We start from the raw sequence: 57,671 nt of genomic DNA, 5'->3' as shown, positions 1-57,671 counted from the left end.
AAGCCCTCCACAAGAAAATTTTTATTAAAAGTTGATAACGCCTATGTTACCGATGCTCATTTTAGTGTTATCGATGAAAATAAAACAAATCCAGTTGATGTTAATTTCACAAAACTAAACACTACGCTTAGTGAATTTTTACTTTATGGTCCTGATTTAAAGACCAACATAGTTAAAATGTCTTTTCTGGATCATCGTGGTTTGTATGTTGCAAATATGAGTTCTAACTTTACTTATTCTAAAAAGAAAATCCAATTTGGTAACCTTGATTTGACTACTAAAGAATCAAAATTTAAGGCTAATGTAATTTTAAATTACAAACCCGGTGATTTTTCACATTTTACTGACAAAGTGAACTTTGATGTTAAAATCAAACCATCTCAAATTGCCACTAACGATATTAGACATTTTTATAATGAATTAGGTAAAAACCAATTTTTTAAAATAAATGCTGATATAAAAGGGCCCTTAAATAAGTTGAACATCAGAAATCTAAATTTAGCTGATTCAAAGGATACTCGGATTGATGGTTCAATACTATTTAAAAATCTATTTGGTGACGCTAATCAGAAATTTTATATGGATGGACAGTTTGCCAGGATTATAAGTAGTTATGATAATTTGGTAACAATACTTCCAAATGTTTTGGGGAAGAAATTACCAGCAGAACTAAAAAAATTAGGGAGGTTCACTATAGTTGGTAATTCACAGTTAAGCGTCACTGCTATCGATGCTGATTTCACCATGGTCTCAGATTTAGGGAAAGTAAAATCATTCTTCAGTATGAAAAGCATTGATTTTATTGACAAAGCTTCTTATATCGGTAATGTTGTTTTGGAAGATTTTGATTTAGGAACTTTGCTTGACCGAAAAGATTTGGGGAAGATCACAATGAACATTGACGTAGATGGTAAAGGTTTCACTGAAAAATATCTAAACACAGCGTTAAAAGGGGATGTCTCTAAAATAGATTTTAATAATTATACCTATACTAATTTAGTAGTTAACGGTAACTTTAAAGCGCCTAATTATAAAGGTCAGATTTCGATAAACGACCCAAATCTGAGTATGAACTTTGATGGTTTATTAGATTTAACCAATAAAGAAAATAAATATGATTTTCATATTAATGTAGAAAATGCAGATTTAAACAAGCTGAAATTTGTTAAAGATTCGACTTCTGTATTTAAGGGAGATGTAGTTGTTCAGGTTACTGGAAATTCAATTGAAAATTTACAAGGAAACGTCTACATAAAAGAGACTTCCTATCAAAATGGAAAAGACATCTATAAATTTGATGATTTTAATATCTCTTCTAGCTTTGATGTAGAAAGGGTTCGTACGATTACGGTGAACTCTCCTGATATTATTGAAGGTGAAATTATAGGGAAATTTCAGTTTAGCGAACTTGGGAATTTGGTTAAGAACTCATTAGGAAGTTTGTACACTAATTTTAAACCCAACAAAGTTAGTAAAGGACAGTTCTTGAAGTTTGACTTTACGATTTACAATAAAATTATCGAATTGTTGTATCCTGAAATTGCTATTGGGTCTAATACCGTTGTAAAAGGAAATATCAAATCAGATACGCAAGAATTTAAACTAAAATTTAATTCACCACAAATCATCGCTTCAAAAAATACATTTGATAATATCAGAGTATCAATTGACAATAAAAATCCGCTTTATAATGCCTATATTGAACTAGATAGTATAAAAACTAAACATTATAAAATTCGCGATTTTAGTCTTATCAATGTAACAATGAAAGACACACTATTCTTTAGGTCAGAATTTAAAGGCGGACCAAAAGGAGAAGATTATTTTAATCTGAATTTATACCATACTATTAATAAGGACAACGATAATGTTGTAGGATTAAGTAAGTCCGAAATGAAATTTAAGGATTATCTGTGGTTTTTAAATGAAGAAGAAACTCCTAATAACCAAATTGTTTTTGACAAGTCATTTAAAAACTTTAAGATAGACGATATTATTTTATCGCATGAAGAACAAGCTATATCACTAAAAGGAACTATAAAAGACAATACAAACAAGGATTTACAACTAAGCTTTAAGGATGTTGATCTCAACAAAATTACACCAGAAGACAATAAGTTTGTTTTTGAAGGAAATATAAATGGAGATATTATTTTTAAACAAAATAACGCTGTTTACAAGCCCACAGCTTCATTGATTGTTGACCATTTAAATATAAATAAAAAGGATTTAGGCGATTTAAAATTTGATATCGAGGGAGATCAAAATCTGGAAAAATTTACAATAAATTCTTATTTAGAAAATGAAAATTTTGAATCGTTTAATGCGTTTGGTAATTTCCAAATAATAGATAAAGAGACGGTTGTAGACATGAAACTAAAATTTGCTAAATTTGATTTAGGAATTTTAAGTTCACTAGGAGGAGATGTAATTTCAAATATAAGAGGACTAGTTAGTGGAAACGCTACGATTCAAGGTAATTTGAAAAAACCTGCAATTAATGGACGTTTGTATGTTGAAAAGACGGGTCTGACAATTCCTTATTTGAATGTAGATTATGAATTAAATGACAGATCGATAGTCGATCTGGTTGGTCAAAAATTCTTGTTTAGGAATAATGCATTGACTGATTCTAAATTTGGAACAAAGGGAACTTTAAACGGGAGTATCGAGCATAATAATTTTGGAGATTGGAGACTAGATTTGGCGGTAAATACTAAAAGATTTCTTGTTCTAAATACTGTAGATAAAGAGGACGCAGCGTATTACGGCACTGCATTTATTGATGGTAATGCGACCATAAAAGGGCCGACGAATGGTTTATTCATTAAAGTAGAAGCAAAATCAGAGAAGGGTACTGAGATCAAAATTCCGATTAATTATGCAGAAAGTGTCAGTGATAATTCTTTTGTCCATTTTTTAACAGCCAAGGAGAAGTACAACATCCAGATGGGAATCGCTGAGGATACTAGGAACTATAAAGGACTGGAATTAGAGTTTGATCTTGATATTACAGATGATGCAGAAGTGGAAGTAATTTTAGATCGGAATTCAGGACATGGAATAAAAGGAAAGGGTTTTGGATCCTTGCTTTTTAAGATCAATACTTTAGGAAAATTCAATATGTGGGGAGATTTCCAGGCATATGAAGGTTCTTATAATTTTAAATATGGTGGATTAATAGACAAGAAATTCGATGTTAAGAAAGGTGGATCTATTTCTTGGGAAGGTAATCCAATGAAAGCGCAACTGAATCTGGAAGCCGTTTATAAGACGATTGCAAATCCAGCTGTATTATTAGAGAATTCCTCCTTTAATAGAAAAGTTCCGGTAGAGGTAGTTATCGGGATTCGCGGCGATTTAGCCAGTCCAGAACCTGATTTCAATATTGAATTTCCTACAGTTAGTAGTGTATTAAAATCAGAGATTCAATACAAATTAAATGATAAAGACGTTAGACAAACGCAAGCACTTTATTTATTGTCAACAGGGGGATTTTTAAGTCCTGAGGGAGTAAGTCAATCTGATTTTTCGGGAAGTTTGTTTGAAACGGCATCAAGTTTACTGGGTGGTATCATAAAGTCTGATAATGAAAAGTTCAAAGTGGGACTTAATTACATTTCTGCAGACCGAAGAATTGGGAAGGAAACTGACGGAAGATTTGTCGCAACGATTTCATCAAAAGTAAATGAAAGAATCACAATTAATGGAAAAGTAGGTGTGCCATTCGGAGGGATTAATGAGTCGGCGATAGTAGGGGATTTAGAAATTCAATACAGAGTAAATGAGGACGGAACTCTTAATTTGCGTTTGTTTAATCGTGAAAATGATATTAATTACATTGGACAAGGTATTGGATATACTCAAGGAGTAGGGGTGACTTATGAAGTCGATTTTGATACATTTAGAGAATTAGTTAATAAGATATTAAAAAACCATAAGTTAGGAGTTGAAAATACTAATACTGTAGAATATCAGGATTCTAATTTGGCTCCTGAATATATTAATTTTTCTAAACCCAAGAGGCCTAAAACTGAAACTCCAAAGAAAAGAATAGAAGCAACAATTCCCGAGGAGGATTAGGTATTTCTAATATATTCCTATCGTCAAACAAATCTATTTTTTCCTTCGCTACCAATGTAATATAAGGTGTCCTTATTAGACGCTGCATCTTATTTAAATTTTAAGATAGTTATGTTGCTGCTTGTCCTATCAGACAGGCACTATTGAGGACTCCTGTTTCTTTAGACATGTTGTAAACGAAAAAAAATGTAGTACTGTCTTTTTATCAGTCACAATAAGACTTGAAACAAGCTATTCAAGATGTTTGCTTCGTCTTTTAAACCCCTTTTAGCCATGGATTAAATTGCTTAACAGATCATAATCTGTGAGAAGCTGTGTACTATATAGCAAGTTTTTAGCAGTACAGGCTTTCAAGATACTAAACTAAAACGTTGAGATTTAAGACAAAATTTATATCTAAAAAAATGCATTAGAAATGTTTTAGAGCCGTTTTCTGTTTATGATTATAAAGCCACTATTTCCGCTAAATAATAGTTAATCAGCAAATAATATTTAAATAATTTAACTTTTATTAAAAAAACCAGCGTTTTTTATAGTTTTTCGAAAACTTATTAACGAAAACGTTTGAATTTAGTATAGTTGACTAATTTAATAAAAACATAACGTAAAAAGTGCGTTTTGTTTGTTAAATTTACGCTTTAATACTTAAATAATGCCAAAAAAAATAAAAAAAGTCGGTGTTCTTACGTCGGGTGGAGATTCACCTGGAATGAATGCTGCGATTCGATCAGTTGTTCGAACTTGTGCTTATCATAATATAGAATGTATAGGAATTTATAGAGGGTATCAGGGAATGATTGAAGGGGACTTCAAAGAAATGGGAGCTCGTAGTGTGAATAACATAGTAAATAAAGGAGGAACAGTTTTAAAATCAGCTCGTTCTCTTGAATTCAAAACTCCAGAAGGAAGAAAAAAAGCACATGACCATCTTGTAAAAGCTGGAATAGATGCTTTAGTAGTAATTGGTGGAGATGGAACCTTTACAGGAGGAATGATATTTAATGCCGAGTTTGATTTTCCAGTGATGGGTATTCCAGGAACTATTGATAACGACATATTCGGTACTAGTCATACATTAGGTTATGACACTGCTTTGAATACAGTAGTGGAAGTAATAGATAAAATTAGAGATACTGCAAGTTCACATAACAGATTGTTTTTTGTGGAAGTTATGGGAAGAGATGCAGGACATATTGCTTTGAATGCTGGTATTGGAGCAGGAGCAGAGGAAATTCTTATTCCAGAAGAAAATTTAGGATTAGACCGATTATTGGAATCTTTGCAAAAAAGTAAAGCTTCAGGGAAATCATCTAGTATCGTTGTGATTGCAGAAGGGGATAAAATTGGTAAAAATGTATTCGAATTAAAAGATTACGTTGAAGCAAATCTACCTGAATATGATGTAAGAGTTTCTGTTTTAGGCCATATGCAGCGTGGTGGTTCGCCATCTTGTTTTGATAGGGTTCTAGCCAGTAGATTAGGGGTAAAAGCGGTAGAATCACTATTGGAAGGAAAATCAAATTATATGGTTGGATTACAAAATGATACTGTTACGCTAACACCATTGGAACAAGCCATAAAAGGAAAGACAGAAATAGACAGAGAGTTACTTAGAGTCTCTGATATTATGTCGACATAAATAAAAGAATGAAGTTTATTGTGAGGAAATTAGACTTTAAAATGAAAGTTACAGAAAAATAAACAAAAAAATTAATTAAGATGTCAAAAGTAAAATTAGGAATAAACGGTTTTGGAAGAATTGGAAGAATTGTTTTTAGAGAATCATTTAACAGAGATAATGTAGAAGTTGTAGCAATAAACGATTTATTAGACGTAGATCATTTAGCTTACTTATTAAAATACGATTCAGTTCACGGACGTTTTGCTGGGAAAGTTGAAGTGATAGACGGAAAACTTTTTGTAAACGATAAAAATATCAGAATTACAGCTGAAAGAGAACCAGCAAATTTGAAATGGAACGAAGTTGATGTAGATGTTGTTGCTGAATGTACTGGATTCTTTACAACTAAAGAAACTGCAAATGCACACATCATTGGTGGAGCTAAGAAAGTAATTATTTCTGCACCATCTGCTGATGCGCCAATGTTTGTTATGGGAGTAAATCACGAAAGTGCTAAAGCTTCTGACTTAGTTGTTTCTAATGCTTCTTGTACAACAAACTGTCTAGCTCCGTTGGCTAAAGTTATTAATGATAATTTTGGAATAGTTGAAGCTTTAATGACTACTGTTCATGCTACTACTTCAACTCAGATGACTACTGATGGACCATCTAAAAAAGACTGGAGAGGTGGTCGTGCTGCATCTTGTAATATAATTCCTTCTTCAACTGGAGCTGCAAAAGCTGTTGGAAAAGTAATTCCTGAATTAAACGGAAAACTTACTGGTATGGCTTTCCGCGTTCCTACTACCGATGTTTCTGTAGTTGATTTAACAGTAAAAGTTGCAAAAGAAACTTCATACGAAGAGGTAATGGCGGTTTTGAAACTAGCTTCAGAAACTACTATGAAAGGAGTAATGGGTTACACAGAAGATCTTGTAGTTTCTCAAGATTTCGTGTCAGACTCAAGAACTTCTATTGTTGATGCAAATGCTGGAATTGGGTTAAATTCTACTTTCTTTAAAATTATATCTTGGTACGATAATGAATATGGGTATTCTAGCAAATTGATTGATTTATCAGTTCATATTGCAGGATTAAAATAGTAATGCATTTGATGAAATCCCGTTTTTAATTTTTAAACGGGATTTTTTTTATTTTTATAGATTAATAATAGTAAACCAAATCTTTATTAGATTTAGAAGAAAGAGGAGATAACCAAAAACCAAAAGAAATGAGATTATTAGTTGATAGTGGTTCTACAAAAGCCGATTGGATTGCAATAGACGATGATGGAAAAGTATTGTTTACCACGCAAACATTGGGATTAAATCCTGAAATTCTTCAAAACGAACAAATTATTGAACGTTTAAATGACCGTTTTGATATTGTTCAAAGTAAAAAAACGGCTACGCATTTGTTTTTTTATGGAGCAGGTTGTGGAACAGATAAGATGAAATTGACGTTATCACAAGCTTTTCAAAGTTATTTTACTAATGCAATTGTTTCGGTTGAAGAAGATACTTATGCCGCGGTTTATGCAACTACCCCTAAAGGTGAAAAGGCAATTGTTTCTATTCTAGGAACAGGTTCTAATTGTAGTTATTTTGATGGTAAAGAATTGCATCAAAAAGTACAGTCACTAGGATACATTATTATGGATGATTGTAGTGGAAATGTTTTTGGGAAAGAATTACTAAGAAAGTATTATTTTAATAAGATGCCAAAAGAATTGGCAGTTGAATTTGCGAAAGAATATAATGTAGATCCAGATTTTATTAAAAGTAAGTTATATAAAGAAGACAATCCCAATGCTTATTTAGCCACTTTTGCAAAGTTTTTAATTCAACATAAAGAAACAGAGTTCTGCAGGAAGATTATCTTTAAAGGAATGAAGTCTTTTGTAAAAAACTACATTAAACAATATGATAATTGCAAAGAAGTACCAGTACATTTTGTAGGTTCTATTGCTTTCTATTTAAAAGAGGAGTTACAACAGACATTTGATAAATATGAATTGCAATTAGGTAATGTGCTTAGAAGACCTATAGATGGACTGATAGCCTATCATATTGCAAATAAATAAGGAAGTTCCAAAAATAAAATTCCAATATCTAATATTGGAATTTTATTTTTGGTTTTTTTTATTTTATAGTATTGCAATCATAGAAATTTCAACATTTACATTTTTTGGCAAGCAGGCCACTTGAACTGTTTCACGGGCTGGAGCGGTTTTTTCATTGAAATAAGAACCGTAAATGGTATTTATTTTTCCAAAATCATTCATATCCATTATAAATATTGTTGTTTTAACGATATTTTCAAAAGTCATTCCTGCAGCTTGTAGTACCGCTTTCATATTTTGCATTACTTGTTCCGTTTCTGCTTCAATAGTGTCTAATACTAACTCTCCTGTCGCAGGGTTAATCGCAATTTGCCCAGAAGCATAAAGTGTATCTCCTTTTAGCACAGCTTGACTATAGGGTCCTATTGGTGATGGAGCTTTTTCGGTAAAAATTATCTTTTTCATAAAAATGTTTTTCTGTCTTTTCTAATGAGTTATTTAAGTAAAAAGTAGTAATGATTGCCTAGTTTAACGTAATGTATTTGTACTTCGTTTATCCCACTTAATGTCGCTTAATACCCCTGATTTAATTCCAATAAAGAACCCCCAGTTGGCATTTGTTCCAAAAGGAGTCCAATTAAAATCCATTCTCCAGCTCAACAAATCACGCTCAAACCGCAGTTGTGTAAAGGTAACTCCGTTTTGTACAAAATCATAACCGGTAGATATTCCAGCTTTCCATTTTGGTGTCAAGTCAGTATTAGCTGATATCATGATAGAATTTCCAATAATTTTTTTCTCTCGGTTATTGTTTCCATAGGTTAGAGAATAGGCGAAAGTCATATCCCAAGGTAATTTCGAACTAAAGAATTCTGAAATTTTATCGTCTCCTTCCTCTTCAGCACCGTCAAACTGACTTTTACGAGTATCATTTAAAACAGTGTTGGCACCAAAAAGATCATCCTCACGACCACCATTTCTTTGACTTTGTTCGTTTTTATCTTTTTTAGCTTCGTCTTTGTCTTTACTGGATAAGGAATAATTAAAAGTCATATTAGCACTTGTCATTCTAAACAAGCTACCCCCGTTATTAATATTATACATTGAGATTCGGTTCCCAGAATTATCAATGGCGTAAGGGTCTAATGTAGCACCAAAGTTGACATTCATCTTATCTCTAAATAATTGTGTTCCACCACTGACACGAACGGGCGACCAAGCGAGTGCCGTTACTCCATCAGCATCTAAATTGTAACTTGTTGACAAATTTAAATTATTGAGTAGCATTATTTTTTTAGCTTCTACTTTAGTACTGTCTTTATCGGTTACTTTTGCCTCAAAGGTATTGCTTAAGTCGAATCCAAGCGTATTAGAGTTGCTTATTCCTGGTGCGCCAAAGATTCCGCCTTCAAATCGAGAATATTGCTTGGTAATGGTTCCGGAGGCATCAGAGGCGTAAGTATCATAGTATTTTTCGAAACTTGGTGTATATCCATAAGAAACAGAAGGTCTCATGACGTGTCGGATCGATTTTATTTTTTTGTCTTCGCCAAAGTTGAAAGTACCATAAATTGTGGTCCCAACACTTGATGAAAAGGAATACGTTCTAAAGGCATCAAAACCGCTTACAATCTTATCGACAACTGCACTTTGTTCTGTATTGTAGCTTCTTTCAATTGTTTTTGCATACCAGACTTCTTCATAATTTAGAGAGGTCGAAGCACTAAAATATTTAAACAATTTAAAATTAGTACTTAACGGGATGCTATGTTGCACCCCCAACTTGGCATCTCTAAACATTTGCGGTTTAAAAAAAAGCGAATCAGTTGTAGTAATTGTGTTTCGACCGTTTAAATTATATTGTAAATTTATATTTTTGAAAAAACCTTTTTTAATACCGTCTTTTCCAACAAAAGGATAGATTCGATCCACACTAAGCTGAAGCGTAGGTAAGGTCATATTAATCGATTCAGTTTGCGTATTTTGCGAATGGGTTGCTGACAAAGACATTCTTACTTGTGGTACGGACTGGAATGTTTTTGAATAAGAAATAGAGGAACTTAAAGTATTATTAAGATTCGAACCAATATTAGCCAAATTTATCGATTGCTTGAAATATTTACTACTTCCTAGATTCACAGATGCCGAAAAAGAGGAATTAGGGTTTGCTTTTGTATCTCTAGAATGCGACCATTGGATATTATAAATTTTTTGTTTAGAATAGTCTGGATAGCCTCTTTCGCTAGAAATTAAATTTTCAAATCGAACATTGATATTTCCTCTAAATTTATATCGTTGGGCATAAGAAGATTCAAAACGCATTCCGTAACTTCCATTGGTATAATAATCACCTAAAACTGTTAAATCATAATGGTCGTTTAAGGCAAAATAGTAGCCCCCGTTTTGCAAGGAGAAACCTCTGGTATTTGAATCATTATAACTCGGTAAAATAATTCCTGATATATTCGTTTCCTTGGTCATTGGGAAATAAGCAAACGGCAAAGCTATCGGTGTGGGTACATCTGCAATTACCATATTAGTCAAACCGGTTATTACTTTTTTTCCTGGGATGAATTTAACTTTACTAGTTTGAAAATAATATTCAGGATTGTCTACATTCTTAGATGTGGTAAATCGAGCTCCTTTTAAAAAGTATACAGAATCATTTTCTTTTTTCGTAATTTGTGCTTTTACTTTAAATTCACCTTGCTCTGTTCTTGAGTTCCAAATCAAGGCTTTTTGCGTCTTGAAATTGAAGCGAATAGAATCCGGTTCCACAACGTTTCCAGCTTGTTTGAAGTTAGGGTATTGTGCATATTTTCCAGTAGAATCTTTAATTCTACCGGCATAAACCTCGTTCTTTTCATAATCCAAAACAATTATTCCTGCCTTTAATTCAACATCTTGATAATAAAGTTCAGCTTGATCGTATAAAGTAATCAGCTTTTTCTTTTGATCAATCTTGGCATATTGCGCAGCCTTATATCTAACCTTCCCGTCAAGAAATGCTTTTTTAGGTTTAATCGTGTCTTTCTTAGTAATAGTATCCGTTTCTTTCTTTAAATCTGAAATGGAAGTACTTTTTTTATCAATTACTGAAGAAGATTTTTCGGCTTGTTTTTTAACGGTAATAGCGGTCGTTTTTTTTGATATATCTTGAGAATATAAGTTGGCACCTCCCATTGTCAGGAAAAAGGATATTAAAACGATATTAAATAAGTTTGTCTGCAAAGGTTTAAATGCTATTTTTGTAAAATTATGGCTTGTTTTTTGAAGTGTCAAACTTACTGATTATTTTTTGGCAAAAATAATCAAATAAAAAAATTAAGTACTAGTGTTCCAATAAAATTAACTTTAACATATGAAATTCAATTATTATATTTTTTTGATAGCGATTTTTATTGTGTTTACCCATACTTCTGTGTTTTCTCAAAATGATCAAAATTTTACAATAATACTTGATGCGGGTCATGGTGGTAAAGATCCAGGGAATTCGTATCATGGTTATACTGAAAAAGACATTGCGCTTAAAACGACGCTTAAAGTGGGTGGGTTTTTAGAAAAAGCAGCCGATTTTAAAGTTGTTTATACTAGAACTACTGATGTTTTTATTGAATTGGCTAATAGACCGAAAATTGCTAATAAGGCGAATGCTAATTTGTTTGTGTCTATTCATTGTAATTCAGTAAAAAGTTTCCAGCCCTACGGGACCGAAACTTTTGTAATGGGGTTGTCCCGAAGTGATTTAAACCTAGAGGTAGCAAAAAAGGAAAATTCTGTAATTCTATTAGAAGATAATTTTAAAGATACTTATCAGGGTTTTGATCCAAATAAACCAGAATCCTTGATTGGATTGACGATTTTACAAGAAGAGAATTTAAATAACAGTATCATTTTAGCTACTGAGATTCAAGGTAATTTCACACATAATCTAAAAAGAAACTCTAGAGGTATCAAGCAGCAACCGCTTTGGGTTTTAGATGCGGTCTATATGCCTAGTGTTTTAATTGAACTTGGGTTTTTATCAAATAGAGAAGAAGGAGAGTTTTTGAATTCAGAAGAAGGACAAGACCAAATGGCATTGCAAATAGCAAAAGCAATAGTTGAATATAAGAAAAAATATTTCGGGACAGGATCGATTGTGAATAGCAAAGTCAAGAATAATACTGCAATTACCGTAAGTGCTATTACGACTTCAAGTAGTGATACTATTTATAAAGTGCAACTTTTAGCAAGTTCTAAAAACATACCGTTAATACCTAGTAATTTCAAAGGATTAAACAATATAACAAGTACATTTGATAATGAAATATATAGATACATGTATGGAGCAGCATCTACTATTCAAGAAGTAAAAAAAATGAAATTAGAAGCTCAGTTGGTTGGATATCCAGATGCTTTTGTAGTTACTTCTAATTAAGTTTAAAGTCTTGTCTTAATAATTTTGATGTTGATAAGAAGAATAATTAAATTTGTAAAAAATAAATAAATTTTGAAATTGAAAAATAGTAATAATGATAAGGCGTTTAAAGTGTTATTATTTCTTTCCTTTTTGGTTAGTAGCCTTTCTTTTGGTCAAAATACTAACTTTAAGGTGACCTTAGATGCAGGGCACGGCGGGCATGATTTTGGAGCTGTGTATAATGGGCATGTGGAAAAAAACATCGCTTTGGCGGTTGTACTTAAAGTGGGTAAGATTTTGGAAGACAACCCTAAAGTTGATGTCATCTATACAAAAAAGACGGATATTTTTGTTGATTTAGTCGAAAGAGCCAATATTGCGAATAGAGCCGATGCTAATATTTTCGTATCAATTCACTGTAATGCCAATAGAAATACTGATGCAGATGGTACGGAAACCTATGTAATGGGTATGAATAAAATTGCTTCAAATCTAGAAGCGGCTAAAAAAGAGAACTCTGTTATTACTTTAGAGAAAGATTACAAAAGGAAATATGAAGGTTTTGATCCTAATTCTCCAGAAACCATGATCGGAATGACATTGATGCAAGAAGAATATCTGGATAATAGCATTTCGTTGGCTAGTAAAATCGAAAATGAATTTGAAGGCTTAGGAAAGAGAATTCGTGGTGGAGGGGTAAAACAAGCTCCTTTTATGGTGCTGCATAAAGCATATATGCCTAGGGTTCTAATAGAAATGGGTTTTATATCTAATTTTGATGAAGGAAATCGATTAGACTCAGAAGAAGGTCAGAATGAAATTGCCAACGCTATCGCGAATGCAATAATTGGTTATAAAAATGAATATTACGGGACAGGTGGAGCAGAAACTACTGAACCTAAGCCTTCACAAAGGAATAGTGAAAGTTCAGCTAAGGATAGTGAAGCTCCGATTAAAACAAAATCAGTTACCGAATCTGTAGATAATAGAAAAGTAGCTCCAAAACAAGATAATACTCAGATCCTTTTTAAAGTACAAATTTCTGCAAGTGGAAAAAAAATGGATTTACAACCCAGAAATTTTAAAGGCTTAAATAATATATCTGTGGACTATGGTAATAATGTCTATAAATATATGTACGGCGAAACGTCTGATTATAATGAATCAAAAAATCTGTTGCAAGAAGCTAAGGCAAAAGGGTATAGTTCTGCTTTTTTGATAGCTTTTAAAAACGGAAAGAAGATAAGCATACAAGAAGCGATTAAATAATAAGAAGTTCAATTATTTTATATTAAATTTGTACAAAATACTTACATTTTGAAATTAACACGAGAAATTAAAACTGCAGTTTTAGTAATTGCATCGATATTATTATTTATTTGGGGATATAGCTTCTTAAAAGGGCGAGATCTTTTAAATAGTTACAAAACATTATATGTCGAATACGAAACAGTAGAAGGATTGACTTCCTCTGCACCCATTACACTAAATGGTTTGGAAATAGGTAGAGTGGCCAAAATCACTATTAATGAAAACACAGGTAATTTGTTAGTAGAACTACAAATTAAATCTGATTTCCCTATTTCAAGATCAAGTATCGCTGCGATTTATGAGCCTGGTTTTATTGCTGGAAAGCAAATTGCTATAGAGCCTAATTTTAAAGACAAGTCGATTGCATTAAACGGTGAAAAACTTAAAGGGGCAATTCGATTGGGACTTACTGATAAAGTAGGAGAGAAACTAGTTCCGCTTCAAGAAAAATTAGATAAGATTATGGCTAACGCCGACGTTCTAATTACTGGGGTTAATAATGTCTTAGATAAGAAGGCACAAGAGGATTTAAGAAATAGTTTAGCTGAATTAAGCAAAACAATGGAACAGTTTCATAAAGCTTCGTTGAGTATGAATACTATTCTTGATGAAAATAAAACTCAGATAAAAGGTGTCGTAACTAATTTTAATAAAATATCTGTTGATTTTTCTAAAATTTCAGATTCTTTAAATAAAGCTGATTTAGGCAAAACAGTGAGAAATCTAAACAATACCTTGGCGAAAGTGAATGGTATCATGAAAGGATTAGAATCTGGAAAAGGTACAATGGGTAAATTGTTGAATGATGATGCATTTTATACCAACTTGTCAAAAACTTCAAAAGAATTAGAGCTATTGCTGCAAGATGTTAGACTCTATCCTACAAGATATGTAAATGTTTCTCTTTTTGGAAAGAAAAACAAACCGTATAAAGCCCCTGTAACCGACACTATCTCAAAAGAAAAAAACTAGTAATTATGAGCTACTTAGACAATATTTTATTTGCCCTATTATTAATTATCGGGTTTGGCTATTTTTTTGTAAACATAAAAAAGATAAGAAGAAACATCAATCTAGGTATCGAGATAGATCGAAAAGATAATCCTAGTGCGCGATGGAAAAACATGGCCATGATTGCATTAGGACAGTCAAAAATGGTAAAAAGACCCATCGCTGGAGCACTTCATATTGTGGTTTATTTAGGTTTTATAATTATCAATATTGAATTGTTAGAAATTATTATTGACGGTTTATTTGGGACACACCGAGTTTTTGGCTTTTTGGGTTCTTTCTATGATGTTTTAATTGCCTCATTTGAAATATTGGCAGTTTTAGTGTTGATAGCAGTTAGTGTTTTCTGGATTAGAAGAAATGTTATAAAATTAAAACGATTCATAAATAAGGATTTAACAGGATTCCCTAAAAATGATGCTAATTATATCCTTTATTTTGAAGTGGTATTAATGACATTGTTTTTATTGATGAATGCATCTGATTTGCATTTGCAAAATGTACCTGGAGGCTTTTCTCATTTTATAGTAGCAGGTTCTTTTCCTATTAGCCAATTCATCGAACCGCTATTTAACGGAATGTCAAATGAGTTAGTGATGCTACTTTTTGAAGTGTTCTGGTGGTTGCATATTGTAGGTATTTTAATTTTTATGAACTATTTGTATTTTTCAAAACACTTACACATTTTATTGGCTTTTCCGAACACCTATTTTGCTGACTTAAATCCACAAGGACAGTTTAATAATTTAGAAGCAGTAACTAAAGAAGTTAAAATGATGATGGATCCTAATGCTGATCCATTTGCAGCAGCGCCAGCTGCGGCAGAGGGTGAAGTTCCCGCTAAGTTTGGAGCAAGCGATATTCAGGATTTAAATTGGGTACAATTATTAAATGCTTACACCTGTACAGAATGTGGTCGTTGTACTTCATCTTGCCCTGCAAATATCACAGGTAAAAAACTATCTCCTCGTAAGGTTATGATGGATACTAGAGATAGAATGGAAGAAGTAGGAAGGAATATTGATGCTAATAAAGGTGTTTTTATTCCAGATAACAAAACATTATTGAATGACTACATTACTGCAGAGGAACTTTGGGCTTGTACATCTTGTAATGCATGTGTTGAAGAATGCCCTGTAAATATTAGTCCTCTATCTATTATCATGGATATGCGTCGTTACCTAGTTATGGAGCAAAGTGCTGCACCAATGCCTATAAATGCGATGATGACCAATATAGAAAATAATGGAGCACCATGGCAATACAATCAACAGGATAGATTGAACTGGAAAAACGAAAATTAATTTTGTAAAGTTTAGGTGGTTATTCGTTTAATCGCTTTTCAAATAACTAGTTAGTTAGCTAGCTGAATAAAAAAATATAAAATGTCAGAGAATTTAATAGTGCCAACAATGGCGGAAATGCTTGCCCAAGGAAAACAACCTGAAGTATTGTTTTGGGTAGGTTGTGCAGGAAGTTTTGATGATAGAGCAAAAAAAATAACAAAGGCATTTGTACGAATTTTGAATCGTGCAAACGTTCCTTTCGCCGTACTTGGTACCGAAGAGAGTTGTACTGGTGATCCCGCAAAAAGAGCAGGAAATGAGTTCTTGTTTCAAATGCAAGCGATGATGAACATAGAAGTTCTGAATGCGTATGAAGCCAAGAAAATAGTGACGGCTTGTCCGCATTGTTTTAATACTTTAAAAAATGAATATCCAGAATTGGGTGGGAAATACGAGGTAGTTCATCACACTGAATTCTTGAAATCATTATTAGATGACGGAAGACTGACAATAGAAGGTGGGCAATTCAAAGGAAAACGAATTACTTTTCACGATCCATGCTATTTAGGAAGGGCCAATAATGTATATGAAGCACCTAGAGAGCTGATTCAAAAACTGGATGCTGAATTAGTAGAGATGAAACGTTCTCGTGCAAATGGATTGTGCTGCGGTGCCGGAGGCGCTCAAATGTTTAAAGATGCAGAGCCAGGAGACAAAGAAATTAATATTGAAAGAACAGAAGACGCATTAGACACAAAACCAGAAATAATTGCTGCTGGATGCCCGTTTTGTAATACTATGTTGACGGATGGTATTAAAAATAAAGAAAAAGAAGGAGATGTAAAAGTGATGGACATTGCAGAATTAATTGCAAATGCTCAAGATTTATAGAACTTTAGAGTTGAAATCGAAAATTCGAAATTTAAAAATAAAAAAAAATGTACGTACCATTTGAAAATTTACCGGAAGAATCCAAAATTTGGATCTACCAATCGAATAGAAAATTTTCGGATGCTGAATTTTCCGAAATAGAAACTGATTTACAGGCATTTCTAGAAAATTGGGCTGCACATGGGACGAGTTTGGTTTCTTCGTATCAGTTAAAATACAATAGATTTATTATACTAGCCGTTGATCAAGATGTTCAAACTGCTACTGGTTGCTCTATAGATTCATCCGTTGAATTTATCCAATCATTAGAAAAGAAATACAATGTTGATCTATTGGACAAAATGAATGTGACTTTTAAACTAGGAGAGCACATTGCACACAAGCCATTAATAGATTTTAAAAAAATGGTAAAAGATAAAGCAGTCACTGAAAATACTATTGTTTTTAATAATTTAATTAACAATATTCAGGAATATAATGAATCATGGGAAGTCCCGGCTATCGATAGTTGGCATAGCCGTTTTTTCTAAAACATAATACTTTAATGAAAAATACAGGCATCAGAATTTCTTTTCTTTATGTCTTATTTTTTTTTATAACCAGTTGTATTGGAGTAAAAAATAATAAGCAGAAGGTAATACTTGCCCATCATCCTTCGGAAATTGATAGTGTAGTAGTTGACAAATCTCAAAAGCCTTCTATGCTTTTTGAAATATCAATTGAAGGGAAAAAATGGGTGGACAGTATTTATAATGCGATGACATTTGATGAAAAAGTAGGGCAGTTATTTATGGTTGCTGCCTATTCAAATAGCGATAACACTCATTATACTGCGATCGAAAAACTCATAAGTGAAAATAAAATTGGTGGATTACTATTTTTTCAAGGCGGGCCTGTACGTCAGGCCAATTTGACAAATCGGTACCAATCTAAATCTAAAACACCACTATTTATAGGTAATGATGCTGAATGGGGACTCAGTATGCGTCTCGACTCTACCTATACATATCCATGGAATATGACTCTTGGTGCGGTGCAAGATATTAAATTGATTGAAAAATTAGGTACTCAAATAGGAGTGCAAAGTAAAAGATTGGGTCTGCAGTTCAATTTTTCTCCCGTATTGGATATTAATACGAATCCTAAAAACCCTATTATTGGTTTCCGTTCATTTGGCGAAGATAAGTATAAAGTTACGGAACGAGCCATTGCAATGATGAAGGGGATGCAGAGTAAAGGTGTGTTTTCGACAGGGAAACATTTTCCAGGTCACGGAGATACAGATATCGATTCCCACAAAGGATTGCCAATTGTTAATTTTTCTAAGGAAAGATTAGAGATAATGGAATTCTATCCCTACAAAAAGATGTTTGAAAAAGGACTTGCTTCAGTAATGGTTGCGCATTTAAACGTACCAAGCTTAGAACCTAAACCAAATTATCCTTCCTCTATATCTTATAAAATTGTCACAGATGTTCTCCAAAAGGAATTAGGATTTCAAGGTCTTATTTTTACAGATGCTTTAAATATGAAAGCAGTAAGTAGATTTAGCACTCCAGGTCAGATTGACTTAAAGGCGTTTCTGGCTGGAAACGATGTTTTACTGTTTCCTGAAAATGTTCCACTGGCTTTAGATGCTTTCAAGCAAGCCTATCAGGACTCTTTATTCACGGAAAGTAGACTGGCTTTGTCAGTGAAGAAAATTCTTAAATTTAAATATCACGCTGGTTTAAATACGTACAAGCCTATTGTTACTGCCAATTTAGTCTCTGATCTTAATTCCTCTAAAAATGAGGCATTAGAATATGAATTATATGAAAGTGCGTTGACGGTATTAAAAAATGAAGAGGCTATATTGCCAATAAAGGATCTGCAAAATGAAAAAATCGCCTATGTGAAAATTGGTGATGCCACGAACAGTCGATTTGTTACAACCTTAAAAAAGTACACAGAAGTTACTGAAATTTCAGATGCTAATTTAGACAGCTTACAGCTGAAATTAAATAAATTTACAAAAGTTATTGTTGGGTATCATTCCTCTGATGCCCCATGGAAAAAGTATGATTTTAACCAAGCAGAATTAAAAAAACTGGCGTTTTTATCTAAAAACAACAAGGTTATACTAGATGTTTTTGCATCTCCTTATTCTTTGATTCCCATAGAAAGCTTTGGTGATATCGAGGGCGTAGTGCTTTCCTATCAAAACAGCTCGATTGCACAAGAGGTTTCTGCTGAGTTGATTTTTGGTGCTATTACTGCCAAAGGGAAATTACCTGTTACTGTCACGACTGAGTTTACTGCTGATTTAGGACTTTCGACAGAAAAATTAAATGTTTTAGGATTCACAGCACCTGAAAATGTGGGAATGAATCCTTTGATTTTGGATAAAATTGAAGCCGTAGCACAAAAAGCAATCAATGGCGAAATGGCCCCTGGAATGCAGATTTTGGTAGCAAGAAAAGGAAAAGTCATTTATCAAAAGTCTTTTGGATACCAGACCTATGAAAAGAATTCAAAAGTCACTAATAGTGATGTGTATGATGTGGCTTCTTTAACGAAGATCTTATCTACATTGCCCAACGTAATGCTCCAATATGATCAGAAGAAAATAAACATGCAAACTAGGTTAGACTCCATGCTTCCTATATTTAAAAATTCAAATAAAGAAGACATACACTTTAAGGAATTGTTGTCTCACTATGCCAGACTGCAACCTTGGATTCCTTTTTATAAAGCTACGGTAGATAAAAGTGGTAACCCTTTAGATAAATATTATAAAAAGATATCAGAGGCACAATTTTCCACAAAAGTGGCTGATAGTCTTTTTTTAAGAAATGATTATCATGATACTATTATGAAGTTGATTGCAGACAGTAAGTTGCTTCCGCAAAAAAAATACAAGTACAGTGATTTTACGTTTATGATTCTAAAAGAGTATTTACAAAAAGCTACTGGAAAAACATTAGATGTTTTAAGTACTGATAATTTTTATAGACCACTTGGCGCCAATAATACCATGTACAATCCGTTGCAAAGTATTCCTAAAGATCGAATTGCACCAACAGAAATTGACACGTATTTCCGTCATCAGATTATACAGGGATATGTTCATGATATGGGAGCTGCAATGGAAGGTGGAATTGGCGGACATGCTGGAATTTTTTCAAATAGTATGGATGTTGCTAAAATAATGCAACTTTATTTGCAAAAGGGAAATTACGGTAATAAGCAGTATTTCTCGGAGAAAACATTCGACGACTTTAATACCTGTTATTTTTGTTCAGAAGGCAATAGAAGAGGCGTAGGTTTTGATAAACCTCAGTTAGGAGATAAAGGCCCTACTTGTGGTTGTGCTTCCATGACTAGTTTTGGACATACTGGATTTACAGGCACAATGGCTTGGGCAGATCCAGAAACCGAAATCGTTTATATCTTCTTATCCAATAGAACATTTCCTGCAGATAGTACAAATAAATTATCAAGAGAAAATATTCGAGAAGACATTCAAGAAATAATATATGATGCAATTGAACGGTAATTAGTTTAAAGCAGATATATAATTAAAGATTTCTTTTGTCATTTTAAAAAATGGCGTTCCTATTTTCCTTAAATTCGTTACATTAAAATAAATACATGAAAATTGCAATAGTTTGTTACCCTACGTTTGGAGGAAGTGGAGTTGTCGCTACAGAGTTAGGGCTTGAATTAGCTCGTCATGGCCATGAAGTTCATTTCATTACTTACAGTCAACCCGTTCGTTTGGCATTGTTAAATCCTAACGTTCACTATCATGAAGTTAACGTTCCTGAATATCCATTGTTTCATTATCAGCCTTATGAATTAGCACTATCGAGCAAATTGGTTGATATGGTTAAACTATATAAAATCGAGGTGCTTCATGTACATTACGCCATTCCTCACGCGTATGCGGGTTATATGGCTAAGCAAATGTTGAAAGATGAAGGAATTGAAATCCCGATGGTTACTACGCTTCATGGAACAGATATTACATTGGTTGGAAATCATCCTTTCTATAAACCAGCAGTAAGTTTTAGTATCAATAAATCTGACGTGGTGACATCAGTTTCACAAAGTTTGAAAGAGGATACTTATAAGTTATTTAACATAAAAAAAGATATTCATGTCATACCTAACTTTATAGAATTAGATAAGAATACTAAAGATCCGAGTATTTCATGTCGCCGTTCTTTGATGGCTAAAGGAGACGAAAGGATAATTACTCATATTAGTAATTTTAGAAAAGTAAAGCGAATTCCTGATGTTATCAAAATATTTCATAAAATTCAACAGGAAATTCCTGCTAAATTAATGATGGTAGGTGATGGGCCTGAGAAAGAAAAGGCTGAATATCTATGTCAGGAATTAGGTATTTTGGATAAAGTTATCTTTTTTGGAAACAGTAATGAAATCGATAAAATTTTAAGTTACACTGATTTATTTTTGTTGCCATCTGAAACAGAAAGTTTCGGTCTCGCAGCATTAGAAGCGATGGCTTGGGGAGTTCCGGTGATCTCTAGTAATTCTGGAGGGTTGTCTGAAGTAAATTTTGAAGGGATTTCAGGTTATTTGAGCGACGTTGGGAATACAGATGAAATGGCTCAGAATGCGTTGAAAATATTAAAAGATAATACTGTTCTTTTAAAATTTAAAGAAAATGCATTGTCTGTAGCAAAGAAGTTTGATATTAAAAACATTTTGCCATTGTATGTCGATTTATATCAAAAGGCAATTAAGAAGTATTCAAAAAAAAATAAATTTTTGAATCAATCGAAAAAAGAATAACGCTTTGAATCAACTTAAAATAAACCAATGAAAAAAATCAGTTCTGTGTTTATTATTTTTTTATTAGTTTCCTGCGGGGCTACTGTTATAAAAGAAACAGGGAAATCACCTTTATTTGAAGTATTGACGCAACAATCTGATGGAGGGGGTAACATTCATTTCTACGAGATCTTGACTGAACCAAATGAAATAAAAATGTTGCAGAACGATAAGCAGTTGAAAAATAAGATTACTGCTATCGATGTTCAAAGATCAAATTTTGTTATTTTGAATATGGGCGAAAAAAGTACTGGAGGTTATTCAGTAGCGGTTGAAAGTGTTCAGGAAACGGAAAAAAATATAATAATCAATGTAAAAGAAAGTAGTCCGGAGCTTGGTACGATGGTATCTCAGGTAATAACTTATCCTTTTTGCGTTGTCAAAATTAACTCGAAAAAAGAAATTATTATTAAATAAAAAAATGCCACTAGAGATAGTGGCATTTTTTATATAAACAGAGTAATACTAGAATTGGTATTTAAGACCCAAGGCAATATCAGAACCGTAATTGTTTTTGTAGTAACCATTTCCACCAAATTCAGGTCTGAAATCTAAAGAGATTAATAATGGAATATCAAAATTATACTCAATTCCTATGTCCCCTGCAGCAAATGCAAACGTATCGTTATAATGAGTATTGTCGTTATCATAACTATAACTACCTAAACCACCACCTACACCAGCGTACCAGTTGAAACCACCATCAATGTTCCATACCCATTGGTACAAAGCAGCAAGTTTGATTGCGTTGTCATCATAACCATTATTATTGTAGTCTTTTCTATTTCTCCAACCTAAATCAAGTTCAAGTCTGTTGTTGCTTCCCAAAGCTCTTTGGTAAGTAATTTCAGTTCCAAAACCGCCACTGTCTCCTAAACGTAAACCTATTGCGTTTTTAGAGATGTCTTGTGCTTGTGTGCTAAATGCTAATCCAATTAACATAAAAGCAGATAAAATAATTTTTTTCATAGTTAAATATTTGTTGCTGCAAAGTTACAACGAAATGGGAACGAAAAATTTATATTTTAATTGTTAATTGTTTCAAAATTCACACCTTGAGTTTTGTTGATTTATGCTTTAAGCAATGATTACCAATGGTTTGTTATTTGTTTCTATTTTATTAAAAAAATGTTAAATTATTTGGTGACTCAGGTTGTCTTCCATTTCGAAGAGGTTTTCTTCTTCTGAAAAATTAGATTCCTGATAGCAGTATAGTTTCCATCTTTTCTTATTGTATTCAAGGGCTGTTAAATTTTCGACCCAATCGCCAGAATTGAGATATAGGACAGACCCATTTTTATTTTCCTTTTTTATAATTTTTGGTTCATGGATATGCCCGCAGATTACATAATCATACTTTTTTTCAATTGCGAGTTCTGTGGCCGTTTCTTCAAAATCAGAGATATGTTTTACTGCTTTTTTTACGCCTGCTTTTATTTTTTTCGAAAACGAATACGGTTCTTTTCCAATCTTTTTTAAACACCAATTAACAAACCGATTGGAAAGAATGAGATAATCGTAACCGAGGCCACCTAATTTAGCAATCCATTTTGCATGATTCACGGAAGCATCAAAAACATCACCATGAAAAATCCATGCTTTTTTATCATCCATTTCTAATATTAATTTATCCACTAGTGCGATGTTGCCCATATTCAGGTCACTGAATTTCCGAAGCATTTCATCGTGGTTTCCGGTAATGTAATAGACTTTAGTGCCTTTGGAAGCAAAGCTCATTATTTTTTGAATGATTTTCAAATGTGTTTGAGGAAAATAGGACTTTCTAAATTGCCAAATGTCTATGATATCACCGTTCAACACTAAAATTTTTGGTTTTATTGATGATAGGTACTTATTAAGTTCTATGGCATGACTGCCAAAGGTTCCAAGATGTACATCAGAAATTACAACGATCTCAACTTTTCTTTTTTTCAATTGATTCTAATTTGAAGTTTCACAAATTTAGGCATTGGGTTACGAATTCCGTTTTATCAGATTGTTATGAATTAGTAGTAACCATTAACTAAACGTAAACTTTTTAAGTTGGGGATTTTATTATGCAATCCTAATTTTAAATTTTTTACTTTAAGTCATAAAACATATATTTGTTCAAAACTTATTATAATGGCAGGAAATAGCTACGGTACTCTATTTAGAATAACAACTTTTGGAGAATCTCACGGAGAAGCATTAGGTGGGATAATTGACGGATGCCCGTCTGGAATAACGCTAGATTTAGAGGCAATTCAGCTAGAAATGTCAAGAAGAAAACCAGGTCAATCTGCTATCGTTACACAACGAAAAGAACCGGATGATGTTCAGTTTTTATCAGGTATTTTTGAAGGAAAAACAACGGGCACGCCAATAGGATTTATTATACCCAATACAAATCAGAAATCAGACGATTACTCTCATATAAAGGATAATTATAGACCTAGTCATGCCGATTATGTTTATGAAAAGAAATATGGTTTTAGAGACTATCGCGGAGGCGGAAGAAGTTCAGCACGTGAAACTGCCAGCAGAGTAGTGGCAGGTGCAATTGCTAAGCAAATGTTGCCAGATATTAAAATTAATGCCTATGTATCTTCAGTAGGGTCAATTTTTCTGGAAAAACCCTATCAAGATTTAGATTTTTCAAAAACTGAAAATAATCCTGTTCGTTGTCCTGATGAAGAATCTGCAGTGATAATGGAAGAGTACATACGCGAAATTCGCAAGCAAGGAGATACCGTAGGGGGAACTATTACCTGTGTGATTCAGAATGTTCCAGTTGGTTTAGGGGAACCTGTTTTTGACAAACTGCATGCAGAACTGGGTAAAGCAATGCTTTCTATCAATGCTGTGAAAGGATTTGAATATGGAAGTGGATTTTGTGGTGCCAAAATGAAAGGTAGTGAGCACAATGATTTATACAATCCTGACGGGACGACAAAAACGAATCTTTCTGGTGGAATTCAAGGTGGCATTAGCAATGGTATGGATATTTATTTCCGAGTGGCTTTTAAACCAGTAGCTACCATTATGAAAAAACAGGAGTCGTTAGATAATCAAGGAAATATTACAGAGATGACAGGAAAAGGACGCCATGACCCTTGTGTTGTACCTAGAGCAGTCCCTATTGTGGAAGCGATGGCGGCAATTGTATTAGCTGATTTTTATTTGATTAACAAAATATATTAAAAACTAATTAAATGGTAACTCCAGTTTAAGGAGGTACTTTTAATGATAAACCAACCCATAAAACCAATAATAAACCAAATGAGTTCTACAAATACACAAGATAAGTCAATAACATCAAACTTGACGACACAAATACTGATTGCGATGGTTTTAGGAGCCATTTTAGGAATTGTTATTCACAATACCATTTCGGTAGAAGCTGCCTTATCTTTCAGTAATAAAATAAAAATTCTTGCTACCGTTTTTATAAGATTGGTGCAAATGATTATCGCACCATTAGTTTTTACGACGTTAGTTGTGGGTATTGCAAAATTGGGAAATGTAAGTGCAGTGGGTAGAATTGGGGGAAAAGCTTTAGGTTGGTTTTTTACAGCTTCTTTTATTTCACTATTATTAGGAATGTTTTTTGTGAATCTTCTTAAACCGGGAGTTGGACTTAATTTATCTAATGTTGATTTGACGTCAGCTTCAGAAGTGGCTGCTAAAACTCAGAGTATTTCCTTCGAAAATTTTATTGAGCATATTGTTCCAAAGAGTATTTTTGAAGCACTGGCTACGAATGAAATTTTACAAATTGTTGTGTTTTCAATTTTCTTTGGTTTAGCTGCTGCATCAATTGGTGACTATGTTAAACCTGTAGTTACTGCACTGGATAAAATGTCGCATATCATTTTAAAAATGGTAAATTATGTGATGAATTTCGCGCCAATTGGAGTTTTTGGAGCTATTGCGGGAGTTTTTGCAGTTAGGGATTTTCAAGAATTGGCTATTACATATTTTAAATTTTTCGGTTCCTTTTTAATTGGTATTTCGTCGCTTTGGATCGTATTAATCCTTGTTGGTTATATTTTCCTTAAGAGTAGGATGACAGTATTGTTAAAAAGAATCGTTAGTCCATTAATTATTGCTTTTGGAACGACAAGTAGTGAAGCGGTTTTTCCAAAATTAACGGAAGAACTAGAGCGTTTTGGAGTGAAAGATAAAATTGTTTCCTTCATGTTGCCATTAGGGTATTCTTTTAACCTTGACGGTAGTATGATGTACATGACTTTCGCTAGTATTTTTATAGCGCAAGCCTATGGAATTGATTTGGATTTAGGAACGCAAATGACAATGCTACTCGTTTTAATGCTTACAAGTAAAGGAATAGCAGGAGTGCCAAGGGCTAGTTTAGTAGTTGTGGCAGCCACTTGTGGTATGTTTGATATTCCAATTGAGGGCATCGCTTTGATATTACCAATAGATCACTTTTGTGATATGTTTAGAAGTGCTACTAATGTTTTAGGAAATGCATTAGCCACTTCGGTGGTAGGACAATGGGAAGAAAATAACGAAATAGAAATAGATTCCTTAGAATAAATGATACTAAAAAACTCCTCAGATTTGAGGAGTTTTTAATTTAGGGATATTTGGCTTTATAGCTAAAATTAAAATTTAAATTATGAAGAAACTTGCGATGCATTGGAAAATCTTAATAGGAATGATATTAGGATTACTGTTTGGATTATTAATGAAGAATCTTGAACAAAAAGGGATTGTCGTCGATTGGATTAAACCCTTTGGGACTATTTTTATAAATCTTCTTAAAATGATTGCCGTTCCATTAATAGTGGTTTCGTTAATAGTAGGGTTAGCAGATTTAAAAGATATTTCTAAGCTTTCAAAACTTGGTGGAAGAACGGTATTATTTTATTTATGTTCTACCGTAATAGCCGTTACTATTGGTTTAGGTTTGGCTAATCTAATAAAACCAGGGAGGTATATTAATCAAGAGTCGAGAGAAAGTTTGATCCAAAATTTTTCTGTGGATGCCTCTCAAAAGATAGAAATGGCGGCGAGTACTAAAAAGAATGGCCCCCTTCAACCATTGATTGATATTGTTCCAGATAATTTTTTCAAGGCTTTAAGCGATAATGGTAGTATGTTACAGGTTATCCTTTTCGTAATCCTTCTTGGTATCGGACTTATCTTAGTTGAGGAAAAGAAAGCGAAACCTGTTGTCGAATTTTTTAAAGGGTTAAATGAAGTTATTATGAAAATCATCGATATCATAATGCTTTTTTCTCCTTATGGTGTTTTTGCTTTAATGGCCTCTTTGATGGTAGAAATCCCTGACTTTAGTACGCTAAGAGCATTAGGTATTTATGGATTGACGGTTGTCTTAGGGTTGTTTATTATGACTTTTCTATTTTACCCTGCGTTGTTACTGATTTTTGCAAAAGTAAATCCAATAAAATTTTTCAAAGCAATTGCACCTGCACAATTGTTGGCTTTTTCGACAAGTTCAAGCGCAGCTACGTTGCCAGTAACGATGGAATGCGTAACGGAACATGTAGGAGTTGATGAAGAAGTGTCCAGTTTTGTATTGCCGCTAGGCGCTACGGTAAATATGGATGGTACAAGTCTATATCAGGCGGTAGCAGCTATTTTTATTGCTCAGGCAATGCTCCCAAATCCTTTAGACTTAAATACACAATTAATGATCGTGGTTACGGCAACGCTTGCTTCGATAGGATCTGCAGCAGTTCCTAGCGCCGGAATGGTCATGCTTGTTATCGTTTTAGGTCAAGCTGGAATTCCTGAAGCGGGATTGGCACTTATCTTTGCCATTGATAGACCTTTAGATATGTGCAGAACCGTGGTCAACGTGACTAGTGATTCTACTGTTGCTACCATCGTAGCAAAATCCGTAGGGAAATTGCACCACCCTAAGGATTTTTAGTTAACTACAAGTATAAATATTTTATATATTAGAAATAAGCCGTTCACACTATTTATTTAAGGTAAAATATCTTGAATAGATTGATTTGGAACGGCTTTTTATATTGTTTTAGAATTCGTTTTTAAGTTGTCATGTATAGTTTTAAATTTAGTTTATAAATTTCCGTGTAGGATATTTCTTTTTATTGTTTTTCTTTAATTTGTTAATATCTATTTAATTTAAATATTGATAGTCAATTATATAAATGTATATTTGATAATAAAAAGCAAGTTATGCCGCACATACGAATACTTTTATTCCTTTTTTTTTCGTTAAAAATGTTCAGCAATGTTCCTATTGCAAACGCGGATACTCCTTCTAGAAAAGCAATTTTAAAATTAACCGTTGTTGCTACTACTAAATTAGCTGAGTCTAAATTTGAACAATCATTAGCCACCGCAAGATTAGCATTGCGGTATGCTATCGACAGGAATGACGACGAATTGATTGCTAAATCATACAATACGATTGCGGCAAATTTTGAAGAATTGTCTGAAATTGATAAAGCTGTCTTTTATTATAAAAAAGGACTGTCGTATGCAGATAAAACTAATAATGATACTATCAAGAATTCGCTCAATAATAACATAGGGAATGTTTATTGTTTTGAATTAAACAACCTTAGCGAAGGGATAAACTATTACCAAAAAGCACTTGAGTATAGTTCTAAAATTAACGATTCCAAGGGAGCCTATATCACAAAAATGAATATTGCATGGGCTTATTTTTATAAAGGAAGTTTTAACAAAGGGAAACCCTATTTAGATTTTATAAATACCCATCAAAGTGAATTAGATGATAAGGAGACTATTGTGGCTGTAAATATGCTAAATGGGATGTTTTTTACCAATAAATTAGAATTTGATAAAGCCGATTCGTTTTTTAAAAAAGCAATTATATTAGGAAAAGAAGGTAATGAGCAATCTGATTTGTTGTATGTGTATGAAGAGTATGCCAATCTATTGATGAAGAAAGGAGATTATAAAATGGCTTATGAAAATTTAGTCCTTTATAATTCAATAAAAAAAGTACTTGAAGATTCTAACAAGCTTAAGAAAGCAAATGTTGTTGGTCTTAATCTAGAGTTAGATGAATATAAAAGAAAAGTTGATACAATAGAAAACGAAATAAATTTACAAGATATAAGTTTGCAAAAGTCAAGGATTATTGTAATATTATTTATTATAGCCTTTAGTGTGGTGCTACTATTACTTTATAATTTTTATAGGAATAATAGGTTTAAGAAGAAAAAAAATGCGGAGCTCATCATCGCGAATGAAAAATTATTTATTGCAAAAGAGAGAGCAGAAGAAGCGTCTCATTTGAAATCACAGTTTGTATCAACTATCAGTCATGAACTACGTACGCCTTTATATGGTGTTGTAGGTATAACAAATTTGTTATTGGATGAGCATAAAGAACTGGCCGATAGTCCTCATTTAGCCTCCCTTAAATTTTCGGCACGTTACTTACTGTGTCTGGTTAATGATGTTCTTCAAATCAATAAGATCGAAGAAAATAGAATTGTGCTCGAAAGCTTAACGTTCAATCTAGCTGATGAAATTAATCTGATTAAGAATTCATTATCATTCATTGCTAAAAGCCATAAGAACCATATTAATGTTAGTATCGACCCTGCAATTCCTGAATATTTAATAGGTGATAAACTAAGGTTTTCTCAAATTATAATAAACATGGTAAGTAATGCACTGAAGTTCACAAATAATGGGGAAGTAAATATTAAAGCTGATTTAGTTAGAATCGAAAATAAAGCTCATTTTATTGAATTTAATATTGAGGACAATGGGGTTGGAATTGCAGAGGAAGATCAAGAAAAGATATTTGAAAAATTTGTACAGATTGGAAGAAAAGAAATTGATTATCAAGGTACCGGCTTAGGTTTATCTATTGTAAAACGACTATTAGAATTGTTTGATAGTACTATCTCTCTTAAAAGTAAAACAGGAGAAGGGACTACTTTTACTTTTACCATTGCATTTGATCATGATCCTATTAAAACTATGGAGCTTATAAATAAGATTCAAGTTGATTTAAGCTCGAGTGAAATATTTAAAGTACTTGTGGTAGATGATAACAAAATTAATCAGCTAATCACGAAAAAGATTATTGAAAAAAATAATTGCAAAAGCAGAGTAGTTGATTCAGGTATGGCCGCTCTTGCGATACTTGAAACCGAAAAATTTGATATTATATTGATGGATATAAATATGCCGTTGATGAATGGTTTTGAAACTACCAAAAGAATACGTCAAAAAGGGATAGTAACTCCTGTAATAGCAGTAACTGCCTTTGACAAAGAAGAAATTTCAGAAGAGGCACTTTCAGCTGGAATTAACGACATTATCATTAAACCTTTTGAGCCAGTACTTTTATTTAAAACGATAAATCAGCTTTTGTATGGAGAAAACAAGACCGAGCTGGTTTAGAAGCTTTATATTCGATTAAAAAAAGAGAATCGCAAAATCATACTAAACTATTTCTAGTTTAAATGATTTCGCGATTTCTTTATATAAGAATTTAAAAAAAACTCCTGTTTATTTAATGGCAATAGTCTTTGCTGTTTTTTTCTTGCCTCCTTCTTTTTTGGCTATATCAACATGCAGTATGCCATCTTTGTAATTGGCATTAATGTGGTTTTCATCAGTATAATCCGGAAGATTAAAAGATCTAGAAAAGGATTGATAGCTAAACTCTTTTCGATAGTAATTCTCTTTTTTACTTGTCTCTTCTTTCTCTTCTTCTTTTTCTGAAGAAATAGTTAGCATGTTGTTATCTATTTCGATTTTAAAATCTTCTTTTTTTAGACCTGGAGCTGCTAATTCGATTTCAATTTTTTTATCTGTTTCTTTTAGATTAACAGATGGTAAATTGGTCCCTAATGTTGCAAAATTTGGGCCAGTCATTTCCATAAGATCTCTGGATAAAAAATCATCAAAAAATGTATTCGTTGTTGGTAAAAAACCAGTGCTTACTAACGGAGTAAATCCGTTTCTTTTTACTAATGCTTCCATAATTGGTTAGTTTTAAATGATTATTAATTACTATTAAAATTATAAAATAAAAGAGTGTACTTAAATTTTGACAACAACAATAACATTTAATTAACTAATAAACAAGTAGTTACGTAATAAAAAAATACCTTTCTCCATGTTGGAAAAAGGTATTTGTTATAGTTGATTGGTAATAATAAATTTATTTAATACCAGCGTTTTTTATTTTGTTTTGAAGCATCTGACTTTCTTGATTTATGAGCAGCACCACTTCTGTTTGAGTTTTTTGGTTTTGTAGATCCTCCAGGAGCTGTTTCAGGATTTCCAGAGTGCCATGGGTACGGGTGATCACTTACGATTTTTACATCTACTTTAATTAATTTTTGGATGTCTTTCCAATAGCCATGCTCATCTTTACTACAAAATGAAATAGCAATACCACCATTTCCAGCGCGTCCTGTTCTTCCTATTCGGTGAACGTATGTTTCAGGAATATTTGGCAAATCAAAGTTAATAACATAAGGCAATTGATCAATATCAATTCCACGAGCCGCAATATCAGTTGCTACTAGAACGCCTACTTCTTTGTTTTTAAAAGCTTCTAACACACGTTGTCTCGCATTTTGAGATTTGTCTCCATGTATTGCTTCAGCTGCAATTCCGTTTTTACGTAATGCTTTTACCACATTATCTGCACCATGCTTCGTTCTTGAGAAAACTAAAACGTCAGACAAATCTTGATTCTTAATTAAATGATATAATAAGTTTCTTTTTTCTGTCTTTTCAACAAAATAGACGTTTTGTTCCACATTTTCAGCAGTAGATGAAACTGGGGAAACGGTTACCGTCTCTGGGTTTGTTAAAAAGATTTCAGCCAGTTCTCGAATTGCAATTGGCATTGTTGCAGAGAAAAATAGTGTTTGTCTATTTTTAGGAGTCAGTTTAACTATTTTTTTTACATCGTTTACAAATCCCATATCGAGCATTTGATCTGCTTCATCAAGTACCAACGCATGTAAATGATCAAGGTCAATGAAGCCTTGTTTGTGTAAATCAAGTAATCTTCCCGGAGTTGCTATTAAAATATCAACACCATTTTTTAAGGCGTCAACCTGCGGGTTTTGTGAAACACCACCAAAAATAGTCAGTTGTGTTAAGTTCGTATATTTAGCATAGGTGTCAAAACTTTGACCAATTTGTACTGCTAGTTCTCGTGTAGGAGTTACTACTAATGCACGAATTTGCTTGGCCTTCTTTGATGAGCCTACAATGCGATGTAATTGGTGTATAATTGGTATGGCAAATGCTCCTGTTTTTCCGGTTCCGGTTTGTGCACAACCTATTAAATCCTTTCCTGCTAATACTAGCGGAATTGACTGTTCTTGAATGGGAGTGGGGTTAGTATAGCCTTGTTCATATACGGCTCTTTGTATACTTTTGGAAAGTGATAAATCTTCGAATAACATATTTTTGAAATTAAATATCCTGTATTAAGTACGAGGATAGTGTGGCAAAGATAGTATTATTATTTTTGATGCTTATTTATTACTACTGTTCAAGGAGTTTCATTCTTGTATTGGATGAGTTTAAGTGGCTATTTAGACTATACTATTATTCGCTTTTATAAAATCAGTTACAAAGTAGCCTATTAGTTTACCTATCAAATGATTGTTTTTTTCTTCACCTAAGTCTGGCGCACCTTCACATATGTGTATGTAAGAGGCATTTTTATTTTTTCCGAAAAAGGAAATAAACTGTCTGAGTTCTTCCACTGAAAAACCACTCAAAGTCATTGCACTGCTCGCAATATTTGGAATGGCATCTAAATCAATTTCAATTCCGTAATAATCAGTTTTTATAAATTCAAGAGCACTAATCATTTCTTGATTAAATTCTTTTTCTTTTCGAATTGCCAGGCTGTCATAGGTATTGTAACGTACGCGATCCTCTGTTTTTTTGATTAGATCTAAAACACTTTTGGAGGTGTAGTTTTCATGTAATCCAAAAATAAAATATTTTTTAAGAAAACCTTCTTCGTATGCATATGAAAAACCATTACCGCTATGACGTCCTTCTAGGATTCTAAAATCAGAATGAGCATCAAAATTAACTGCATTTACTGGCTTTCCTTTTGCAAGAGCGGTCCCTTTTATATTACCGTAGGAATTATTGTGTCCTCCACCAATTATTATTGGGGTTTTGCCAGATTTGATAATATTGAAGACAATATGAGAAACATCTTTGTCTATTTTTTCAACTAATTGACTTAATTTGGAACGATCGTCAATATCATGGAAATCTAGATTTTCGACTTCTTTCATTTCGGCGGAAACATTCACTTGCCCCAAGACAATTATCTGGCTCCCTTTACAAAAACGATTGTGCTGAATGTTAGCAATACTTCTAATAGCGCTATCCCATGCCGAAGCCGTCCCTGGTCTTCCGAAATTTGCTCTTACACCTATATCTTCAGGGATTCCGAATAGCACATACTTAGCCTCACACGTTTTTAAAAAAGTAAGCGTATCTACTCCTTTTGGTACGGTGATCATTTTTTCGCCAAATTTTATTTCACCACTTCTATGGTTGGTGATTTTAGCAAGGTCATTCATTGTAAAAGGCAGAAGCTTTTCCATAAAAAGAAAAATATTTTTTCCAAAAATAATATAATTGTGTTAACATACGTTATAACTTGAATATATATTGTTAAATTTGAAAAAAAATATTTTAAAAATGGAAAATCAAAAAAGTAGTTCAAGTCTGAAAGCAGTTATTGCTGTATTAGCGGTTTTATTAGTAGGTAGCTTAGTTTATATCTTTAAAGTTACTTCTGATGTAAAAACAGTAGAAACGGAATTGAAAAGTACAATGACTGAAAAAGAAACAGTTATGAAAGATTTACAAGAATTAAAAGCTACTTATGACACAGCAATTTCTGAAAACACCTCAATGTCTGATGAGTTAATTCTAGAAAGAGATAAAGTCGTGGGTTTAATGGCTGATTTGAATAAATCTAAAGGGGATGTAGCTTCTATGGCTAAATATAAAAGCCAATTTAATGCGCTACAAAACAACATGAAGGCTTTAATGACTGAAAATGAAGGTTTGAAAACGGAAAATAAAATGGTGACTTCACAACGTGATAGTACTGTAGTTGTTTTAGGAGAGTCTAAAAAATACAATGAGGTTTTAGTTGGACAAAATGAAGAATTAGCGAAAGTGGTAGAAAAAGGTTCGAAATTAACTGTTTTGAACATAAAAGCTCTAGCGTATAAAATGAGAAGTTCTGGTAAACAAATCGAAACGGATAAAGCCAGTAGAGCAGATGCGCTAAAAATTAGCTTTACTATTGCAGAAAACCAAATTGCAAATTCAGGTGATAAAACCTATTATGTACAGGTAATCGATAGTAAAAATAATGTTTTAGGAGAAAAGAAGACTGTGAGTTTTGGTGATAAAGATTTAACATACAGTTTTGCAACTAATGTAAAATACGAAAACAAAACAGTTCAAGTATCAGAAGTTTTGCCTGGAAAAGATTTTGCTCAAGGAACTTACTTTGTAAATGTTTTTGACAAAGGAGAGATGGTATCAAAAACTAGTTTTACTTTGAAGTAGTATATAGTTTGTATAAAAATGAAGAGGAGCTTAATGGCTCCTCTTTTTTTATGTAATAATTTTTCCTTCAAGAAATATGCGGTCTATTAAATTGCTGCCAAAAGCATAGGGCAATTGATAATAAGACGGGATAGGCTTCGTAATAATAAAATTAGCTTTTTTACCGATTGTTATACTTCCATGAGTATCCGAAATTCCCATTGCATACGCTCCATTGATAGTGGCGGCATTAATTGCTTCCTCGGGAGTCATTTTCATTTTTATACAGGCGGTAGCTACAACAAAGTTCATGTTTCCGGATGGAGTAGAACCAGGATTGTAATCTGTAGCTAGTGCTAGCGGAAGTCCAGCTGCAATCATTGCGCGTGCGGGTGTGTACGGGATACTCAAAAAATAAGAACACGAAGGTAAGGCTACAGGCATGGTATTTGTATTTTTTAAAGCTTCAATATCTTCCGGCGTCATTACTTCAAGATGATCCACAGACAACGCATTGTGTTTTATCCCTGCTTGAATCCCACCAATTGAATTGAACTGGTTTACATGAATTTTTGGCTTTAAGCCAAAGTGTATTCCGGCATTCATAATTTCTTCTGTTTCTTCAACAGTAAAATAGCCTGTCTCGCAAAACACATCTATGAACTGCGCCAGACTATTTTTAGAAATTTCAGGAAGCATATGATTGATTATCATATCAATATATCCTTTTCGATCTTCTTTATAGGCTAATGGTATAGCGTGAGCACCCAGAAACGTAGCTTTTATGGATATGGGATAGTTTTGCGCCAGTTGTTTTATTACCCGAAGCATTTTTAACTCTCCGTCTATGGTTAAACCGTAACCTGATTTGATTTCGACTGCTCCAGTTCCTAATCGCATGACTTCTTCTAAACGTACCTTGGATTGATTGTATATTTCTTCTTCGGTTGCGTCGTTGAGATTTTTAGCTGAATTTAAGATTCCGCCACCACGGTTGGCTATTTCTTCGTAGCTCATTCCATTGATGCGATCTACAAATTCCTGTTCGCGATTACCAGCATAAACTATGTGAGTATGACTATCGCACCAGGAAGGCAATATTATTTTACCAGTCGCATCGATAGTTTGATCAGCTTTAGTTTTTGGTAAAATGTCCATTGAACCAAAATCAGCAATCAGATTATCTTTAATTATCAAATAAGCATTTTTGATGGTAGGAAGAATACCCATAGCAGCACCAGATATTTTTGCAACTCCTATTTCTCTAATTTGAAGTAGTTCCTTTATATTTATAATTAATGTGGTCATCGTTCTTTTTTAGTTATTCTGAAACCGTTATTTCAAATAATGTATCCCAATATTTTCCTGTTACAAAAATAGTTTTGGTTTTGGGGTTGTATGCTATTCCATTCAAAACATCGGCATTGGTATTTTTAACTAATTTTTTTAAACCAGACATGTCTAAAATCCCTTCAACTGAGCCAGTAGTAGGATTCACAACAGCAATGGCATCTTTTTGCCACACATTAGTATAGATTTTACCATTAATCCATTCCAATTCATTAATTGCTTTAATTTTTGAACTTCCAGAATAAACATTGACATAATCAATCATTTTTTGAGTTTCAGGATCCATTTTCCAAATTTTTTCTGTTTTATCAGTTTGGTAAATGTATTTCCCGTCGTTTGTCATTCCCCAACCTTCGATATCCTTTTCGTAAGCAAAGGTTTTCTCTAATTTTAAGGTGTTTGCGTTATAGATAAATCCTGTTTTTTCTTGCCAAGTTAATTGGTATAATTTACCATTGATAAAAGTAATTCCTTCTCCAAAATATTTTTTATCTAAATCATGTTGATAATACACTTTACCGGTTTTGTAATCATATTTTCTAAAATAAGATGATTCTTTTTGACCTGTACTTTCATATAATGTGTCTCTATAAAACTCTAAACCTTCAGTGAAAGAAAGCGTATCGTGAGGATATTTATTAACTATTTTATATTTTAAAAGTTTAGGTTGTATGTTTGAAACTAATTCTACTCTTGCGGTAGCCTCAGCATTTTGACCTTCATAGTATACCAATGCCTTTAAATTTTGATAGCCTAGTTTTTGGTCTTTAAATTCAAACTTAAAGGTATCAAGTCCTTTTTTTGAAGCTATTTTTTTATCGTTTACATAGTAGATAACGCTGTCTACTTTTTTAGTATTTAGGTTAGAAACACCTAGATTTATAGCCTCTTGTGGCTGATATTGTTCCTTAAAAGTAGAAATATCAAAAGTAAAAACAGTATTCTCTCCTTTTTTTTGATCGTTGCAACTAACTAAAGCGATTCCTAATAAAATGAAAGATAGGAAGTTATATTTTTTCATGGCTAAAATTTTTAATAGACCAATATACAATGTTATTTTTACAGCACAAAGCACTTGTAAAAATATAAAAAGATTGTATATTTGCACCGGCAAGTCCTACACGACCAGCTCCTGCAGACTCCCCCAGGATGGGAACATAGCAAGGGTACGTGGTTGAGCGGTGCGATGTAGGTCGCTTGCCATTTTTTTTAATCTGAATTTAATTCAGATTCTTTTTACAGAAATTAAACAAAAGTAGTCTTCCTTATGGAGGATTTTTTTATTTTTGGCCCAACCAATAAAAGCAACCATGAGTAAAGTAGTTTTGATTACGGGAGGTTCCTCCGGAATAGGGAAATCAATTGGTGAGTTTTTGCATCAAAAAGGATTTGTTGTATATGGAACGAGCAGGAACCCAGAACGGGTGCTCAATACTATTTTTCCATTAGTGGCATTAGATGTTCGTAACTCAGAATCGATTCAAACCGCTGTTGCAAAAATCATTGCTGCCTCCGGTAGATTAGATATTGTAATTAATAACGCAGGTATTGGAATTACAGGGCCATTAGAAGAAATCCCTACAGAAGAAATAAAAAATAATTTTGAAACTAACTTCTTCGGGCCTATTGAAGTAATGAAGGCAGTGTTGCCACAAATGCGTGCGCAAAAATCAGGTTTAATCATTAATGTTACTTCGATTGCCGGATATATGGGATTGCCTTATCGCTCTATTTACTCTGCTTCTAAGGGTGCTTTAGAATTAATAACTGAAGCATTGCGCATGGAAGTAAAGTCCTTCGGGATTCATATTGCTAATGTTGCTCCGGGTGATTTTGCTACTAATATTGCTTCAGGACGATATCATGCGCCGGTTATCAAGGGTTCTGCTTATGAGGGCTCTTATGGAGAATCGTTGCGAACGATGGATGAACATGTCGATGGCGGTAGTAATCCTAATGAAATGGCAGAAGCAGTTTATAAAATTATCCAGACTAAAGAGCCGAATGTTCATTATAAAGTAGGGGCTTTTATGCAGAAATTTTCGATTGTTTTAAAGAGAATTCTTCCTGATAAAGTATATGAAAAGATGCTGATGAACCATTATAAGTTGTAATTTTGTATCAAATTTGCGTGAGGGATTATAGCGAAAATCCTTTTATTTTTTTTCTTTAAAAAAATAAAAGATTGTAGCGGAAAGCCCGGCCCGAAGTTTTTACGAAGGGGCACGCCCAAAAGACAAACACATAATTAAACAAACAGATATTATGAAATTTTTTATTGACACGGCTAATTTAGCTCAAATTAAGGAAGCGCAAGCGTTAGGAGTTTTGGACGGAGTTACTACAAATCCATCATTGATGGCGAAGGAAGGAATTACTGGAAAAGACAATATTTTGAAGCATTACGTTGACATTTGCAATCTTGTTGAAGGAGATGTAAGTGCTGAAGTGAATGCGCTTGACTATGACGGAATGATTAAAGAAGGGGAAGAATTAGCCGAATTACACGAACAAATCGTAGTAAAATTACCTATGACTAAAGAAGGTGTTATGGCGGCAAAATATTTTTCTGATAGAGATATTAAAACCAATGTAACTTTAGTATTCTCAGCAGGTCAAGCTTTATTGGCTGCCAAAGCTGGTGCTACTTATGTTTCTCCATTCATTGGTCGTTTAGATGATGTTTCTACTGATGGATTGGCTTTGATTGAGGAAATTAGATTGATATTTGATAACTACGGTTATGAGACTCAAATTCTTGCTGCTTCAGTGCGTCATACCATGCATATCGTAAACTGTGCTAAAATAGGTGCAGACGTTATGACAGGGCCACTTTCTGCGATATACGGATTGTTAAAACACCCTTTAACTGATATTGGTTTAGCTCAATTTGTTGCTGATTTCGAAAAAGGAAATAAGTAAAAGAAGATAGTAGTATTCAGTGATTAGTCACGGTATGTTGCTTAGAAAAAAAAGCCCCATTTGCATCTGCAAATGGGGCTTTTTTATGATTATTAGCAAATTACTTTCTTACAAAAGGAGGTAATAATTTAGAGGAAACTTCTCCAAAACCTATTCTAACTTGGCTGTTTTCGCAATACCCTTTCATAATTACAGTATCGTTATCATTTATGAATTTACGTTCTGTACCATCATTCAATTTTATTGGGTTTTTTCCTCCCCAAGTCAACTCAAGCATCGAACCATAGCTCGTTGGTGTTGGTCCAGAAATTGTTCCTGATCCCATCATATCTCCAGAATTTACACGACAACCATTTGAGGTATGATGTGTTAATTGTTGACTCATGGTCCAGTACATATGTTTAAAATTGGAATTGCTTATAATGGTAGGTTCTACATTTTCTGGTTGTATTGCCACTTCTAAATGAATATCAAAGGAATGTTTTCCTTTTTGTTGCAAATACGGTAGCGGACTCGGATCTTGTTTTGGACTAAGAACTCTAAAAGGCTCTAAGGCATCCATAGTTACAATCCAAGGTGAAATTGATGATGCAAAGTTTTTAGCTAAGAACGGTCCAAGTGGTACATATTCCCATTTTTGGATGTCTCTAGCGCTCCAATCATTCAATAAAACCATTCCGAAAATATAATCTTCGGCCTCGTTAATTGGAATCATTTCCCCCATTACGTTAGCGTCTGTTGTAATAAATGCAGTTTCTAGTTCAAAATCGATTAAACGAGAAGGCCCAAAAACAGGAGTAGTTTCACCAGCTGGTAAAGTTTGGCCAATAGGTCTGTGAACCGGAATTCCTGAAGGGATGATAGTAGAACTTCTTCCATGATATCCTACTGGTATGTGAAGCCAGTTAGGCAATAAAGCATTTTCTGGATCACGAAACATTTTTCCTACATTAGTGGCGTGTTCTTTGCTGGAATAAAAGTCAGTATAGTCTCCGATAAGAACGGGTAATTGCATTTCTACTTCGTCCATTTTGAATATTACGATATCCTTATGTTTATCGCTATCTCTTAATTTAGGATTGTTTTCATCAAATATATCGGCAATGCGATTTCGTACTAATCGCCATGTTTTTTTACCATCTGAGATAAAATCATTTAAGGTGTCTTGCATGAACATATCGTCAGTCAATTCTATACCTTCAAAGTAATTTAACTGTTGTAAAGCACCTAAATCTATAGCAGAATCACCTATTCGTGTACCCACAGTCACTACATTTTCTTTCGTAAGAAATACTCCGAACGGAATGTTTTGAATGGGGAAATCACTGTTTTCTGGTACTTCTAACCATGATTTTCTTTTGGTATCGTTAGCTGTTATTGACATATAATGTTAATTGTTTTGTTGAAAATTATACTTCAAATATATTATAATCTAACAGTTTCACAAACGTTTTTTTGTATTTTTGCTACAAATTAACTAAAAACAAAGAAATGCAACGCGACAAACAAATTTTTGACCTTATTCTAGAAGAACAAGAAAGACAAATACACGGATTAGAATTAATTGCTTCAGAGAATTTTGTAAGTGATGAAGTGATGGAAGCAGCAGGTTCTGTTCTAACAAATAAATATGCCGAGGGATATCCAGGAAAAAGATACTACGGAGGTTGCGAAGTAGTGGATGTTGTGGAGCAAATTGCCATTGATAGAGCTAAAGAATTGTTTGGTGCTGAATATGCTAATGTGCAGCCACATTCTGGTTCACAGGCTAATACAGCAGTTTTCTTTGCTTGCCTTAAACCTGGTGACAAGATTCTTGGTTTTGATTTGTCTCATGGTGGACATTTAACACACGGTTCACCAGTAAACTTTTCGGGACGTTTATATAGCCCAGTTTTCTATGGTGTTGATGCAGAAACAGGACGTTTAGATTATGACAAAATTCAAGAAATAGCAACAAAAGAACAACCGAAATTGATTATCGCTGGAGCTTCGGCTTATTCTCGTGATATGGATTTTGAGCGTTTTAGAGTAATTGCAGACAGTGTAGGCGCTATTTTATTTGCTGATATTTCGCATCCTGCAGGATTGATTGCTAAAGGTTTGCTTAATGACCCAATTCCTCATTGCCATATCGTTTCGACTACAACACACAAAACATTACGCGGACCGCGCGGAGGTTTGATTATGATGGGTAAAGATTTTCCTAATCCATTTGGTTTAACAACTCCAAAAGGAGATATCAGAATGATGTCATCCCTATTGGATTTAGCTGTTTTTCCTGGAAATCAAGGTGGGCCTTTAATGCATATCATTGCTGCAAAAGCAGTGGCTTTTGGTGAAGCTTTGAAAGATGAATTCTTTACTTATGCTTTACAATTGCAAAAAAATGCTAACGCAATGGCAGACGCTTTTGTGAAAAGAGGATATAATATCATTTCGGGAGGTACAGACAACCACATGATGTTGATTGATTTGAGAAATAAAGGAATTTCGGGAAAAGAAGCTGAAAATGCTCTAGTAAAAGCAGAAATTACCGTTAATAAAAATATGGTCCCATTTGATGACAAGTCACCATTTGTAACTTCTGGTATTCGTGTTGGAACTCCAGCTATTACCACACGTGGATTAGTTGAAGAAGATATGGAAACTATCGTTGAATTGATTGACAGAGTGTTGATGAATCATACAAACGAAGATATCATTGAAGAAGTGGCTAATGAAGTGAATGAAATGATGAGCGAAAGAGCTATTTTCGTTTTCTAAAAAACTTTTGTTTAAAGTTACAGGTTTAAAGTTTAAAGGTTTGTGTTTACGGAAATGTATCGCATGTTTTAGACTTTAAACTTTTTTTTTGAATTCAAACTTTAAACTTTTATAAACTTTAAACAAAAAAAAATGGGTGTATTACGATTGCAATTACCAACGGATCCAAGATGGGTCAATATTGTTGAGAAAAATATCGAAGAAATTTTGACTGATCATGCTTGGTGTGAACAAAAAGCAGCAACCAACGCGATTACTATAATCACCAATAATTCAGAGCATCAAGATTTGGTTAAGGATCTTTTGGCTTTGGCCAAAGAAGAAATTGATCATTTTGAGCAAGTTCATAACATTATCATTAAGCGTGGGTTGAAATTAGGACGTGAACGCAAAGACGACTATGTAAACGAGTTGTATTTGTACATGAAAAAGAATGGCAATGGAAGTAGAGTTTCTAGTTTAGTAGAACGATTGCTTTTTTCGGCTATGATTGAAGCCAGGAGTTGTGAACGTTTTAAAGTGCTGTCAGAAAATATTCAGGATGAAGAATTAGCTGTATTTTACAGGGATTTAATGGAAAGTGAAGCGGGTCATTATACCACATTTATTACCTACGCTCGAAAATATGGAACAGGAATTGATGTAGAAAAACGTTGGAGAGAATGGATCGATTTTGAAGCTTCGATTATCGAAAATTATGGTAAAAACGAAACGATTCACGGATAAATGGGTTAGTTATAGTACTATTTAGGATGTGATATAAAAGAATAGAAATCAGAAAATTATACTATTATTTTGGATTTGAACCCAAGTTTTATGGTAACAGATGCTTTATTTTTTGCTCTGATTGATAAAATTAATATATATTTATAACCGTTAATGTTCAATAATTATAATTTTTTCAAATGAGACTCTATATAAAATATGATGGAATCGTGGCTTGTAGAGTGATTTTACAAGAACAATTAGAAAGATTAAATATCAAACACAAGCTTTTAGAATTAGGAGAAATTGAAATAAGCAATACTGTATCTGATGTCGATTTTGCTGAACTTCAAGCTTCTTTAAATAGATATGCTATTTATATTGTAAATAATGAAAAAAGCCAACTGATACAAAGAATAAAAGATACTATTGTAGAAATGATTTATGAGAATGACAAGTTGCCAGCGGTTACCATTTCTCAGTATTTATCAGATAAACTTAATTTAAGTTATGGATATATAACTAATGTTTTTACGGAGAATACCTATTCTTCTATTGAGAATTTTATTATTATTCAAAAAATTGAAAGAGCAAAGAAATTAATACTAGAAGATCAATTGACTTTAACTGAGGTATCTTATAAATTGAATTATAGTAGCGTGGCTTATTTATCTAGTCAGTTTAAAAAAGTAACTGGATTAACGCCTTCAGCATTTAAAAGAATTGTTGATAAAAGAAGAAATTTATCGAATTAACAGTTTAGGTATCCAAATAATTATACATAAAAATAATACCTTATATATATATGATTTCACATAACGATTCTATGCATATTTTGATAGCAGATGATGATGAAGATGACCGCACTTTTTTTAGTGAGGCAATGATGGAACTTAAAATGAATAACAAGTTAACCCTGTTTAACGACGGCAAAGACCTAATGGATTATTTGGCAAACCCTGATATAATAATGCCACATATACTGTTTTTGGATTTAAATATGCCTTACATGTCAGGATTTGAGTGTCTTAAAGGTATAAGAGCCGATGTTAGATTTAAGGATGTTTCAATTGCCATATATTCAACCTCTTCATCTGAAAAAGATATAGAAGAAACATTTGTTGAAGGAGCTAATATTTATATTAAGAAGCCTAATGATTTCACTAAGTTAAAAAAAGTCATAAAAGAAGTGGTGAACATAAATTGGCAGTTTCATTCTTCAGGATTAAATAAGGAAACTTTTTTCTTTAGCATCTAAAAAAAATTGCTAATGAAGTTGAAAAAATTATATAAAAACACTCAAATATTTAAAATTGCTTTAGGTATAGCAATTGTGGTGGTCGGTTATATAGCTTCGGTTTTTTACACCCAAATGAGAGGTCTTGATTCATCGGTGGATTTAATTACGAATTCAACTGAAACCCAATTAGAACTGGAAAAAATACTATCAACAATTAGTATGTATGAGAGTAATCTAAGGGGCTACATTATTACAAAAGACGAGTCCTATATTAAAAATAGATTTTTGAGAAGAGGAGAAATTGATCAAAATATACTAAAAATAAAAGAATTAGTAGCAAGTAATCCTAATAGAGTAAAAGACATTGAAAGGCTAAATAAGTTAATTGATCATAGGTTTGATTTGTTTAGAGAGACTTTGTTATTATCTAAAAGCAAATATTTTGATAGTGTTATATTTAATAAAAAGCTTCAGGAGAGCAATAGTTTTACGGAGTCTATGAAAACATTTGTCTATAAAACGATAAATGCTGAGGGAGATAAAATAAAAGTTCATAATGTTAATCATCAATTTGAATTAGAAGATTCTATTATAAGTGCTTTTTTATTGGTGATACTTACATTATTAATTTTGCTATTATCCTTTAATAAAACAAATGTTGATGTCGTTGAGTTGAAAAAAGCCAATGACGAAATGAAGTTTTTAAATCTATCGTTTACCAATGCTGAAAAAATAGCTGGATTTGGTCACTGGAAAATTAATATAGAAACAGGACTATATACTTTCTCAGATAATTTTTATCGTCTTTTAGGAGAGGAACCAAATGCTTTTGAGCCCAAATTAGAGAACCTGAATAAATACATTCATCGAGACGATTTAGAAAATGTGATTCAAAGTCATAAGGATTCATTAATTAGCTACGAACCTACATCGCTAACGTTTCGTTTTGTATTGACTAATGGAGAAATAAAATACATTAAGTCAGTAGGAAGCTTTACTCAGAATAGTAAAGGCGAAATGATAAAAACAGGTGTAAATCATGACATTACAGAGCAGTATGTAAAAACACTAAAATTAGAAGAAAGTAATACAGAGCTAAAAAGTATTAATGAAGAATTAGAGTCTTTCAATAATATCGTAAGCCATGATTTGCAAGAGCCACTCCATAAGATTCAAATGTTTATTTCTAGAATAGGAGATAATGATAAGGAAACTATTTCAGAACAAGGAAAAACATATTTATCAAAAATTGGTATTTCGGCTAATAAAATGCAAGCCCTATTAATTGATTTAGTTAATTATTCCAGAACTATAAAGGGCGATAAAGTTTTTGAAGAAGTAAATTTAAATGATATTGTAAATGTGGTAATTGACGATTTATCGTCTAGTATCGACGATAAAAAAGCAGTTATAGAAGTCGGATCTTTACCTACGATAAAAGGAATCTCTTTTCAAATAGATCAACTTTTTGTAAATTTAATAACTAATTCATTGAAATACAGTAAAGATACGATTGCTCCCCAAATTAATATTTACATCGAGGATATTGGTATCGATGAATTTTATAACGACAAATTGATTTTAGATAGCGATTATCATAAAATTGTAATTAGGGATAACGGAATAGGATTTAAGCAAGAATATGCCGATAAAATATTCATGTTGTTTCAACGTTTGGAAACAAGTCCAAAATATTCTGGAACTGGTTTAGGTTTAGCTATTTGTAAAAAAATAGTTGATAATCACCACGGATACATTACGGTTCAATCAGAACCAAATATTGGTACTACATTTTATGTTTTTATGCCTAAAGAGATTTAATCTTTAAAAGTAGTTTTAGGAGAGTAAGAGCAGATCTAAAAACGTTTTTATAAATACTATTTTTTTATGTTTGCATAATTATAAATTTTACAATCCATTTAAATGATAACTATTTCTGAAGCCACTTCTAAAGATGTCAAAACAATTCAAAATATCGCCTATAAAACTTGGCCAGATGTATATGGCGAAATTCTTTCTGCAGCACAATTGGAGTATATGTTAAAAGCCTTTTATTCTGAGGAGGTGCTATTGGATAATATAGTCAATAATGGGCATCACTTTATCTTAGCTTATGAAGGGACTGTTTGTCTTGGTTTTGCGTCCTTTCAGCATGATTATTTAGAGGATAAAATAACTCGTTTGCATAAGATTTATTTACTTCCCGAAGCGCAAGGAAAAGGAGCAGGTAGGTTGTTGATTGATACCGTGATAAAGAATGCAAAAGAGAATCATTCAAAAGTTCTTTCCTTGAATGTAAATCGGTTCAATAAAGCATTAACCTTCTATCAAAAACTAGGTTTTGTAATTGCGGGGAAAGAAGATATAGAATTAGATCACGGTTATTTAATGGAAGATTATAAGTTAGATAAATATTTGTAATAATTTCTTCCTCCGTTTAGTTTTAAAAAAAATCAGATTATTCTATTAAAAAAGCTTTTAATAGAATGAATGTGAGAAAAAAGCGGTAAATTTAAGTGTTTATTTGTTACTTATTTTTATTAAATCGATTGAGATGAAATTTGCAAACTGTACTTTATTAGCTGTGCTATTTTTAGCATTGTCCTGTTCGAAAAACAGTGAAGGAATAAAACCTACTGTTGGTTCTGTAACCGAAAGTGTCTATGCATCAGGAATCATTAAAGCAAATGATCAATATACCGTTTACTCCACCGTAAATGGTATTTTGCAAAAAATAAAAGTTGCTGCGGGGCAACCCATAAGTCAAGGGCAGTTGCTTTTTGAACTTGAAAGTGAAAAAGCGGAATTAAACACTGAAAATGCCAGATTAGCGTATCAGCTTAGTCAAGGAAATAGTCTCTACATCAGGGATAAGATCGCAGAGATGGAGCTAAAAGTACAATCGGCAAAGGATAAGCTCACTCTTGACGAATCCATTTATAATAGAAATAATAAAATAAGGTCTCTTGAGGGGATCTCAGAAGTTGACTTTGAAAGATTCGAATTAGCTTATAAAAGTTCTAAGCTAAATTATGAGTCAACTAAAAAGCAATTGGCACAACTAAGAGTACAATTGAAGAACGACCAAGATCGCAGCAGCATCAATCTTAAATACAGTCAAAATACCCAAAGTGATTTTAGTATAAAAAGTGCTATGGCCGGTCGATTGTACGATGTTTTGGTTGATGAAGGCACCCTGATTACCACGCAGACTCCACTTGCGATTATTGGGAAGGCAAATTCGTTTGTATTGGAACTCGAAGTGGACGAGAACGATATGGTGCGTGTAGTTTTGGGACAGAAAGCATTAGTTACGATGGACAGTTATAAAGGGGAAGTTTTTGAAGCGATTGTTAATAAAATATATCCTATTATGGACGAGCGTTCACGCACATTTAAAATTGAAGCGCATTTCGTTAACGCACCAAAAAAACTATATCCTAATCTAACAGCCGAGGCAAATATAATTATTAAGACAAAAGAAAATACGATTACCATTCCTAGAAGTTATTTAGTAGATAATGAATATGTTATCGTAAATAATGATGAGAAAAGGAAAGTAAGAATAGGTTTGAGTGATTACCAAAAGGTGGAGATTTTAGAAGGATTGAAAAAGGATGAAACCATTTATATACCAAAATAGTGAATTATAAACTGATTTTAAATATTGCTTTTCATTTGCTTAGAGCTAGACTTAAACAAACTATTGTCGCAGCTGTGGGTGTCACTTTTAGTATTGCTATGTTTATTGCTTTAGTCAGTTTTATGAGCGGATTAAATGAAATGCTAGATGGTTTAATGCTAAATAGAACACCGCACATCCTTTTGTATAATGAAGTGAAACCATCGGAGAATCAGCCTTTATCTTTATCTGGAGACTATAAACGGAACACAAATTTCATTCGCTCCATAAAACCAAAAGACAGAGGTAAATCGATATATAATAGCATGTCTATTATTAAAACTTTAAAGCAGGATAAACGTATTATCGATGTAGCGCCAAAGGTGACTGCCTCAGTTTTATTTAACTCAGGAACGATAGAAATTGCAGGTTTTGTGAATGGAATAGATATTATTGCTGAGGATACCCTTTTTAAGATTAGTGATTACATTAAAGAGGGGAAAGTGACAGATCTAAGTCAGAACAACAGTATTATTATTGGAAAGGGACTGTCTGACAAAATGTTACTTTCGAAAGGGGATATTATAAAAATATCAACTTCTAGCGGCAATCTTGCGTCCTTAAAAATAGTGGGGATTTCTGAAATAGGAATTGCCGAAATTGACAATGTGATGAGTTATACTTCATTGGCTACAGCCCAAAAACTGCTAGGCCAGAACAAAAGCTATATTACCGATATCCAGATTAATCTTTATGATAAAGAATCGGCTGTTCCGCTGTCCAAAGAGTTTCATACAGCTTTCAATTTGGATGCAATCGATTATCAAACTGCTAATTCGCAATTTGAAACTGGAAGTACAGTACGAAGCATTATATCTTATTCGGTTGGAATTGTTTTGCTTATTGTTGCTGGTTTTGGAATTTACAATATATTGAATATGATGATTTATGAAAAAATGGATAGTATTGCTATTCTTAAAGCCACTGGCTTTTCAGGTAACGATGTAAAATGGATTTTTATCTCACTATCGATAATAATTGGTTTGACAGGAGGTATTTTTGGATTAGTTTTCGGCTATGTTTTTTCTGCTATTATCGATGTCATCCCTTTTGAAACGACTTCTTTGCCAACTGTTAAAACGTATCCAATTGATTATAATATAGTGTATTATAGTATCGGAATAACCTTTGCCCTTTTTACGACAATTATTTCAGGTTTGTTTCCAGCTTTAAAAGCAAGTAGAGTAGATCCGGTAGAAATTATTAGAGGGAAATAGGTATGGAAAATAATAAAGTAATAGAAACCATAGGTTTAACAAAGTATTTCTATAATCCTGCAAAATTTCAGGTAATTAAGGATGTCAATTTAAGTATTAATCATGGCGAGTTTGTTTCTATAGAGGGACGTTCTGGTTCTGGAAAATCTACCTTGTTGTATTTGCTTTCAACGATGGATACGGATTATGAAGGACAATTGTTGATCCATGATGAGTTAATTACGGGACAACCGGATAAGAATTTGGCAAGAATCCGAAATGAGAAAATAGGTTTTGTCTTTCAATTTCATTATTTGTTGTCAGAATATGATGTGTTAGGTAACGTGATGCTTCCTGGGTTTAAATTAGGTAAATATTCTAAAGAGGAATTAGAACACCGTGCGATGGGCCATTTGAAAACATTAGGAATTGAAAAGCACGCAACAAAAAAGACAAATCAGTTGAGTGGTGGGGAGAAGCAGCGCGTCGCGATTGCAAGAGCTCTTATAAACGATCCTTTGATTATAATGGGGGATGAGCCTACGGGGAATTTGGACAAAAAAAATGGCGACGTTGTTTTTGATATCTTTAAAACATTGACACAAGAGTTTAATCAGACGATATTAATTGTTACCCATGATCCTGATTTCGCCAATAAAACAGATCGAATAATTACAATGGAGGACGGCCGAATAATTTCTTAGGAAAATAGATTACTTTTTTACTTTTTGAAAGTTATTTAAATATAAAAAAAACAAATATTTCCAATATTTTAAGAAGTAATACGGTATAAATGAATAAGGAGTTAAAGTAAATCATAATAAATGGTTTGGTCTATAAAAGTATTAATAGATTCTTTTTTAACTACTTATAATTATTGTGTTGCTACAACCATTTGCAGGGAAAACGATTTCGTTGATTTTTACTTAACAAAATCATAAAATTTATTTTCACTATCAATGTTTGACTACATTTGGTCTCGAAATGAGAGCAACAATTTTTTTTATATTCCTTTGCTCATTCTTTTTTTGCAAAGGTGAAAATTTAACTGTTAATCGTACACATCCTTGTAGTACGAAGAACTCTTTGACTCAAAAACATTTTTTAGAAAATCAAGGTATAGTTGACAATTCAGATCAGTATAATAAAATTATTGAAGATACAGATACTGGAGAGGATAATCTTAATTCAGATAATACCTCGAATAAATTTGCACCATTAAATTTTGAGGCTACTCACAAATGGTATATTACAAATTCCAATTTCTTTTATTTAAAAGATAACTTAAAAGGCATAAAAAACTTTCCGTCTTTTTTTGGATATTCTCAACCAATATACATTCTAATCCGAGTTTTAAGAATTTGATTATTGGCTTCATCAGTTGATAATTTAATGATTTTTAATCTCTAAAAGAGAAAAATAACTTTATTTTTCTAAATGACGGTTCTCGGACACGTCATGGCTGCTGATGTTTTGTTTTACCCTATAAAATTTTTAAATCCAAACAATCAAGTACTCAATTCATAAACTATCATGAAGAGAATCGCCATTATATCTGGGCTAATAGCCCTAATAAGCTTAACGAGTTGTAACTCAAAAAAAGAAGAGAAAGAAGTAGCTGAAACGTTTTTAGTTACAAATCCAATTATAGTTGATACTTCATTTACAAAAGAATATGTCTCACAAATTCGTTCTGTCAAAAACATAGAAATTAGAGCTTTAGAAAAAGGGTTTTTACAAAAAATTTATGTTGATGAAGGTCAATACGTAAAGGCAGGCCAAATATTATTTAAAATATTACCTACGATGTACGAAGCTGAATATCAAAAGGCATTAGCCGAAGTAAAAGCTTCAGAAATAGAAGTACAAAACACCAAGGATTTAGCGGATAAGAATGTAGTTTCTAAAAATGAATTGGCTGTAGCCAAAGCTAAATTAGATCAGGCAAGAGCAGAAATGGCAATGGCTAAATTTCATTTATCTGCAACTGATATTAAATCGCCATTCTCGGGAACGATAGATAGAATTCCTAAAAAATTAGGTAGCCTTATTGATGAAGGTGAACTACTAACTAGTCTTTCTGACAATAGTGAGATGTATGCTTATTTCAATGTTTCTGAACCAGAATATTTAGATTATGAAACTGATATTAAAAACCGTGCTCAAAACCAAGTAGGTTTACTTTTAGCAAACGGTACTTCATTGAAATACAAAGGAAAGGTAGAGGTTATAGAAAGTGAATTTAATAGCGAAACTGGAAATATAGCTTTTAGATCTCGATTCCCTAATCCTGACAAATTACTCAAAAATGGAGAAACAGGTAAAGTGCTAATGACTGTCCCTCTTAAAAATGCTTTAGTAATTCCACAAAAGGCGACTTATGAAATACAGGACAAAAAGTATGTGTTTTTAGTAGATAAAAACTGCATTGTACATTCACAAGAAATTCAAATTAAAGGGGAAATGCCTGATTTATATGTGCTAAAAAGTGGTGTTTCAGCTAGTGATATGATTTTATTAGAAGGTGTTCAAAAGGTAAAAGAGGGCGATAAAATTAAATGCAAAACAATGGATCCTAAAATTGTAATTGAGCATTTAAGATTGAAAGCGGAGTAAATTAATCATATAAAAAAATATAAAAATGTTTAATAAATTTATCCAAAGGCCCGTTTTGTCGATAGTAATATCGCTAATAATTGTCTTTTTAGGGGTATTATCGGTGATGAATTTACCTATTACCCAATTTCCTTCTATTTCGCCACCAATGGTGAATGTTACAGCAGATTACCCTGGTTCTAATGGAGAATTGATGATCAAATCAGTTGTTATTCCTTTAGAACGAGCCTTAAATGGAGTTCCAGGAATGAAATACATGACTTCCGATGCTGGAAATGACGGTGAAGCTAGTATTCAAGTTGTATTCAACTTAGGTACTGATCCTAACCAAGCCGCTATTAATGTGCAAAATAGGGTGGCATCGGTTGTTAATAAACTGCCTCCATTAGTGGTTAGGGAGGGTGTGAAAATTACTCGTGAAGTTCCCAGTATGTTGATGTACGTCAATCTTTTTAGTACTGATAAAGGAACCGACCAAAAATTCTTGTATAATTATGCTGACATCAATGTTTTATCTGAATTGAAAAGGGTAAATGGTGTTGGCTCTGGAGATATTCTAGGTACTCGCGAATATGCCATGCGTATTTGGTTGAAACCCGATCGTATGTTGGCCTATAAAATTTCTACCGATGAGGTAATGGAAGCTTTATCAAGTCAAAGTTTGGAAGCTTCACCGGGAAAAACAGGAGAGGCCTCGGGAAAACGTTCACAAGCATTTGAATATGTTTTGAAATATTCAGGTCGATTTACGAGCGAAAAACAATATGGAAATATCATATTACGATCCAATGCTAATGGCGAAATATTAAGATTAAAAGATGTTGCAAATATTGAGTTTGGAAGTTCGATGTATGATATTTATTCGAATCTAAATGGAAAACCATCTGCAGCAATTGTATTAAAACAGTCCTTCGGTAGTAATGCAAATCAAGTTATTGAAGATGTAAAAGCCAAATTAGAAACCATCAAGAAAAAATTCCCAAAAGGAATGGATTATGAAATTTCGTATGATGTTTCTAAATTTTTGGATGCTTCGATCGAAAAAGTAATCCATACTTTAATCGAAGCTTTTGTTTTGGTAGGATTAGTGGTGTTTCTTTTCTTGGGGGATTGGCGTTCTACAATTATCCCGGCAATTGCGGTGCCAGTATCTTTGGTTGGAACTTTTATGTTCATGCAATTCTTCGATATTTCACTTAATTTAATTACGTTGTTTGCTTTGGTTTTGGCTATTGGGGTCGTCGTCGATGATGCCATTGTGGTTATTGAAGCCGTACATGCAAAAATGGAAGAAGAGCATCTTTCAGCTTTAAAAGCGACTAAAAAAGCGATGCATGAAATTTCTGGAGCTATTGTGGCGATAACGTTCTTGATGGCTGCAGTATTTATTCCAGTTGCGTTTATGTCTGGACCAGTTGGAGTATTTTATAGACAATTCTCTATTACGATGGCAACAGCAATTATTCTTTCGGGAATCGTAGCGTTGACATTGACACCTGCGCTTTGTGCGATGATGTTAAAAAACAATCATGGCAAACCTAAAAAGAAAACACCTATAAATAGATTTATAGAAGGCTTTAATAACACCTTTAATCTTGCTCAGGGTAAATATCAAAAGTTACTAGGAAAAATTATAAATAGAAGAGTGATTACTTTTATTGCATTGGTAGGATTTTGTGCTGGAACATGGTTAATTAGTAGTACCGTTCCTTCTGGATTTATCCCGAATGAGGATCAAGGTATGTTTTATGCTATTATTCAAACACCTCCGGGATCTTCATTAGAACGAACTAATGATATTTCAGTAAAATTGCAAAAAATTGCTGAAGGTGTCGAAGGAGTGAAATCCGTTTCTTCCTTAGCAGGATATGAAATTTTGACTGAAGGTACTGGATCTAATGCAGGAACTTGTTTGATTAACCTTAAGGACTGGGATGATAGAAAGCAATCTGTTGTTGAGATTATGGCAGAATTAGAAGAAAAATCTAAAGATATTCCAGGTGCAAACATCGAATTTTTCCAACCGCCTGCAGTACCAGGATATGGAGCTGCCGGAGGATTTGAGCTTCGTTTATTGGATAAAACGGGATCAGGTGATTACAAAAAAATGGAGGCGATTAATAATGATTTTGTAAAAGAATTAAACAAACGTCCTGAATTATCTAATGTATTCAGTTTCTATAGCGCCAGTTTTCCTCAGTACATGATGAAAGTGGATAATGACCTAGCACAGCAAAAAGGAGTTTCCATTGAGAATGCAATGAATACCTTGTCTACATTAGTGGGAAGTAATTACGAAATTAGTTTTATTAAATATGGAATCAATTATAAAGTAATCGTTCAAGCGTCTCCTGAATACCGAGCATTGCCAGAGGATATTTTGAAACTCTACGTAAAAAATGATCGAGATGAGATGGTTCCTTATTCTGCTTTTATGAAGTTAGAAAAAGTATATGGACTATCGGAGATTACTAGACATAATATGTACACTTCTACAGAGATTAGTGGTTCTGCTGCCTCAGGATATAGTAGTGGTACAGCTATTAAAGTTATTCAAGAAGTTGCTGCTGAAAAATTACCAAGAGGGTATGATATTGATTGGGCAGGTATTTCTGCAGATGAAGTATCACAAGGGAATCAGGCAATTTGGGTATTCCTTATCTGTTTAGGATTCGTTTATTTGGTATTAGCAGCGCAATACGAAAGTTTTATATTGCCTTTATCAGTAATTCTATCCTTGCCAGCGGGTATTTTTGGAGCCTTTCTTTTACTGAAATTAACAGGACTCGAAAACAATATTTACGCTCAAGTAGCCATGGTAATGTTGATTGGGTTGCTGGGTAAAAATGCTGTTTTGATTGTGGAATTCGCCATTCAGCGGCATGCAGCAGGGAAATCAGTGCTAGAGGCTGCAATGGAAGGAGCAAAAGCAAGGTTCCGTCCTATTTTGATGACATCATTTGCTTTTATCGCAGGTTTACTACCATTGGTTTTTGCTACAGGGCCGGGTAAAATTGGTAATAGAACTATTGGAACAGCGGCAGCAGGAGGGATGCTTATTGGTACTATTTGCGGTGTGTTTGTTATTCCGGGATTGTATTACATATTTGGTCGAATAGCTGAAAAATATAAGTTGGTAAAAAATGAAGAAGAAAATCCATTAACTGAAGAAATTGATAACAATGAAGTTCATAAAGAAAAATAGTATTGCCATAGCTATCTGTATTACGATAGTAGGCTGCAAGGCACCATCAGTTGTAGAAAGTACAGCTAAAGTAGCTATTCCAAATGCATTTGTTACTAGTACGGATACCGCTTCTATTGCAAGTATGAAGTGGAGAAATTTCTTTACTAATAAGAACCTACAAAACTTGATCGATACTGCACTTCAAAACAACCAAGAGTTGCAGATTACGTTGCAGGAAATTGAAATAGCCAAAAATGAAGCACGAATTAGAAAAGGGGCGTATCTTCCTACTGTTGGACTTAGAGGAGGTACTGGTGTCGAAAAAGTAGGGCGTTATACTAGTACTGGCGCGGGTGATGCTTCTACGGAGATTTATCCAGGAAGAGAAATGCCTGATCCGCTGACGGATTTTAGTATTGGGGCTTACGCCAATTGGGAAGTAGATATTTGGAATAAACTGCATACTGCAAAGAAAGCAGCAGTTACACGCTATTTAGCAACAGTAGAAGGGAAGAACTTTGTACTGACTAATCTAGTTGCCGAAGTGGCTACTTCGTATTACGAATTGCAAGCTTTGGATAACCAACTTCTAATTGTAAAGCAAAATATTGCACTTCAAAAAAATGCCTTAGAGATTGTAAAATTACAAAAAGAAGCGGCAAGAGGAACGGAATTAGCAGTGCAGAAATTCCAAGCTGAGGTGCTGAAGTCACAAAGCATGGAATTTGATATTAATCAAAATATCAAGGAGACAGAGAATAGAATCAATTTTCTTTTAGGCCGTTTTCCTCAAGAGATTCCAAGAGACAGAACCGCTGTTTTGAGTATTGTTCCAGAATCGATTCAGGCAGGGATTCCTTCGCAGTTGCTAACGAATCGTCCCGACATTAAACAAGCCGAACTAGAATTGGCTGCAGCCAAATTAGATGTGAAAGTAGCGCGAGCAGAGTTTTTCCCTTCTTTTGGGATTTCAGCAGGAGTAGGATATAATGCTTTCAAAACATCGTTTTTGTTTAAGTCACCGGCTTCATTATTGTACTCTTTGGCCGGAGATTTAGCAGCACCTTTAATTAATAGGAATGCTATAAAAGCGGAGTTCAGTAGTGCAAATGCAAGACAAATTCAGGCGATGTATAATTATGAGCGTGTCATTTTAAATGCCTATTTAGAAGTGTCGAACCAACTTTCTAAAATTGATAATCTAGAAAAAAGCTATGATCTACGATCAAAACAGGTAGCAGCTTTAGACCGATCAATTGAGGTGTCAAATGACTTGTTTAAGTCGGCTAGAGTTGATTATTTAGAAGTTTTACTGACACAACGAGATGCATTAGAAACAAAATTGGAATTAATAGAAACTAAAAAAGACCAATTGAATGCCGTTGTTAATGTGTATAAAGATCTTGGAGGCGGTTGGAGATAACCACTAATTTAATTCGAAAATCAGAGTCGGGAATTTTTCTTGGCTCTTTTTTTTGTCAAAATACTTTATTCGACAATGATATCGTATTTGGTCAACAGTCCTTTTAGACCATCAATAGAAAATTGGGCTTTTTTAAGTTTTGTCTTTGTAGGATCGATTGAATAGTTGTAGCTCGTTCTAAAGTCGGCTTTGTCAGCGACTGCTTTTTCAAATTCAGAACGGTATAAATCACAGTTGCTAAATAAGACTTCGGTTAAATTTGTACTCATAAAGTCTACGGCAACTAGACTAGTATTTGTGAATGTAGTGCCTTTCATCTTTAAGGCATAAAATTTGGAGAAATCCAAAATACAATCTTTAAAATGAACTTCAAAAATGAATTTGTCGCACATGGCAAAGTTTACATCGATCATTTTACAACTGTTAAAAAAGACTGTTCTAAAGGCAACATGATTTATTTTGGCAGTAGAAAAATTGCAAGAATTAAAATTGCAGTCGATAAAACTTACTGCAATAAAATTACATTGGGAAAAATCACAATTGGTAAAAGTGCAAGATTCAAATTCCTTGAAATTGACTTCGTCTTCACCATAAGTGATGTCATTGTATTGTAAATCAAGGTTGTATTCAGACATTTTTCTGGGGATGAATGTGGTAAAAAGCAATTGTCATAATTAAAGGTAATTACGTTTTGTTTTGGCGGTAAATATACAAATTTCAAATCGTTTTTTTTACAAGATTTGTAGAAGCCGGGATGTTTTTTTAATGATTGATTATCAGGTAAATTGAGTCCTAGTACAGAAAAGCAGATTAAGATAATTAAGGAAGTGTTTTTACAAAACAGCATTCTATCTTTATCTCGCAGCGGGATTGTGAAGGATAAACTTTTTTATTTGGTTTTTTAAGGAATAACGTACTATTTATTTAATCTCAAAACTAGTCTGATAGGTAATAGCCGTGTCGTTTTTTACGGCATTCAAGTGTTTATTTTGATATTTAATATCACTTAGAAATCGCTCGTTTTTAAACTTGGTTGTTATGAACTTAAAATCATCTATTTGAAGTAGGTTTGTAGCAATTTCAAATTCTAAGCAGCTAATTAATCCAATTTCCTTTTTCATAATATAGAGCCCTGTTTCTAATTGATTTGAATTAAAAAGTTGGTTTTTATCGACTTGGTATAACGGAAATAATACTAATTCATTGAAGAGCTCATTTGGTTTTAGCTTCAATACTTTGTGCCGGTTGAACCAAAATTCGATTTGGTTTTTTGGTTTATCTAAAACTCCCGATACTACGGTTGCATCTAAGTCTAAAATTGAAGTAAACCGATTATCCTTTAATTGATGATAAAAAAAGGGATCTAAGAGTAAATCGGTGAGAGATCTCTTTTTTCTAGAGGCAATTTCCGTCCAATGCGCATAGATATCCGCATCCAATTGTAGTTGTCTGACCTCTATTCCTTCTCCGAATATGTTGATTTTTAGTTTAGGCATTGTTTTAATTTATTCTGAAAAGAGATCATTAAACGTAAAATTAGAAGATTAGCGTATTTCCCAATTTACGTCACCCAAATCTAGTTCACCGTTCATGTCAACCGTTAACCATGACATTCCTGCAAAAGCTTCATTTAAAGTAATCGAAAAACCTGAAAGGGTGGTGTGTTCTAAATTTTTTTGTCCCTCGATACTAAGTTTAGTCATCAATTTTTCGTGCTGATCATCGGTCAATTTAATTCGTAGTTCTTTCATAATAGGTTGGTTTTGGTCTTTTTTTATTTAGCAACATTTGTTTTTGCTGACGAGTAATTACGAACAGCGAAGCAAAGAAGTCATGCAAAAACATTTTAGTTTATAACTCCAATTGACGGAAAAATTCAGTTACTTCTTTTTCAAAAACATCCAGTAGAATTTGATGCCCCATTTGGTTGTGAATCGAAATTTTTATGTCGGTAGTAGTCTGTCTGTTTTCAGAAATCCATTTTAGATTATCGTTAGCTTTGATCACGTCGTCTTGTCCGCCTAAAGCAAAATGTAAAAGAGAGGAACTATTTGAAGAATTCAAATCAGGAATATTTTGGGGAACTGGTCTGTGTGGTAAAGCTGGATTGAAAAGTAGGGCAGGGCACTTGATAGTATTAGCAAAATAATAACTCATAAAACCTCCCATGCTACTCCCAATAGCTACATCAAATTTATGCTCTTTGTTCAGTTCCAAAAGTAAATCAAAAACGTTTGGGTTGTTGTAGTAATCAAGATCAGCCGCAATAACGGTTCCGAAACGTTCTAAAACGGATTGTTTTTGTGGACTAAGTTTGCTTTCGAGTCCATGTAAGTATAAAATGGTCATCTGTTTTTATTTTTTTAGTAATTCTATCGTAAAAGTAAGGGGCTATAACGACAAATTATGTCGTTTGAAGTTTTTTTAGCTGAATTATTTTGAAACAATAATACGGATAATTAAGCTTGTCATATTACGGTTTTCCGTAAAACAGATCATTATTAATTTAGTATTTTTACAATG

At 33.2% G+C, this 57,671-nt stretch carries 46 protein-coding genes and 1 other RNA gene (1 of these 47 cut by a window edge); 33 read left to right on the top strand and 14 right to left on the bottom strand.

All coding sequences use genetic code 11. The features are described from left to right. From BMW63_RS06410 to BMW63_RS06395, 4 genes are all read left to right on the top strand, one after another. A protein-coding gene (locus BMW63_RS06410; RefSeq protein WP_245744902.1) for a translocation/assembly module TamB domain-containing protein crosses the window boundary here: on the top strand, positions 1 to 4,083 show its 3' portion. It extends 351 nt beyond the left edge of the window; the window shows 4,083 of its 4,434 coding nt (coding positions 352-4,434); the start codon falls outside the window, past its left edge; the stop codon is at positions 4,081 to 4,083. Positions 4,084 to 4,735: 652 nt separating this feature from the next. Next, positions 4,736 to 5,722: a 6-phosphofructokinase gene (gene pfkA, locus BMW63_RS06405; RefSeq protein ID WP_074722411.1), complete on the top strand. Its 987-nt coding sequence runs from the start codon at positions 4,736 to 4,738 to the stop codon at positions 5,720 to 5,722. 80 nt (positions 5,723 to 5,802) lie between these two features. Next, the gene (gap, locus tag BMW63_RS06400) at positions 5,803 to 6,807 is read left to right on the top strand and encodes a type I glyceraldehyde-3-phosphate dehydrogenase (protein ID WP_074722409.1); all 1,005 of its coding nucleotides are present in this window, start codon (positions 5,803 to 5,805) and stop codon (positions 6,805 to 6,807) included. 128 nt (positions 6,808 to 6,935) lie between these two features. Further along, positions 6,936 to 7,787 (top strand): N-acetylglucosamine kinase, encoded by an 852-nt coding sequence (locus BMW63_RS06395; protein WP_074722407.1) that lies wholly within the window; start codon positions 6,936 to 6,938, stop codon positions 7,785 to 7,787. Between the two features lie 63 nt (positions 7,788 to 7,850). Here the strand turns inward: BMW63_RS06395 and BMW63_RS06390 are convergent, their stop codons facing one another. Together BMW63_RS06390 and BMW63_RS06385 are read right to left on the bottom strand one after the other, a co-directional pair. Beyond that, positions 7,851 to 8,231 (bottom strand): RidA family protein, encoded by a 381-nt coding sequence (locus BMW63_RS06390; protein ID WP_074722405.1) that lies wholly within the window; start codon positions 8,229 to 8,231, stop codon positions 7,851 to 7,853. A gap of 63 nt (positions 8,232 to 8,294) precedes the next feature. Beyond that, a complete protein-coding gene (locus tag BMW63_RS06385) occupies positions 8,295 to 11,048 on the bottom strand; it encodes a putative LPS assembly protein LptD (RefSeq protein ID WP_074722403.1) in 2,754 nt (917 codons plus the stop codon). A gap of 79 nt (positions 11,049 to 11,127) precedes the next feature. On the opposite strand from BMW63_RS06385, the gene BMW63_RS06380 reads away from it, so the two are divergent. The 9 genes from BMW63_RS06380 to BMW63_RS06340 all read left to right on the top strand — a co-directional run bounded on the left by BMW63_RS06380 (position 11,128) and on the right by BMW63_RS06340 (position 21,926). Continuing rightward, complete coding sequence (locus tag BMW63_RS06380) at positions 11,128 to 12,186, top strand: N-acetylmuramoyl-L-alanine amidase family protein (protein WP_074722401.1); 1,059 nt, start codon at positions 11,128 to 11,130, stop codon at positions 12,184 to 12,186. Positions 12,187 to 12,297: 111 nt separating this feature from the next. Next, positions 12,298 to 13,437: an N-acetylmuramoyl-L-alanine amidase family protein gene (locus BMW63_RS06375; protein ID WP_139174213.1), complete on the top strand. Its 1,140-nt coding sequence runs from the start codon at positions 12,298 to 12,300 to the stop codon at positions 13,435 to 13,437. Between the two features lie 48 nt (positions 13,438 to 13,485). After that, positions 13,486 to 14,451 carry an MlaD family protein gene (locus tag BMW63_RS06370; RefSeq protein WP_074722399.1) on the top strand — a complete coding sequence of 322 codons (966 nt, stop codon included), beginning with the start codon at positions 13,486 to 13,488 and terminating at the stop codon, positions 14,449 to 14,451. 5 nt (positions 14,452 to 14,456) lie between these two features. After that, the gene (locus BMW63_RS06365; protein WP_074722397.1) at positions 14,457 to 15,794 is read left to right on the top strand and encodes a 4Fe-4S dicluster domain-containing protein; all 1,338 of its coding nucleotides are present in this window, start codon (positions 14,457 to 14,459) and stop codon (positions 15,792 to 15,794) included. Positions 15,795 to 15,875: 81 nt separating this feature from the next. Further along, entirely contained in the window at positions 15,876 to 16,667 is a 792-nt protein-coding gene (locus tag BMW63_RS06360; protein WP_074722395.1) for a (Fe-S)-binding protein, read from the top strand. A gap of 47 nt (positions 16,668 to 16,714) precedes the next feature. Beyond that, a complete protein-coding gene (locus BMW63_RS06355) occupies positions 16,715 to 17,197 on the top strand; it encodes an ABC transporter ATPase (protein WP_074722393.1) in 483 nt (160 codons plus the stop codon). A 14-nt stretch (positions 17,198 to 17,211) separates the two neighbouring features. After that, positions 17,212 to 20,205: a serine hydrolase domain-containing protein gene (locus BMW63_RS06350; RefSeq protein ID WP_074722391.1), complete on the top strand. Its 2,994-nt coding sequence runs from the start codon at positions 17,212 to 17,214 to the stop codon at positions 20,203 to 20,205. A gap of 95 nt (positions 20,206 to 20,300) precedes the next feature. Continuing rightward, positions 20,301 to 21,470 (top strand): N-acetyl-alpha-D-glucosaminyl L-malate synthase BshA, encoded by a 1,170-nt coding sequence (gene bshA / locus BMW63_RS06345; protein ID WP_074722389.1) that lies wholly within the window; start codon positions 20,301 to 20,303, stop codon positions 21,468 to 21,470. 27 nt (positions 21,471 to 21,497) lie between these two features. Further along, positions 21,498 to 21,926: a protease complex subunit PrcB family protein gene (locus BMW63_RS06340; RefSeq protein ID WP_074722387.1), complete on the top strand. Its 429-nt coding sequence runs from the start codon at positions 21,498 to 21,500 to the stop codon at positions 21,924 to 21,926. 48 nt (positions 21,927 to 21,974) lie between these two features. On the opposite strand, the gene BMW63_RS06335 is transcribed toward BMW63_RS06340, so the two are convergent. Both BMW63_RS06335 and BMW63_RS06330 read right to left on the bottom strand, forming a co-directional pair. Continuing rightward, on the bottom strand, positions 21,975 to 22,478 hold the full coding sequence (locus BMW63_RS06335) for a hypothetical protein (RefSeq protein ID WP_074722385.1): 504 nt from the start codon (positions 22,476 to 22,478) through the stop codon (positions 21,975 to 21,977). 162 nt (positions 22,479 to 22,640) lie between these two features. Then, on the bottom strand, positions 22,641 to 23,444 hold the full coding sequence (locus tag BMW63_RS06330) for a UDP-2,3-diacylglucosamine diphosphatase (RefSeq protein ID WP_074722383.1): 804 nt from the start codon (positions 23,442 to 23,444) through the stop codon (positions 22,641 to 22,643). A 189-nt stretch (positions 23,445 to 23,633) separates the two neighbouring features. On the opposite strand from BMW63_RS06330, the gene aroC reads away from it, so the two are divergent. From aroC to BMW63_RS06310, 4 genes are all read left to right on the top strand, one after another. Beyond that, positions 23,634 to 24,692, top strand: coding sequence for a chorismate synthase (gene aroC, locus BMW63_RS06325; RefSeq protein ID WP_074722381.1), 1,059 nt, complete (start codon positions 23,634 to 23,636; stop codon positions 24,690 to 24,692). A gap of 78 nt (positions 24,693 to 24,770) precedes the next feature. Then, the gene (locus BMW63_RS06320; protein WP_074722379.1) at positions 24,771 to 26,051 is read left to right on the top strand and encodes a dicarboxylate/amino acid:cation symporter; all 1,281 of its coding nucleotides are present in this window, start codon (positions 24,771 to 24,773) and stop codon (positions 26,049 to 26,051) included. A gap of 82 nt (positions 26,052 to 26,133) precedes the next feature. Then, complete coding sequence (locus tag BMW63_RS06315; protein ID WP_074722377.1) at positions 26,134 to 27,414, top strand: dicarboxylate/amino acid:cation symporter; 1,281 nt, start codon at positions 26,134 to 26,136, stop codon at positions 27,412 to 27,414. Positions 27,415 to 27,731: 317 nt separating this feature from the next. Continuing rightward, positions 27,732 to 29,900 carry a tetratricopeptide repeat-containing hybrid sensor histidine kinase/response regulator gene (locus BMW63_RS06310; RefSeq protein WP_083380367.1) on the top strand — a complete coding sequence of 723 codons (2,169 nt, stop codon included), beginning with the start codon at positions 27,732 to 27,734 and terminating at the stop codon, positions 29,898 to 29,900. Between the two features lie 108 nt (positions 29,901 to 30,008). Here BMW63_RS06310 and BMW63_RS06305 read toward each other — a convergent pair whose 3' ends face one another. The 3 genes from BMW63_RS06305 to BMW63_RS06295 form a co-directional block, all read right to left on the bottom strand. Continuing rightward, positions 30,009 to 30,485: an Hsp20/alpha crystallin family protein gene (locus BMW63_RS06305; protein WP_074722373.1), complete on the bottom strand. Its 477-nt coding sequence runs from the start codon at positions 30,483 to 30,485 to the stop codon at positions 30,009 to 30,011. A 185-nt stretch (positions 30,486 to 30,670) separates the two neighbouring features. Then, positions 30,671 to 31,930 (bottom strand): DEAD/DEAH box helicase, encoded by a 1,260-nt coding sequence (locus BMW63_RS06300; RefSeq protein WP_074722371.1) that lies wholly within the window; start codon positions 31,928 to 31,930, stop codon positions 30,671 to 30,673. A 132-nt stretch (positions 31,931 to 32,062) separates the two neighbouring features. Next, positions 32,063 to 33,100 carry a formimidoylglutamase gene (locus BMW63_RS06295; RefSeq protein WP_074722369.1) on the bottom strand — a complete coding sequence of 346 codons (1,038 nt, stop codon included), beginning with the start codon at positions 33,098 to 33,100 and terminating at the stop codon, positions 32,063 to 32,065. Positions 33,101 to 33,197: 97 nt separating this feature from the next. Between BMW63_RS06295 and BMW63_RS06290 the strand changes: the two genes are divergently transcribed. After that, entirely contained in the window at positions 33,198 to 34,082 is an 885-nt protein-coding gene (locus BMW63_RS06290; RefSeq protein WP_074722367.1) for a hypothetical protein, read from the top strand. 48 nt (positions 34,083 to 34,130) lie between these two features. Here the strand turns inward: BMW63_RS06290 and hutI are convergent, their stop codons facing one another. Then, the gene (gene hutI / locus BMW63_RS06285) at positions 34,131 to 35,369 is read right to left on the bottom strand and encodes an imidazolonepropionase (RefSeq protein WP_074722365.1); all 1,239 of its coding nucleotides are present in this window, start codon (positions 35,367 to 35,369) and stop codon (positions 34,131 to 34,133) included. A 13-nt stretch (positions 35,370 to 35,382) separates the two neighbouring features. Further along, positions 35,383 to 36,432, bottom strand: coding sequence for a glutaminyl-peptide cyclotransferase (locus BMW63_RS06280; protein WP_074722695.1), 1,050 nt, complete (start codon positions 36,430 to 36,432; stop codon positions 35,383 to 35,385). An 87-nt stretch (positions 36,433 to 36,519) separates the two neighbouring features. Here BMW63_RS06280 and ffs point away from each other — a divergent pair. From ffs to fsa, 3 genes are all read left to right on the top strand, one after another. After that, positions 36,520 to 36,617, top strand: an RNA gene (gene ffs / locus BMW63_RS06275) — signal recognition particle sRNA small type. Positions 36,618 to 36,721: 104 nt separating this feature from the next. Beyond that, positions 36,722 to 37,525 carry an SDR family oxidoreductase gene (locus tag BMW63_RS06270; protein ID WP_074722363.1) on the top strand — a complete coding sequence of 268 codons (804 nt, stop codon included), beginning with the start codon at positions 36,722 to 36,724 and terminating at the stop codon, positions 37,523 to 37,525. Between the two features lie 151 nt (positions 37,526 to 37,676). Then, positions 37,677 to 38,333, top strand: a complete 657-nt coding sequence (fsa, locus tag BMW63_RS06265) for a fructose-6-phosphate aldolase (RefSeq protein ID WP_074722361.1) — start codon at positions 37,677 to 37,679, stop codon at positions 38,331 to 38,333. 100 nt (positions 38,334 to 38,433) lie between these two features. On the opposite strand, the gene fahA is transcribed toward fsa, so the two are convergent. Continuing rightward, the gene (gene fahA, locus BMW63_RS06260; RefSeq protein ID WP_074722359.1) at positions 38,434 to 39,717 is read right to left on the bottom strand and encodes a fumarylacetoacetase; all 1,284 of its coding nucleotides are present in this window, start codon (positions 39,715 to 39,717) and stop codon (positions 38,434 to 38,436) included. A gap of 107 nt (positions 39,718 to 39,824) precedes the next feature. Here fahA and glyA point away from each other — a divergent pair, with 107 nt between their 5' ends. From glyA to BMW63_RS06195, 12 genes are all read left to right on the top strand, one after another. Next, positions 39,825 to 41,099 (top strand): serine hydroxymethyltransferase, encoded by a 1,275-nt coding sequence (gene glyA, locus BMW63_RS06255; protein WP_074722357.1) that lies wholly within the window; start codon positions 39,825 to 39,827, stop codon positions 41,097 to 41,099. Between the two features lie 132 nt (positions 41,100 to 41,231). Beyond that, positions 41,232 to 41,825, top strand: a complete 594-nt coding sequence (gene miaE / locus BMW63_RS06250) for a MiaE family protein (RefSeq protein WP_074722355.1) — start codon at positions 41,232 to 41,234, stop codon at positions 41,823 to 41,825. Between the two features lie 179 nt (positions 41,826 to 42,004). Continuing rightward, positions 42,005 to 42,559: a helix-turn-helix domain-containing protein gene (locus tag BMW63_RS06245; protein WP_074722353.1), complete on the top strand. Its 555-nt coding sequence runs from the start codon at positions 42,005 to 42,007 to the stop codon at positions 42,557 to 42,559. Positions 42,560 to 42,609: 50 nt separating this feature from the next. Continuing rightward, positions 42,610 to 43,062: a response regulator gene (locus tag BMW63_RS06240; protein ID WP_245744895.1), complete on the top strand. Its 453-nt coding sequence runs from the start codon at positions 42,610 to 42,612 to the stop codon at positions 43,060 to 43,062. A gap of 12 nt (positions 43,063 to 43,074) precedes the next feature. Then, positions 43,075 to 44,865, top strand: coding sequence for an ATP-binding protein (locus BMW63_RS06235; RefSeq protein ID WP_074722351.1), 1,791 nt, complete (start codon positions 43,075 to 43,077; stop codon positions 44,863 to 44,865). Positions 44,866 to 44,967: 102 nt separating this feature from the next. Further along, positions 44,968 to 45,465 carry a GNAT family N-acetyltransferase gene (locus BMW63_RS06230; protein ID WP_074722349.1) on the top strand — a complete coding sequence of 166 codons (498 nt, stop codon included), beginning with the start codon at positions 44,968 to 44,970 and terminating at the stop codon, positions 45,463 to 45,465. 133 nt (positions 45,466 to 45,598) lie between these two features. After that, positions 45,599 to 46,687 carry an efflux RND transporter periplasmic adaptor subunit gene (locus tag BMW63_RS06225; protein ID WP_074722347.1) on the top strand — a complete coding sequence of 363 codons (1,089 nt, stop codon included), beginning with the start codon at positions 45,599 to 45,601 and terminating at the stop codon, positions 46,685 to 46,687. Then, entirely contained in the window at positions 46,687 to 47,943 is a 1,257-nt protein-coding gene (locus BMW63_RS06220; RefSeq protein ID WP_074722345.1) for an ABC transporter permease, read from the top strand. The genes BMW63_RS06225 and BMW63_RS06220 overlap by 1 nt, the downstream gene beginning before the upstream one ends. Before the next feature lie 2 nt (positions 47,944 to 47,945). Continuing rightward, positions 47,946 to 48,626 carry an ABC transporter ATP-binding protein gene (locus BMW63_RS06215; protein WP_074722343.1) on the top strand — a complete coding sequence of 227 codons (681 nt, stop codon included), beginning with the start codon at positions 47,946 to 47,948 and terminating at the stop codon, positions 48,624 to 48,626. Positions 48,627 to 49,455: 829 nt separating this feature from the next. Then, complete coding sequence (locus tag BMW63_RS06205) at positions 49,456 to 50,538, top strand: efflux RND transporter periplasmic adaptor subunit (protein ID WP_074722339.1); 1,083 nt, start codon at positions 49,456 to 49,458, stop codon at positions 50,536 to 50,538. A gap of 25 nt (positions 50,539 to 50,563) precedes the next feature. After that, the gene (locus BMW63_RS06200; RefSeq protein ID WP_074722337.1) at positions 50,564 to 53,743 is read left to right on the top strand and encodes an efflux RND transporter permease subunit; all 3,180 of its coding nucleotides are present in this window, start codon (positions 50,564 to 50,566) and stop codon (positions 53,741 to 53,743) included. Next, complete coding sequence (locus BMW63_RS06195) at positions 53,721 to 55,148, top strand: TolC family protein (protein ID WP_074722335.1); 1,428 nt, start codon at positions 53,721 to 53,723, stop codon at positions 55,146 to 55,148. The genes BMW63_RS06200 and BMW63_RS06195 overlap by 23 nt, the downstream gene beginning before the upstream one ends. Positions 55,149 to 55,213: 65 nt before the next feature. On the opposite strand, the gene BMW63_RS06190 is transcribed toward BMW63_RS06195, so the two are convergent. The 4 genes from BMW63_RS06190 to BMW63_RS06175 form a co-directional block, all read right to left on the bottom strand. After that, a complete protein-coding gene (locus tag BMW63_RS06190) occupies positions 55,214 to 55,783 on the bottom strand; it encodes a pentapeptide repeat-containing protein (protein ID WP_074722333.1) in 570 nt (189 codons plus the stop codon). A 285-nt stretch (positions 55,784 to 56,068) separates the two neighbouring features. Further along, positions 56,069 to 56,644 carry a hypothetical protein gene (locus BMW63_RS06185; protein WP_074722331.1) on the bottom strand — a complete coding sequence of 192 codons (576 nt, stop codon included), beginning with the start codon at positions 56,642 to 56,644 and terminating at the stop codon, positions 56,069 to 56,071. A 48-nt stretch (positions 56,645 to 56,692) separates the two neighbouring features. After that, a complete protein-coding gene (locus BMW63_RS06180; RefSeq protein ID WP_074722329.1) occupies positions 56,693 to 56,899 on the bottom strand; it encodes a hypothetical protein in 207 nt (68 codons plus the stop codon). A gap of 100 nt (positions 56,900 to 56,999) precedes the next feature. After that, entirely contained in the window at positions 57,000 to 57,497 is a 498-nt protein-coding gene (locus BMW63_RS06175; protein WP_074722327.1) for a YqiA/YcfP family alpha/beta fold hydrolase, read from the bottom strand. Positions 57,498 to 57,671: the final 174 nt, after the last annotated feature.

Source organism: Flavobacterium frigoris (assembly GCF_900111075.1).
GTDB classification, from domain to species: domain Bacteria; phylum Bacteroidota; class Bacteroidia; order Flavobacteriales; family Flavobacteriaceae; genus Flavobacterium; species Flavobacterium frigoris.
This window is presented reverse-complemented; position numbering and strand designations above follow the sequence as displayed.

Coding starts and splice junctions, on each gene's coding strand:
- BMW63_RS06180 (WP_074722329.1), bottom strand. CDS start 56,899: ATGAAAGAACTACGAATTAAATTGACCGATGATCAGCACGAAAAATTG.
- BMW63_RS06380 (WP_074722401.1), top strand. CDS start 11,128: ATGAAATTCAATTATTATATTTTTTTGATAGCGATTTTTATTGTGTTT.
- BMW63_RS06355 (WP_074722393.1), top strand. CDS start 16,715: ATGTACGTACCATTTGAAAATTTACCGGAAGAATCCAAAATTTGGATC.
- aroC (WP_074722381.1), top strand. CDS start 23,634: ATGGCAGGAAATAGCTACGGTACTCTATTTAGAATAACAACTTTTGGA.
- fahA (WP_074722359.1), bottom strand. CDS start 39,717: ATGTCAATAACAGCTAACGATACCAAAAGAAAATCATGGTTAGAAGTA.
- BMW63_RS06395 (WP_074722407.1), top strand. CDS start 6,936: ATGAGATTATTAGTTGATAGTGGTTCTACAAAAGCCGATTGGATTGCA.
- fsa (WP_074722361.1), top strand. CDS start 37,677: ATGAAATTTTTTATTGACACGGCTAATTTAGCTCAAATTAAGGAAGCG.
- BMW63_RS06360 (WP_074722395.1), top strand. CDS start 15,876: ATGTCAGAGAATTTAATAGTGCCAACAATGGCGGAAATGCTTGCCCAA.
- BMW63_RS06205 (WP_074722339.1), top strand. CDS start 49,456: ATGAAGAGAATCGCCATTATATCTGGGCTAATAGCCCTAATAAGCTTA.
- BMW63_RS06270 (WP_074722363.1), top strand. CDS start 36,722: ATGAGTAAAGTAGTTTTGATTACGGGAGGTTCCTCCGGAATAGGGAAA.
- BMW63_RS06280 (WP_074722695.1), bottom strand. CDS start 36,432: ATGAAAAAATATAACTTCCTATCTTTCATTTTATTAGGAATCGCTTTA.
- BMW63_RS06235 (WP_074722351.1), top strand. CDS start 43,075: ATGAAGTTGAAAAAATTATATAAAAACACTCAAATATTTAAAATTGCT.
- BMW63_RS06305 (WP_074722373.1), bottom strand. CDS start 30,485: ATGGAAGCATTAGTAAAAAGAAACGGATTTACTCCGTTAGTAAGCACT.
- BMW63_RS06310 (WP_083380367.1), top strand. CDS start 27,732: ATGTTCAGCAATGTTCCTATTGCAAACGCGGATACTCCTTCTAGAAAA.
- BMW63_RS06335 (WP_074722385.1), bottom strand. CDS start 22,478: ATGAAAAAAATTATTTTATCTGCTTTTATGTTAATTGGATTAGCATTT.
- BMW63_RS06315 (WP_074722377.1), top strand. CDS start 26,134: ATGAAGAAACTTGCGATGCATTGGAAAATCTTAATAGGAATGATATTA.
- BMW63_RS06190 (WP_074722333.1), bottom strand. CDS start 55,783: ATGTCTGAATACAACCTTGATTTACAATACAATGACATCACTTATGGT.
- BMW63_RS06215 (WP_074722343.1), top strand. CDS start 47,946: ATGGAAAATAATAAAGTAATAGAAACCATAGGTTTAACAAAGTATTTC.
- BMW63_RS06300 (WP_074722371.1), bottom strand. CDS start 31,930: ATGTTATTCGAAGATTTATCACTTTCCAAAAGTATACAAAGAGCCGTA.
- hutI (WP_074722365.1), bottom strand. CDS start 35,369: ATGACCACATTAATTATAAATATAAAGGAACTACTTCAAATTAGAGAA.
- BMW63_RS06240 (WP_245744895.1), top strand. CDS start 42,610: ATGATTTCACATAACGATTCTATGCATATTTTGATAGCAGATGATGAT.
- BMW63_RS06290 (WP_074722367.1), top strand. CDS start 33,198: ATGGAAAATCAAAAAAGTAGTTCAAGTCTGAAAGCAGTTATTGCTGTA.
- BMW63_RS06365 (WP_074722397.1), top strand. CDS start 14,457: ATGAGCTACTTAGACAATATTTTATTTGCCCTATTATTAATTATCGGG.
- BMW63_RS06245 (WP_074722353.1), top strand. CDS start 42,005: ATGAGACTCTATATAAAATATGATGGAATCGTGGCTTGTAGAGTGATT.
- pfkA (WP_074722411.1), top strand. CDS start 4,736: ATGCCAAAAAAAATAAAAAAAGTCGGTGTTCTTACGTCGGGTGGAGAT.
- bshA (WP_074722389.1), top strand. CDS start 20,301: ATGAAAATTGCAATAGTTTGTTACCCTACGTTTGGAGGAAGTGGAGTT.
- BMW63_RS06295 (WP_074722369.1), bottom strand. CDS start 33,100: ATGGAAAAGCTTCTGCCTTTTACAATGAATGACCTTGCTAAAATCACC.
- BMW63_RS06350 (WP_074722391.1), top strand. CDS start 17,212: ATGAAAAATACAGGCATCAGAATTTCTTTTCTTTATGTCTTATTTTTT.
- BMW63_RS06230 (WP_074722349.1), top strand. CDS start 44,968: ATGATAACTATTTCTGAAGCCACTTCTAAAGATGTCAAAACAATTCAA.
- miaE (WP_074722355.1), top strand. CDS start 41,232: ATGGGTGTATTACGATTGCAATTACCAACGGATCCAAGATGGGTCAAT.
- gap (WP_074722409.1), top strand. CDS start 5,803: ATGTCAAAAGTAAAATTAGGAATAAACGGTTTTGGAAGAATTGGAAGA.
- BMW63_RS06390 (WP_074722405.1), bottom strand. CDS start 8,231: ATGAAAAAGATAATTTTTACCGAAAAAGCTCCATCACCAATAGGACCC.
- BMW63_RS06340 (WP_074722387.1), top strand. CDS start 21,498: ATGAAAAAAATCAGTTCTGTGTTTATTATTTTTTTATTAGTTTCCTGC.
- BMW63_RS06175 (WP_074722327.1), bottom strand. CDS start 57,497: ATGACCATTTTATACTTACATGGACTCGAAAGCAAACTTAGTCCACAA.
- glyA (WP_074722357.1), top strand. CDS start 39,825: ATGCAACGCGACAAACAAATTTTTGACCTTATTCTAGAAGAACAAGAA.
- BMW63_RS06200 (WP_074722337.1), top strand. CDS start 50,564: ATGTTTAATAAATTTATCCAAAGGCCCGTTTTGTCGATAGTAATATCG.
- BMW63_RS06225 (WP_074722347.1), top strand. CDS start 45,599: ATGAAATTTGCAAACTGTACTTTATTAGCTGTGCTATTTTTAGCATTG.
- BMW63_RS06195 (WP_074722335.1), top strand. CDS start 53,721: ATGAAGTTCATAAAGAAAAATAGTATTGCCATAGCTATCTGTATTACG.
- BMW63_RS06185 (WP_074722331.1), bottom strand. CDS start 56,644: ATGCCTAAACTAAAAATCAACATATTCGGAGAAGGAATAGAGGTCAGA.
- BMW63_RS06320 (WP_074722379.1), top strand. CDS start 24,771: ATGAGTTCTACAAATACACAAGATAAGTCAATAACATCAAACTTGACG.